The sequence below is a fragment of the Actinotignum sp. usb-actsch-213 genome (assembly GCF_059085665.1).
In genome coordinates this window covers 57,672-115,342 of sequence record NZ_JBHNSQ010000035.1, presented here as the reverse complement: position 1 = coordinate 115,342, position 57,671 = coordinate 57,672, and the positions used below count along the sequence as shown (strand labels likewise).

Genomic DNA, 57,671 nt, shown 5'->3' with positions numbered 1-57,671 from the left:
AAGGCGCCAGCTCGGTATCAACAATGACGGTATCAGCTTCTTGAGCCTCCACCATCGCGGCTAGTTCTCGGGCTTTTCCCGCCCCGAGGTAGGTGGCGCGGTCAGGAAGCGCGCGGCGTTGGATAACCCCGGCGAGTACCGTGGAGCCGGCAGTATCAGCTAGTGCTGCGAGTTCACGGAGGGATTCTTCGGCCCGGGGACGGTCATCAGCGAAAACTCCCACAAGGATGACTCGTTCCAGGCGAACCTGACGGTATTCAACATCGATACCTTGTTCGCGTTCGATACCGCGGGCTAGGCCTTCCACTTCCTGGAGGCCGATGTAGTCGCGGTGGATGTTATCCGTACTCGCTTGCCATACGGTATCGGCTTGGAGCACCGTGCCGCGGCGGGTAGAGATATCAACATCACCGACGTGGTGCTCATGTTCATGTACTTCGTTGCTAATGGCCACGTTCTCCTTCGTATGGACTCTTATTTTCTCACGTTGCGCCGAAGTTTCCTACCGGTAACTTGGCGCATATGCGTGTTCTACGGCGCTTCCTGCGAGTTTCTTCCTCTCCGTGGCTCGTTTAAGCTGGTGTTATGACTTCGCACTACTTTTCAGAGCATCCGGATACCGCGAGCAATACCCGCACCATGGAGGTAACGATCCGCGGGCGGGACTATTCCGTTACGGTCGACGACGGCGTCTTTTCCGGCAACGGCCTCGATAAAGGAACCGCGGTCCTCTTACGAAAAGTGCCCGAACCGGAGTTGGAGCCAGGTGAAATCGCAGTGGACCTCGGATGCGGCTGGGGGCCGATCACCTTGGCTTTGGCCGCTGAAACTCCTCACGTTATCGGGGTGGATGTGAATGAGCGGGCTCGTGAATTGACGCGTATCAACCTTGAAACCAATGGCTTGCGTGGCGAGGTGCTTACCCCCGGCGAGGCCCTGGAGCGTTTAGGAGAGAAATCAATTCGGTTGCTCTGGTCTAATCCTCCTATCCGGATCGGGAAAACTGCCTTGCATAACTTGCTTGCTACCTGGCTGGGCCGCCTGGCCTCAGATGGCGAAGCCTACCTGGTTGTACAGAAAAATTTGGGTGCGGATTCTCTTGCTACCTGGATAGCGGGCGAGGGCTACCTGTGCGAGAAGATTGGATCCTCCAAGGGATTCCGGGTCCTGCATGTACGCCGGTAGCTATGCGCATTGGCCACTAGGTTCGAAGAAAATACCCCGCTAGTGACACGGGCACTCCTCGCACTCCTCAGTCAAATCCTCGAGGATTCGGGAGGCAAGCTGGACCGGGGTATCCGCATCAGCTTCCAGCCACGTTATACGCGGATCGGCCCGGAACCACGAGCGTTGCCGACGCGCAAGTTTCCGGGTAGCGATACGGATTTCTTCCGTTCCTTCAGAGAGGCTGAGGCTGCCGTCCAGGATCGCCATGGCCTGAGGGTATCCGGTGGCCCGCGATGCGGTAGGGGCTTCTCGCAAGCCGCGGCGCAACAAGTCCGCGGTTTCTTCGAGGAGTCCTTCCCTCATCATCTCATCCACACGTGCGTTGATCGCGGCATGAAGGTCAGTTATTTCGCGGTGGATCGCGAAGATATGTACATCCTCATAGTGCGAGGTGTGGCGCGGGAAACGCGGGGTGTAGGGCTTACCCGTGAGCCGAATAACTTCCAGAGCTCGAATGACCCGGCGTTCATTACGAGTATCGATGGTGGCATACGCCTCCGGATCGCGTTCCTCCAACTCCCGCAAGAGCCGAGGGTAATCGCTGCGGGCTTCTTCCGTAATCACAGCACGCAGCCCGGGATCGGTCCCGGGGAACTGCAATTCATCAAGAAGCGCAGACACATAGAGCCCCGAGCCTCCCACCACCAAGGGGATTTTCCCCGCCGCGGTGATAGAAGCTAGATCCTGCCGAGCATGCTTTTGATAGGCAGCAACCGAAGCTTCTTCCGCGATATCCAGCTCATCAATTTGATGGTGGTGAATTCCATGCCGCTGCGCGAGCGGAAGTTTAGCGGTACCGATATCTAAACCGCGGTACAGCTGCATCGCATCGGCGGAGATGATCTCCACCCTGGATGGCCCACCCAAAAATTCTGCAAGTTCCAGCGATACAGATGTTTTTCCGCTTGCGGTGGGCCCCACGACTGCAATAATCACTCTGCCACCGTACCTTCGGACGCGTAACTGTACCCGCCATCACCCATTTCTTCCGCGGTGCGTTCATCTAGGAGAAGCGCCCGGGCTTGACGCAGCGCCTGTGCGCATTGCTCGGCTGTGAAGCCGCGCCGGGCGAGCATGGCGTACGTGCGCTGAGCTAGCGTTTCCGGTTTCCCGGAAGCGCTGCGCAGCTTCTTCACGGCTAGCTCCACCGCGGAATCAAGTTCAGCATCGGGACTAATTTCCGCGAGCGTTTCTTCGATGAGATCCGCGGCTACGCCTTTGCGGCGCAACTCAGCTGCGATAGCACGCCGGGAAGCATTTTTATCACGCCGACGAACCGCAGCGAGGACACGCGCAAACTTGGCATCGTCAATGTAGCCAGCAACTTCAAATTCGTGGAGTACCCGTTCAGCCACTACCTCCGGCACCTGACGGGTGTGGAGCGCCTGACTGAGCTGATAACGGGAACGGTCCATCATACCTAGCTGGCGATAGACAATATCCCGAGCCCGGCGTAGTTGTTCTTCTTCACTCAAGGATTCAAGGTCACGCACACCTCGGTTCCCTCGCCCATTCCGGGTGCCCCGCTGTGATCGGCTGCGGCCCGGTGATCGCCCAGAGTGCTTGTTGGTATCCGAGTAGTTTGTCACCGTGACCACCTACTTAGAAGTCAACAGTCTCGGTAGCATTCCCACTGCTTTTCGCGGATGAGCTCTGCTTGGTACCCGTGGAACTGGTAGCAGCACCACCGCTACCCGCCTTAGTTTCGGTTTCTCCGGTTTCGGTTCCTTCCGTATCTTCACGCAGTCCGGCCTTGCGGAGAATTTTATCCTCAATTTCATCACGCAAATCCGGATTATCCATAAGGAATTGGCGGGCCTTTTCTTTGCCTTGGCCCAATTGATCACTCTCATACGTGAACCAGGCGCCGGCTTTGCGAATAATATTCAACTCCACACCGACATCGAGAAGGCTTCCCTCCCGGGAAATTCCCTCACCGTAGATGAGGTCAAATTCTGCCTGCTTGAAAGGCGGAGCCATCTTGTTCTTGACGATCTTGACGCGGCAACGATTCCCCACCGGCTCACTACCGTTTTTAAGAGTTTCAATGCGCCGCACGTCCATGCGAACGGAAGCATAGAACTTGAGTGCCTTCCCTCCGGTGGTCGTTTCCGGGTTACCGAACATCACGCCAATTTTTTCACGCAGCTGGTTAATGAAGATAGCGGTGGTTCCCGAAGCCGAGAGTGCACCGGTCATTTTCCGCAGCGCTTGGCTCATGAGGCGTGCCTGTAAGCCAACGTGGGAATCACCCATATCGCCTTCGATTTCCGCCTTGGGAACAAGGGCCGCCACGGAATCGATGACGATAATATCGATCGCGCCAGAGCGGATGAGCATATCGGCAATTTCCAAGCCCTGTTCTCCGGTATCCGGCTGGGAGACAATCAGCGAATCAGTATCAACGCCCAAAGCCCGCGCATAGATCGGATCAAGTGCGTGTTCTGCGTCGATAAACGCAGCGATGCCACCATTGCGCTGCGCGCTGGCAACAGCATGGAGAGCAACCGTGGTTTTACCCGAAGATTCCGGGCCGTAAATTTCTACCACGCGCCCGCGCGGCAATCCGCCAATACCGAGGGCGATATCCAGGGCGATAGATCCGGTAGGAATGACTTCCACCCGGGGACGGACATGATCCCCCAGCCGCATAACGGAGCCCTTACCGAATTGCTTATCAATTTGCGCCAGGGCGGTATCAATTGCCTGTTTGCGATCATCCGCCATGGGGCGCCCGACCGTTTTGGTGCGGGCACTAGCTTTAGCTGCGGCCATATCCCATCCTTACTCACGTTTCCTACAGATCAGGCCTAGGCGAGACACTCCCTCTCCGAGAGGCTCGAGATCACTGTATATCCGGCCTACGACATACTTAGACGCTGCGAAACTCTTGTGGATAACGCTGACGCCTGAGGATCTGTGGATCTGTGGATCTGTGGATCATTCTAGTACGAACGGTTGTTCGGTACCGCATTGAACAGGTGTGTCACCCACTGCATTCACACCTAACTCGCGAATACTGCACGCAACTGCCTACCGCGAGAACGACGTGCGAGCACTACTTCACGAGTACTACTCCCGGTCACTATTCACGGGCCGCGAAATCTTCCGGGCTAAGCCTATGGAGGTAGTGATAGTAATCCGGGAATCCCATCGTGTCGCACACGGCATCCCAGATACGTTGCGGATCTTCCCCAGCTTCAAGGGCTTGGGCCGGGCTACGATCTCCCAGGGCGGAAAGAACGAGATCTTGGGCTGCACTTCTCCCGCGCCCATGCGGGAAAGCACGATCAATATTGAGCCAGAATTCTGATTCACGCACCGGTGGATTATATTCCTTCATGTGTTGTGGGGTCGTGGGTAAGACGCGCCTGGCGAGAAGCGCTCCGACACAGCATAACGGCGCGTATCAAGGAGAGCTGAAGCCACGGAGCTAGCTCTGAGCGCCCCCGCTTCGCGAGCGGTGCGCACCTTGACCGCGCCGTTTGCGACGTGGTGCACAGGGATTACTTTGTAGTGGAGAGTTCCCCACGCATGAGTTCCGCCGGGCTTTCCGGCACGCGCAGGTGGGCCGGGATGCGACCTTCAACCAGGTCAATCCGATCGGCAACCAAGCGCAGCACGTGACTCATGGGTACGTTAAGCGCCCGGCAAATCGAAGCGAGGAGTTCCGAAGAAGCTTCCTTCTGGCCACGTTCGACTTCGGAGAGATATCCGAGAGATACACGTGCATCGGAGGAAACTTCCCGCAGGGTACGCCCTTGCCGTTGCCGGTAAGCCCGTAAAACCTCACCAATCTCTTCGCGAAGGAGAGCGGGTTGGCGCTGTTCAGGACGCACTACGAAATCATTCTTCCGGGTTACGCCGGTACGGGTATCAATTGTCATCACTAACCTCAACGCCTACTTCCTGTTTTTATTCCCCACAGAGCGAAACATCTTCATCGCCTCCGGTGCCAGGCTCGTGGCACGAGGCCATCAAAAGGTTCCACAAATATTAAGCCAGGCGAATCTGAAGATTTACTGGGAGCGAACAGGAGTTAGTCAGGACACAGCCGACTCGGCACCCTGATCGGTTGCGCCGTCGTGCAAAAACGCGTCAAGAAGTTCGACGGCGCCGCGCACCGCCCCGCTCCGTACGTCGCTACGCCCCCCGGCAATATGAAGTTCGCGCGCCATATGCGCCCCGTTCCGCGTGCTCACCGCAATCCATACCGTTCCCGCCGGGTGTCCATCATGCGGGCCGGGCCCGGCTACCCCGGTGGTGGCCATGCCGATATCAGCTCCGGCGACGTCGCATACGCCCTGCGCCATCTGGAGCGCCACGTCCCGATCCACCGGCCCGTGGCTACGTAGACGTTCACGGGATACGCCCAGGATGCTGGCTTTGAGGTCGGTGGCATAGCTGACCACTCCCCCGCGCAGCACCGCGGAAACCCCGGGAATGGTGACGAATTGTGCGGTGAGCAGCCCTCCGGTGAGGGATTCCGCGCAGGCGAGGCTGAGGCCGCGTTCCCGCAAGCGTCTCACGCAAGTTTGCGTAAGCGCGGCGAGCTCCGCCGTGCCAATGGGCTGCGCCGTCGTCATGAGTGCGCCTCGTGGCCGCCACCGCGGGCAATACGCACCGCGTCACCTACATATCCGATCGCGGACCACACCGAAAGTACGAGGGCAACCCCGAGGGTTATCCACCCGAGCCACTGGAAAATATCTCCGCCCGGGTGACCAAGCCACGCGATCCACGGCAGCATGAGGATACCGGCGCCGATGGACTGGGCAAACATCTTGAGTTTGCCGATCCATCCAGCTGCTATGACCTGTTTCGTCACCACGAGCATCCGCACCAGAGTAATGAAAATTTCGCGGGAGATCATGAGGATGGTGACCCACCACCACAACCGGTCATGAAGAGACAGCATAATGAGCGCCGCTGCTATGAGGCCTTTATCAGCGATGGAATCGGCAAGTTTCCCGAAGTTGGTGATGAGGCCCCGCGAACGCGCCAGCTGCCCGTCAAGGCGGTCAGTGAACGCGGCGACGGCGAAAACTACCCACGCCCAGAAACTGCGAGTAGCAGTGGGCTCCCAGAACACCCAGATAAAAACGGGGATGAGGATAATCCGCGTGACCGTCAAAGCATTCGCAATATTGAGGAGGGGCGGCTCGCTCGCCTCCGGAGCGTTCGTGTGAGACATGGCCCTACTTTACCGCCCCGTGAGCTGCCAGGCGTCCTCCCCGGATTCGCCAGCGGGGTCATCGTCGTCATACCAGGTGGGTGCGGTGCTCTCCGGGTCGTGTGCCAGTGGATCTTCGGCGTAGCGGTTTGCGTACCCGGTGCCGGCTCCGGCGCCGTTCGCGCCGTTTGCTGCGCCTGCACCGCTTCCAGCGTAGGCACCGTTAGCGACGTTCCCGGCGTTCCCGCCTTCCGCACCGTGCCCCGTTGCCGCGCCATTCGCTCCAGTTCCCGGCGCACCGGCGCCAGCTCCGGACCCGCCATCACCTGTTTCGTCCTCGTAAATCGAGTCGCGTTCTCCGCGCAGCATAGCGAGGGCATCCTCCACCAGTTCCGGGGCCACCAGCACGTCGCGGGCCTTGGAGCCTTCGGAAGGCCCCACAATCTCGTATTGTTCAAGCAGGTCCATCATCCGCCCCGCCTTGGCGAAGCCAATGCGCAATTTGCGTTGCAACATAGAGGTAGATCCGAATTGGGTGGTGATAACAATTTCCGCGGCCTGGAGCAGAATATCGAGGTCTTCACCGATTTCTTCGCGCTGTTTCTTCTCGCGCCCGGCGGCCTCTACCGTTTCTTGGAAGTCTTCGCGGTACTGGGGGCGCAGCTGCGTTTTCACATGCTCGACAACACGCTCAATTTCCGCCTCGTCCACCCAGGCACCTTGAAGGCGAATCGGCTGGGCACCGCCCGGCATGAAGAGAGCATCACCTTGCCCGATAAGCTTCTCCGCCCCACCTTGATCGAGGATGGTACGCGAATCAGCTAGCGACGAGGTCATAAAGGCTAGGCGGGAAGGAATATTCGCTTTAATGAGACCGGTGACCACGTCCACGGAGGGACGCTGGGTGGCGAGCACCAGGTGAATGCCGGCGGCGCGCGCCAGCTGGGTGATGCGTTGGATGGAGGATTCCACGTCGCGCGGGGCCACCATCATCATGTCAGCCAATTCGTCCACCACGACTAGCAGGTAGGGGTAGGGCTGGAGGGTACGGTGCGGATCATGCGCCTTAACGGTGCCCGCCCGTATCGCCTCGTTGAAATCGGTGATGTTCTTGAAGCGGTAGGACTGCATATCGTCGTAGCGCGCGTCCATCTCCTTGACCACCCATTCCAGCGCCTCGGCGGCCTTCTTCGGGTTGGTGATAATCGGGGTGATGAGATGGGGAATGCCCGCGTAAATCGTCAGCTCCACACGTTTGGGATCCACGAGGATCATCCGCACTTCGTCCGGGGTGCAACGCATGAGCACCGAGGTAATCATCGAGTTGATGAACGATGACTTACCGGCACCGGTGGCGCCCGCCACCAGCAGGTGCGGCATTTTCGCCAGGTTGGTCACCACGAACTGCCCACGCACGTTCTTTCCCACCGCCACGGTGAGGGGATGGTGGTCACGGCGCGCCACGTCGGATGCCAAGACGTCGCCTAGCTGCACCACTTCACGGTCCGCATTGGGAATTTCGATGCCGATCGCGGATTTACCGGGAATGGGGGAAAGAATACGCACATCGGCGCTCGCCACCGCGTAAGCAATATTTTTCGAGAGCTGGGTGATGCGCTCTACCTTGACACCCGGCCCCAATTCAACTTCGTACTGGGTGACCGTCGGGCCGCGCGAAAAGCCTACTACCTGCGCATCCACCCCGAAATCAGTGAAGACCTGGGTAAGCGCAGCCACAACACGATCATTGGCTTCGGTACGTTCGGGATGCACCGCTCCGCGTTTGAGCAGCTCCGGTGAGGGAAGCTCATACAAAATACTCGGGTCGAGGGCCAGTTGCTGAGTGCGGGTGAACGGTGCACCGGTATCGGGTGCGGGCAGATCAGGCACCGTAGCCTCCGCATCCTGGGTCTCAGCCACGCCGCCGGTTTTCTTGGTGCGCACTGTTTTTTTCGGCGACGGCGCCGCCCGGCCCGCCGGCCCGCCGCCCGCCGTAGTCTGCGGCAGCACCGTGGTAGCGCCCTGGGATTGCGCACCGTTGGCGCCATTGGCACCGTCTGCCCAGGCAGCCCCCGCCGCCCCGTCCGCACCATTCCCGCCGTTACTGGAGGCTGGATCGGTAGCGGCGTCGTCGTGCTCAGAAGAAGCCCCGGACAGTGCCGCATCCAAGTAACTGCGCGCGGATTTTTTTCCACGCCGGGACGTGCGCCCGGCGCTGGGGAGCCGGGTGGTGTTCTCCGCCGCGTCAATATCATGCGGGGAATCGTAGGGCACCGAGGCGGAATGCCCGCGGTTGGCGATCTCCTCCCCCGCATCAAGCTGGCGCTGTTCGCGCCGGTCCCGAATAGTCGCGGCGATATCCGCCATCGAGACGTCGGCGATATAGAACCCGGCCCACAGGATAATAATGACGAGGATAGGAACAGCTCCCCACGGGGAGAAAAGCATCTCGAGGACACCCCCGCTGAGCCACCCGATCAGGCCGCCGGCGTTTTCTACGTCCGCGAAGTGGTCGGCTGGGCTACGCGGCTGTTTTACCACATGAATAATGCCGGCCAGGCACACCACAATAATCAACACACCCAGCAGTACCCGCCGGTGTTCATTCCCGCGCGCCGGGACCACCAGCCTGATAGCGAGGGCCAAGAAGACGGCAGGAAGAAGAACGGAGAGCAGCCCGAAGATACCGGCGGTGGCGTGGTGAATAACCCCGCCAAGCACTCCGGAAATATTGAACCATTCGCGCAGTGCCACAATAACCGCGAGACCGAGGAACGTCGCCACGAGGGCGTTGCGCACATTGCCCGTCAGCTGGCGCCCCTCCGCCCGCTCCGTGGCCGCCCCGTTTGCGGGCGTGGCGGAGCGTCGGGACGGGCGGCGCGCGGGCGCCGTCGTCTCTTTCTCGGTTTTTTTGACACGTCGCTGAAACTTCACATCAAAAGCCTAGCCTTTGTGCAAAAAGTTGCCCCTCCCGGCGCGCCGCGTGCGAGGGGGACTACACCTCTACGACGGTCGGAATAATCATGGGCGAACGGCGCAGTTTACGGGAAACCCAGCGTCCCACCACACGCCGCATGGCCTGCTGCATCCCGTAGCTATCCGAACCCTTCGCCACGGCTTCTTCCAGGGCCCGCGTGACTTCCGGAGTGATGCTGTCAAAGACAGTTTCATCTTCAGCCATAGCGCGCGCCTGGAGGTGCGGGCCGGTAACGATACGCCGCGCATTGGTATCCACCACCGCGAAAATAGCAATAAAGCCTTCGTTGGAGAGGATCTGACGGTCCTTGAGTTCAGATTCGGTAATATCCCCGACCGAGGAGCCGTCTACGTAAATATTCTGGAAAGGCACCGAGCCGACGAGGCGAACTTCGCCGTCGATCATATCGATAACCGAACCGTTTTCCGCCAGGATCACATTATCGGCAGGAACCCCGGTTTTCACCGCGACGCCAGCGTTCGCGACCTGGTGGCGCACCTCCCCGTGAATGGGCATGGCGTAGGCCGGTTGCAATATGTTGTAGCAGTAGAGCAATTCGCCCTGGGCAGCGTGCCCGGATACGTGCACCCGCGCATTGCCCTGGTGGATCACATTCGCGCCGAGCTTGATGAGCCCGTTGATCACCCGGAACACCGAATTTTCGTTTCCGGGAATGAGTGAGGAGGCCAGCAGCACCGTATCCCCGGGATTAATCGCCACCTTGGGATGGGAACGATTCGCGATGCGGGAAAGCACCGCCATGGGTTCACCCTGCGAGCCGGTCGACATGTAGATGCGGCGGTTTTCGGGCAGATCCTTCATGTTCTTGAGATCGACGACGGTGCCTTCTGGCACGTCCAAATACCCCAGTTCCTCCGCGATCTTCATATTGCGCACCATGGAGCGGCCCACGAAGGCGACCTTACGACCGTTCTGAGCCGCGGCGTTGAGGACCTGCTGGACCCGGTGCACGTGCGAGGCAAAAGAGGCAACGACGATCTGCCCGGTAGCCCCGCCGATCACCGAATCAATCACCGGCTGAATTTCCGATTCGGAATGCACAAAACCGGGAATTTCGGCATTGGTGGAATCGCACATGAAGAGGTCTACGCCTTCATCCCCGGCCGCCGCGAAAGCACGCAGGTCGGTGAGGCGCCCGTCCAGCGGAAGCTGATCCATCTTGAAATCACCGGTGATGAGAATATTGCCCTCCGGGGTGCGGATGAAGAGGGCCAGTGCATCCGGAATGGAATGGTTGACGGCGATGAACTCAAATTCCATGCCCGCGATGCTCATAGAATCCCCTTCGGCCACCACGGTAACATTCGGGGAGATGTGGTGCTCCTGGAGTTTCGCCTCCACAAAAGCAATGGTCAATTGGGAGCCGATTACCGGGATATCCGGGCGCATTTTCAGCAGATACGGCACCGCCCCGATATGGTCCTCATGCCCGTGAGTGAGCACGATGGCGGCAATATCCTCGAGGCGATCTTCCAGATAGTCAAGATTCGGGAGAATAAGATCAACACCGGGTTGGGCTTCTTCGGGGAACAGCACGCCACAATCGGCAACCACCAGTTTTCCCTGGTATTCAAGAACGTTGCAATTGCGGCCAACTTCACCAAGCCCACCTAGGGGAACAATACGAACGGCATTCCGCAGCGGTGGTACAGATTTCTTCACTTCATCACTCACCCCTGTATTCTCTCACGAAGCGGGGCGCTTCCATAGGTGCTTCGTGCCCGGGCTTAAAACTGGCGGCTAGGTACCCGTGAAGTCGCGGGCACCGCGTGCGTCACCAATGAGCACCGCGTGCATCACCGGGGCACACCGTGCCCGCACCAGCAGGGTTAGCTAGCTGGGAGAAGCCCCTCGGCGCGCAGCGCTTCCGCCAATTCGGCGATTTGCGCCGTAGATGCCCCTACCAAGGGCAGACGCAGAGTAGCCGAGGGGATAATCCCGAGAAGTTTGAGTGCTTCTTTCGCCATAACGGCCCCCTGCCCGCTTCCCATAATCGCGGAAATAATTTGGCGTTGCGCGGCGGCTTCCCGGCGAGCAGCCGGCAGATCTCCGGCATCAACTTGTTCTACCAGGGCCCGCAAGCGCGCCGCAATAACATGCCCGGCCACCGAAATCACCCCGGAGGCCCCGTGCGCGAGCCAGGCGAAATTGAGGGCATCGTCGCCCGAGTAATATTCCAAGCCGGTACGTGCCATTTTGACGAAACCTGCCGCCACGTCCCCGGTGGCATCTTTCACGGCGCGGATGCGAGGGTGCTCAGCCAGGCGCAACAGCGTATCCAGTTCGAGCCGTACCCCGGTACGCCCCGGGATATCGTAAACCATCACGGGCAGATCCGTGGCTTCTGTCACGTTCACAATATGTTGGTAGACGCCTTCTTGGGAGGGCCGGTTGTAATACGGGGCGACGACGAGCAGCCCCTGCGCCCCACTCTTCTCGGCGCCGCGGGCAATGCGCACCGCGTGAGCGGTGTCATTGGAACCGGCACCGGCGATCACCATGGCGCGGTTACCCACCGCCGCGCACACTTCCCGCACCAGGACATCTTTTTCCGGCTGGTGCGTGGTGGGAGATTCTCCGGTGGTGCCAGATAGGAGCAGGGAATCACAGCCCTGATCCACGAGGGTGGTGGCCAGCGCCACCGCGGCATCAACATCCAAGGACCCGTCGGCGTGGAAAGGTGTCACCATAGCGACGCTAACGGATCCGAAACTACGTGAAGGCAAAGTGTGCTCGTCCATGGGCTCAGCCTATCGTTCCCAGCTCATGTACCGCTCTAATCCCACCTGCACGCCCGGATGCTGGTCAATGCCGCGGATGGCCAGAAGCACCCCGGGCATAAAAGACTCACGGGTGAACGAGTCTTGGCGCAAAGTGAGCTGTTCCCCCGGATTTCCCAGCAGCACAGTTTCGTGGGCATTCAGGCCCCGGAGGCGGACCGCGTGCACCGGGATGCCGGCAATTTTCTCCCCGCGAGCGGGTGCAGGCCCGACGGTGGCATCGGGAGCCGGGGCGCATCCGGCTGCAGCCCGGGCCGCCGCGATTTTCTCCGCGGTGGCGCGCGCCGTTCCCGAGGGAGCATCAACTTTATCGGGATGGTGCATTTCCACCACTTCGACGGATTCGAAATACGGGGCGGCCATTTCCGCGAACATCATGGTGAGCACGGCACTCAAACCAAAATTCGGGGCAATAAGCACATGGCGCCCCGTCTCCTTGGCCACCGTCTCGATGCGCGCAATCTTTTCCGGGGTCCATCCCGTGGCCCCGACGACGGCGTGACAGCCATTGGTCAGCAAAGCCCGCACGGTATCTTCCGTGGCATCGGGAACGGTGAAATCAACTCCCACGGTGGCACCCGCCAGGGTCCGGGCGTTGATGGGATCGTCCTTGGTGATCCGGGCGGTCAGGTTCATATCGGGAGCATCGGTAACGGCGGTGCACACGGTGCTACCCATCCGTCCCGCCGCGCCGATTACAGCTACGTTGATAGTCATACCGTCCATGCTACGTGGCCTGGATAGACTAGGTGCTATGAGTTTTGGATATGAGCACAGCTCGGAACGTTACGATGCCCACGGTGGGCGCGACTACCGGGGCACCCGGGGCCCGCGCGAAGGCCGAGATCGCCAATTTGACCGCCGGAATAGGCGAGGCGGGGGGCCGCGGGAACGGCGTGAATTTGTGCGGGTCGAGGGAGACGACGTCGATCTTATCGACCGTCTCCACGAACTGGACGGACGTAACTACCCGGCCTACAAGTCCGTTATCGGTGATTATGACTACGGCATGTACACGGTCCATATTGATCGGGTGCAATCCGATCCCTACGCCCCGCCCTCCTCGTTGCGGGTGACCGCCGATCCGGCGAAGGTGGGGATTCCCGCTGACCTTCTCACCACCCCGGAACAGCGCCTGGCTGTTGCTGATTTCCTGGCCCGTACTTTTGCGGAGCGCGCCCGCCATTCTCGCGATATTTCCATCGCGAAAGTGGGGCAAGAGATTTTGGAGCGTTCGAGCGCGACTGTTTTCGCCAATCACGTGGAACTACGTTTCCAATGTCATTTCCCGGCTCAGGGGCGCACCATCCTCGGGCACGCCATGGCGCAAACCGCAGATGAGTACCTTCCCGAGATTATCGAAGCCACGCTCAATTTCTCCTCCGAAGGGGAAGAATTCGCTGCTCACCGGGCCGCATTACGCAGGCACGTGGAAGCCTATGAGGATTATCTCGCTCTCCAGGCAGTGGTTCGGGAGCGCGGTTGGATTGGTTTTATTAACGACGGCGCGGTGCTGGTGCGCCGCTCAGGAATTTCCGATCTTCCTTTGACAGACGCCATCGCCTTCTCCAGCCCCGAGAACTTGCGTGAAAGTGTGCATCTCCCCCATGCCGGTGAGGTGACCGGTATGCCGATTATCCCGGGTATCACGGTGATCGTCGGCGGGGGCTACCACGGTAAATCCACGCTGCTCTCCGCTCTCGAGCGCAGCGTCTATCCGCATATCCCCGGGGACGGCCGCGAACTGGTGGCCCTGGATCCCAGCGCGATGAAAGTGCGTGCTGCCGATGGGCGCTGGGTGACTGGCGTGGATGTCTCGGCTTTCATTAATTCCCTGCCCGATGGCACGGACACCACCGATTTTTCTACCGAAAACGCGTCGGGTTCCACGTCGCAGGCCGCCGCTATTTCCGAGTCCATCGAAGCAGGTTCGCGGGTCTTGCTTATTGATGAGGACACGTCGGCTACTAATCTCATGATTCGTGATGAGCGGATGCGCGAGCTGGTTCCTGCCACTCAGGAACCTATTACACCTTTTGTGGATCGGGTGGCCGGTATGGCGCGCGCCGGTATTTCCACCATTATGGTCATGGGTGGCTCGGGCGATTATTTAGATGCCGCGGATCGGGTGCTTCTCATGGACCACTATGTGTGCCACGATGTTACGGAACAGGCCCGTAAGGTAGCGGCAGCACACCCGCGGGAACGCAATGATATTGCTGAGTTTACACACCCGGCACCGCGCTATCCGCTCCCGCTCAAAGCCCACGGGGTGAAGGCGAAAACGAAATCGCGCGGGGTGGATCTTATTTCTCTGGACCGCGCGGATATTGATGTCAGTGATGTGCCCCAGATTGTGGATCCGGGTCAGACCGCCGCGATTGCCTGGGCGATTCGCTCCCTGACCGACCCCACCCGCGCTCTATGCCTGCGGGGCAAATACAGCGTCCCGGAGGGTATAGAGCGCCTCGAAGAAGCGATCGCTACGCACGGTCTGGATGCCCTGGGTGCCGGTGAGAAACCAGCTTTCCTGGTACGGCCGCGCGCGGTGGATATCGCCGCGGCGCTTAACCGTTACCGCACCCTCAAGGTGGTGCACGCACCGGTGGACGATCCGACCTCGGACGGGGCGGAGGATGCAGAAAACGCTCAAGATACCGTCGCCACGGAGGTCGCGCCGTCGGCCGAAAGCGCACCGTCCGCACCGTCGGCCGAAAGCGCCCGCTAGTTCTCCGGTCCGACCGTTACACACGAACGCTGGCCTGCCGCAATACGGCGGGCCAGCTCGTTTATATCGGCGGCGCGCACGGCGCGGGCCCGGCGCAGGTGTTCCTCATGCGAAATGAGGCTGCCGCGCACCAGCTCGGAGGTGCCGAGCCGGGTCATGGCGGTGCCCACTCGTTCGGCGTCGAATACAATATCGGCACGCAGGCGCCGGAAGGCGGATTCCGTTTCTTCTTCGCTTACGCCGTCGCGGGCGAGGCGATCCAATTCGGTCATCATGAGCTCGCGTACGGTGCCCACATTATGCGGGGCGCAGCCTGCCGCTAGGCAGAACATCCCACCTTCGCGATAGCTGACCGGGAAGGAATAAGTCGAGTAGGCCAGGGCGCGCCGCTCGCGAATTTCCTGGAAAAGCCGCGAGGAAGTTCCCCCGCCCAGAATCGCATTGAGGGCGAGCAAAGTGGGCAGGTCCTCACTGGTCAAGCTCACCCCCGGCATCCCCACGATAACCGCCGCCTGCTCCACTTCCTTCGGAACGTGCAGCTCGCGCGCTTCCTGGTAGACGATAGGCGGGGCGATACGGCGCGGGTGCGCATCGCGCTCCGTGCTCAAATCCCAGCCCCCGTCACTCAGCGCGCGCACCGCCAGCTCGCATAGTTTGTCATGGTCGACGGCGCCCGCGGCAACCACCACCACTTCATCAGGATGGTAGACCCCGTGGTAGTGCTCGAGAAGCGCCTCGTGTTGCAATGCCCGCACCGTCTGCGCCGTTCCCCCGACGGGGCGCGCCAGCGGGTGATCCCCAAAGACAAGCTGCGGGATTTTTTCCATGGCGGTATCGGTGGCGTCGTCAGTGTACATGGCGAGCTCTTCGAGGATAACGCCGCGTTCCACCGCAAAGTCTTCGGCACTGAGGGTCGCGCTGGTGAGCATATCGGCGAGGATATCAATAGCCTGGGGCAGGTCCTCGTCAAAAATATGACCGTGATAGTGGGTGTATTGCTTCGAGGTAGCCGCGTTGAATCCCCCGCCCAGGTAGTCCGTTTCTCGCGAAATATCGAGGGAGCTGCGCCGCTTCGTGCCTTTGAACAGCAGATGCTCGAGGAAATGGGTGGATCCTTGGGTCGCCGCCACTTCGTCGCGAGACCCGGCGCCCACCCACATGCTGACGTAGGTGGAGTGAATATGGGGCAGGCGGTAGCTGAGGACACGGAGCCCGCCGGGGAGGACGGTGCGGCGCAGAAGTGCGCCGTCGTCGTCAATACTGAGACTTGCGCCCGTATCAAGCGGAAGGGGCAGTTCGCTATACAACATGGGAATACTTTCCTGGATAGTTACGCAAACTCCCCGAACGTCCGGAAACATTCGGGGAGCTCACTGTACCTTAGCGCCCGTAGGCGCGGGTTTTAGTCTTCGTCCGTGTGAACGGTGCGACGACGCCGCCGCGAACCGCGACTTCCACGCGAACCGCGACTCGAGCTGGAATCAGCATCGGAATCGTCGGCCGAAGGTGCGCTGGGCGCCGAGGACTCGCTGCGCCGGCGCGAACGGGAACGTGCCCGGTTCTGCCGCGGGGCGCTCTCCTCCGCGTCATCGTGTTCGCCCTGCTCGGTAGTTTCGGTTTCGGCGTTTGCTTCGCCTTCCGGAACGACCGCTTCCAGGGAGATCTTGCCGCGATCATCGATTTCACCGATTTCAACCTCGACCTTATCGCCCACGTTGAGGACATCTTCCACGTTCTCCACGCGCTTGCCGCCCACGAGGCGGCGAATCTGGGAAATGTGGAGGAGGCCATCACGGCCCGGGGTAAGGGAGATAAACGCACCGAAGGTGGTGGTCTTGACCACGGTACCCACGTAGCGTTCACCCACTTCGGGAAGCTGCGGGTTGGCGATGGAATTGACGGTGTCACGAGCGGCTTCCGCGGAGACGCCGTCGGAAGCGCCGATGAAGACGGTGCCGTCATCTTCGATAGTGATTTCCGCGCCGGTGTCTTCCTGGATCTGGTTGATCATCTTGCCCTTGGGGCCGATGACCTCACCGATCTTGTCCACCGGAATCTTCACCGTGAGGATGCGAGGGGCGGTGGGCGCCATCTCATCGGGACCGTCAATGGCCTGGTTCATGAGATCGAGAATGGCCAGGCGGGCATCACGGGCCTGGGAAAGCGCCGCGGAAAGAACTTCCGCGGGGATGCCGTCCAGTTTGGTGTCCAGCTGGAGCGCGGTCACATACTCGCGGGTACCGGCCACCTTGAAGTCCATATCGCCCAGGGCGTCTTCCGCACCGAGGATATCGGTGAGGGTCACGTACTTGGTTTCCCCGTCGATCTGGGCGGAGATAAGGCCCATGGCGATGCCGGCAACCGGGGCCTTGAGCGGCACCCCGGCATTGAGCAAGGACATGGTCGAGGCGCATACGGAACCCATGGACGAGGAGCCGTTCGAGCCCATCGTCTCAGAGACCTGGCGGATGGCGTAGGGGAATTCTTCCCGGCTGGGCAGCTGGGATTCCAGGGCCATTTCGGCCAGGTGCCCGTGCCCGATTTCGCGGCGCTTGGGGCTGCCCACACGCCCGGTTTCCCCGGTGCAGTAAGGCGGGAAGTTGTAGTGGTGGATGTAGCGCTTGTGGGTAATCGGGGAAAGATTATCCAGCGGCTGCTCCATCTTGAGCATATTGAGAGTGGTCACCCCGAGGATCTGCGTTTCGCCACGCTGGAAGATCGCCGAGCCGTGCACGCGCGGCAGCACGCCGGCCTGCGCGGAAATCGAGCGAATATCGGTGGGGCGGCGCCCGTCCATACGCACGTTTTCGGTGAGGACGTGGCGGCGCATAACTTCCTTGAAGTGGTCATTGACCGCAGCAGCGAGGCACGGACCGTCTTCTTCCAGGTCGAACTGGGCATCGGCGGGCACCGTCAGTTCGGAAACGATCTGATCGGTGAGGTCGTTGAGAGCGGTATCGCGCTCCACCTTGTCCACAATTCCGAGGATGGTGTTGAAACGATCCCCGAGTGCATTCCCGACGGCCTCAAATTGGGCATCGGTGTAATTCGGGAAGAAGGGGTAGTCCGCGGTGGGCTTCCCGCATTCTTCGATGAGGGTGCGCTGCGCTTCGCAGAGGGTGCGGATAACACCCTTGGCGGCTTCCAGACCCTGGGTAATAACCTCTTCGGTGGGGGCGATGCCACCGGCGGCCACATTAGCTTCCGTTTGTTCGGGAGCTTGGGCCTCCACCATGGTGATGGCGACGTCATCCCCAACAATGCGCCCGGCAATATCCATGGAGAAGGTGGCGCGCGCCATTTCCGACCAGCGCGGGAAGGCGATCCACTGCCCGTCCACGAGGGACACGCGAGTGCCGCCGACCGGCCCGGCGAAGGGCAGATCCGTCAGCGAGGTGGACAGGGAAGCGGCGTTAATCGCGAGGACGTCGTAAGCATCATCCGGATGGATTGAGAGGACTGTTTCCACGATCTGCACTTCGTTACGCATGCCCTTGGTGAAGAGCGGGCGCAGGGGGCGGTCGATAAGGCGGGCAGCCAGAATGGCGTCCGTACCGGGCCGACCTTCGCGACGGAAGAAGGAGCCGGGAATTTTACCGGCCGCGTAGGATCGCTCTTCTACGTCCACCGTCAGCGGGAAGAAATCAAAATGTTCCTTCGGGCTTTTCGAGGCGGTGGTTGCGGAGAAAACGGTGGTTTCCCCGTCCAGGTAGGCCAGGGCAGCGCCGTTAGCCTGTTGGGCAAGCAGCCCGGTTTCAAAACGAATGGTACGTGTTCCAAAGGAACCGTTATCAACAACGGCTTCCACACTATGAATATTGGGACCCTCCACGGGACCTCCTTTTATTTCGGCCGCGAGGCGGCCATCAGTGGTAATTCACGAAAACGGGCCTTGCGTTCCCGCCTTCGTCAACCATCACCGAAGACCACGTTCGCGGTACTCCACATATTGGGGTGCGCAGGCGCGCCACACCCTGTCTATCGTAGTGCCCGAGCAAGCAGCTGAGCGCCGCGCGCGGTTCACTTGCGGCGATGCTGAGCAGCTTCTCACGCCTGCGGGCATACGGAAAGCGGCCCGGGATGAAACCCGAGCCGCTTTAAGTACTTATCGACGCAAGCCGAGACGTGCGATCAGCGACCGGTACCGCTCGATATCTTCCTCAGCGAGGTAGCTGAGAAGGCGGCGGCGCTGGCCGATAAGAAGCATAAGACCACGACGCGAATGGTGGTCGTGGATGTGCGAGCGGAAGTGCTCCGTCAGCTGTGAAATACGAGCCGAGAGCAGGGCCACCTGCACTTCGGGGGAACCGGTATCGCCCTCATGCGTGGCGTATTCGGCAATGATCTTCTGCTTTTCTTCAGGCTTGAGGGCCATGCGATTCTCCTTAGTTTCCGTTGCACGGAGCTCCGGGGCATGTTCTCCCAGGCATGACGCTACCGTGGCCGATGTAAACGGCCTGAAAATTCTAGCACACGGCGACGACGCCCCGCACTGGCGTATCCGCCAGTGCGGGTGTGGCCTTCCCCGCTTTCTCTTGGCCGGTCGATGGCAGGTAGCTAGGAGCGATCGACGAAACCGCTGAGCGCCATATTGACGAGGGAGACCACAATCCCACCGAAGAGGGCCGCCCAGAAGCTGCCCACAACCAGGTGCACCGCCAAGCTCTGGGAGGCCCAGGCGGTGAGCGAGATCATCGCCGCGTTGACCACGAGGGAGAAGAGCCCGAGGGTGAGGATATAGAGCGGGAAGGAAAGGAATTTCAGGATCGGGCGGATAACCGCGTTAAGGATGGCAAGAATGAGGCCGGCCACCACGAACCATCCAATGAGACGGAGGGTATCGGGGGCCTCCCCCACCATTGCCAGACCGGGGATCAAGAGCGTGGCCACCCACAGCGCAAGAGCATTAATGGCGACGCGAAGAGCGAATGTACTCATGCACCTACCCTAGCGAATGCTGCACGCCGTTTCCCGACCGTGCTGATGATGCGGCCGGTCATGAGGCCTGCACTGACCCGGGTGGGACACGTCCGGCGGGCGGAACACCCAGTCGGTCTGCGGTTTCCAAAACGTCCATGTCGATCCGAGTCAACAATTCATCAACCGAACCGAATGTGAGCATGGGGCGGATACGGGAAACGAAATCGATACTGATGGGTTCTCCGTAGAGGTTGAGATCGCTACGCCCGAGTACGTGGGCTTCCACGGTGCGTTCCTGGCCCTCGAATTGAGGATTGGTGCCCACCGAGATGGCCGCCGGGAGATATTCTTCGGCGGTACCACCTGGAATATGGCGCACCAGCCACCCGGCGTACACGCCATCCGCGGGAACTTCGCCCAAATCATCCCCGCTGAGATTGGCGGTGGGGAACCCCAATTCGCGCCCGCGCCGTGCCCCGTGTACCACGGTGCCGTGAATACGGTGCGGGCGCCCCAGGATCTGCGCGGCGCTAGCGACATCACCGGTAGCAAGCGCGGCGCGCACCCGAGTAGAGGACCACCGTTCCCCCTCGGCGTCACAGCGGTCTCCTACGATTTCCACACCGAAACCCAGCTCGGTACCGAAGCGGCGCAGCACCGCCTCATCCCCGGTATTCCCCGCCCCGAAGCGGGCATCGTGCCCAACCACCACGAAACCGGCCCGGAGTTGGCCCACAAGCTGATCCCGCACAAATTCCGCGGCGGTGGCGCGGGCGTAGGCCGCGTCGTAATGCTGGAGATAGAGCGCATCCACTCCCAGCGTTTCAATGCGGTTAATACGATCTTGCAGGCTCATAACGAGGCGAATATGCGCCTCGGGGCGGTGGACGGTGGCCGGATGGGGATCAAACGTGAGAACAATAACGGGCCAACCGAGTTCCCGGCCAATATCAACCGCGCGGGTGAGAACGGCGCGGTGCCCACGGTGGACGCCGTCGTATACCCCGAAGGTCACCACGCTCCGGTCAAAATCCGGCGAAATATCTAAGGGAGATGTCCAAATCTGCACGTTCTCCAGGGTAGCTTATCCCCACCGTTATCCCACGTGCGCAAAAACCAAAATTTTTTGCGCGCGCGGGCTTGACATTTTTCCGTCATGGCGCAGGGCCGTTCGTGCCCCGTATACCCCAAAATCCCGGTGATTTTCCAGATAAACTGGTACGCGAAGAAAGCGTGCGCAGCGTCGGGCAGCCAGGTTACGGTGCCCCGGGCCTGCGCGCAGAACAGCTGTGGCGATGGGAGGCACCAATGGCACGATTTGTGAGCGCCGGTGAAGCGCTTGTGGACATTATTATCCGTGAGGGAGAGACCGGACCGGGCACTGAGGTCGTGGGCGGTTCACTTCTCAATGTGGCATCCGGTGTCTCCCGACTCGGCCAGCACGTGGAGCTCGCTACCTGGTTCGGACGTGATGAGCGCGGGGAACGAATCGCTGCGCAGGCAGCCGCCATGGGTGTGGAGATTGTCCCCGGGTCCGACGGCGCCAGTCGCACCACCACCGCGAGCGCTTTCCTCGACGCGGAGGGCCGGGCGCGTTATGAGTTCGACGTCGAATCGGACCTCCCCGAGATTCCGGACCCGGATACGGTGGGGCACCTGCACTGTGGTTCGTACTCTGCGGTGGTGGGCACCTCGAGCAAGAAGATTTTGCGCGCCGTCAAGCGCCAGGCCCTCACCGGCACAGTTTCTTATGATCCGAATGCCCGCCCGGATCTGATGGGTTCTCCCGAAAAGGTGCGGGAGAGCATTGAGGAACTGGTGGCACTGTGCGATGTGGTCAAGGCCTCTGATGAGGACCTCGAATGGCTCTACCCCGGTGAGCCGGTGGAGCGGATTATGCGCCGGTGGGTTACCTCCGGGCCTGGCATGGTGGTGGTCACCCGCGGGCCGTGGGGTGCTTATGTCAAGCTAGCCGGGGAACGCGATATGCTCGTCGTCGATCCGCTTAATGTGGAGCTGGGAGACACGGTAGGTGCCGGTGATTCCTTCATGGCCGGGATGCTGGCCGGGCTCTTGGAGGCCGGGCTCCTCGGCTCGGTGGAAGCCAAGCAGCGCCTGCGCGCAGCCCATTTCTCTGACGTACGCCCCGCCCTGCACCAGGCGGTTATTACGGCGGGGCTGACCGTCAGCCACGACGGTGCGTACTCCCCCACTCCCGCGGAGGTGGACACCGTCCGCACCGGCGATCCGGCGCTACGTTAAGTATTATTTTGGAAGGAAAATAAATGACACTCCCCTTCGTTGTTGGGGCGTATGCTTCGCTCCCCGAACCTGCCTCGCAGCCCGACTACTATCATCTGCTGGCGGAGCAGGAATGGATCTCCGGAATCGAGATTCCTTTCCCCGGAGTCCTGGCCAGCGATGCCAAGACTATTGCGGATGTGATCGCCCCGCACTGGACACTTAACACAATTACCGCGATTCCCGGCACCATGCAGAACGTCGGCAAAAACCCGGCTTTCGGACTGGCCTCCCCCGACGAGGAGGGCCGCGCGGCCGCTCTCGCTTTCACCCGCGAGATTCGCGACGCCGTTGCCTCCCTCTCTCAGCTCAGCGGCCGCCCCGTCATCACGAAGGTGCAGCTCCATTCAGCCCCCACAAAGCAGGCCGACGGCGCAGCTTTCCGCGCCTCCCTTGCCGAGCTATCGGAGTGGGATTGGTCCGGGGCAGTTCCGGTGATTGAGCATTGTGACCGCTATATTGAAGGTCAAGCTCCGGAAAAGGGCTTCCTTGCTCTCGAGGAAGAAATCGCCATCTGCCAAGAGCTGGGCCTGGGTATCCACATTAACTGGGGCCGCTCCGCACTCGAGGAACGTAGCGCGGATACTGCTTTCGCCCATATCGAGGCGTGCGGACAGGCGGGGGTACTTGCAGGTCTCATGTTCTCCGGGGCGGGCCCGGCAGAAACCCAGTACGGCTACTCCTGGATTGATGGGCATCTCCCCTCGCAGACCGATGAACCAACATCGATTATGACGGCGGGAGAAATCACCCGCTGTGCCACCGCCGCTCGTGAGGGCGGGGCGCAGTACCTAGGTGCTAAGATCTGCGTGCCGGCCAATGCTTCCTTGCCCGAGCGCGTGGCCATGCTTGAGCATATTCACCGTGCCGCGGTAGCGAACTAGCCGCACATTACCGCTAGCGCATGCATCACCCCGCGCCGGTCACCTTCACGGTGCCGGCGCGGGAATTTTTATGCGTCTACACGCCGAGAGGGAATACTGTGGCCGGCCGGAAAGTATCCCCGTGCCGGTGCACAACCGCAACAAGGTCATCATCGCGCAGCAGGGCAACGGTGCCAGCTTCACTTCCCACACCGGGGGTATCTGCCTGCGCCATTCCTCGAGCGAGCCCGTCCTCCGGTGCCATTACTCCGGCAGAAGTCACTTCTCTCCCCCGCACTTTGAGGAACTGGCCGTGACGCACAGATTCGGCTTCAGATGGGTCAATCTGTGCTGTTGGCAGCGCACGAGCGGCCACCTGTGCCAGCGGGATGACCGGGAGCTGTGCCCCGTTCTCCACCAGTTGCGCCAATTCCGCTATGCTCACCGCTTCGTCTTGGCTGAAGCCACCTACGCGGGTGCGTCGCAACGAGCTCATAAGGGCCGCGCATCCCAGCGCTATCCCGGTATCGCGGGCTAGGGCGCGGACGTACGTACCCGAGGAGCAGCTCACTTCCACATCAACATCCGCAACCGATAGCGGTGCTTCTTCGGCTTCGACCTGATGCGCACCATCCCCCAGAGCCGCGCCATCCGGTACCACCACGTTATCGGTCTCCACGTGGCGCCAACGGAGCTCCCCGCTACGCTCCAGCCGCGCGATATGAACCGGCACCGCATCGAGCACCACCTCCTGGCCAGCTCGAGCCAGGTCATAGGCCCGCTTGCCGGCGATCTTCTTGGCCGAATACGCCGAGGGCACCTGGGAGATGTCACCTTGTAGGGAGGAGAGGGCAGCGTCAAGCTGCGCCGTCGTTCCAGAAAAACCTGGAGCGGACGTGACGGTACCGGTGCAGTCCTCGGTATCGGAGCCGATGCCGAGTGTAAACGTGGCCCGGTAGTCTTTATCGGCTCCGCTCAGGTAGGTGAGGAGCCGGGTACCTGCGCCGATGCCCACCACAAGCACCCCGGTGGCCATCGGGTCGAGAGTGCCGGCATGCCCCACTTTGCGGGTGGCGCATAAACGACGCAGCGCGGCAACGACATCGTGGGAGGTCACTCCGGCGGGTTTATCAATAATCAGAACGCCGCTCGGCGCCGGATACTGCGCGCGGGGTAGATCAGGCCAAGGATTCTGGCGCATCGGTTTCATGCGGTGCCTCCGGGGCAGACGGAGCATGCGGGAGCGACGGTGCCTCGGAGCCTGACGGGGTGGCACCACCGTCCTCCGTTACCTCACGGGGCTTACGGTAGGGATCGGCTTCCCCCGCGTATTCCTTTCCCTCCGCGTTGCGCGCCAGTTCGGCATCACGGTGCAGGGCCGCGGCCAACACATCCTCAAAAGTGCGGGCACCTTCGGGTAGTTCGTCGGCCACGAATTCCAGGGTAGGGGTGAGCCGCAAGCCGAGCTGGCGCCCCACTTCCGAGCGCAACGCGCCCTTGGCCGCTTCCAGTCCGCGGGCGGCATCTTTCACCTGGTGCTCGTGCCCGATCGCGGTGAAGAATACGGTGGCATGCTGGAGATCACCGGTCACCCGGGTATCGGTAATGGTCACCATATTCAGGCGTGGGTCTTTCATACGGGTGTTAATGGTTTGCGCCACGATCTGCTGGATGCGTTTCGCCACCCGTTCCGCACGGGGATTAGCCATCTTCGTCTCCTTTATTACTGGTGATATGCTGCGGCCCGCCAGCGCCAGTGGCGATCCGGCGGGCCGCAACATTCCTCAGAACTGGCCCCTAGCTGCGAGCCTTCTCCTGCATCTCGAAGGTTTCAATAATGTCGCCTTCGTGAATATCGCGGTAGCCGAGCGTAATGCCGCATTCGTAGCCTTCGCGTACTTCGGTAACATCGTCCTTTTCGCGGCGCAGCGAGACAATTTCGAGCTCGGGTTGTACCACGACGCCGTCGCGTACCAACCGTGCCTTCGCCCCGCGCTTGATCGCGCCAGTGCGGACAATGGAGCCGGCAATGGTGCCGGCCTTGCCCGAGCGGAAGAGCTGGCGCACTTCGGCGCTGCCCAGCTGAACTTCCTCGAGAACGGGCTTGAGCATGCCCTTGAGGGCCGCTTCCACTTCCTCGATGGCCTGGTAGATGACCGAGTAGAACTTCATCTCCACGCCTTCGCGTTCGGCCAGATCCGCTACGCGTTCCGCCGGGCGCACATTGAAACCGATAATGACGGCGTTATCAACGGTTGCGAGATTGACGTCGTTCTGGGTGATAGCACCCACACCACGGTGGATGATCTGCAGCGCCACTTCGTCGTCGACCTCAATATCGAGAAGCGAGGATTCCAGCGCTTCCACCGCACCGGAGGAATCGCCCTTGATAATAAGGTTGAGCGTTTCGACGCTGCCTTCCTTAAGGACATCCCCGAGGTTCTCCAGCGAGACGCGCTTGCGACGCCGTGCCAGAGAAGCCGCCCGTTGGGCCGACTCGCGCTGTTCGGCAATTTGGCGTGCGGTTCGTTCGTCGTCTGCCACGAGGAAGGCATCCCCGGCGGAGGGCACCGCGTCCAAGCCGAGCACCTGGACCGGCATGGAGGGGCCGGCTTCCTTGACCGGGTTGCCGCTGGCATCGAACATGGCACGCACGCGCCCGTGGGCAATACCCACCACGATGGGATCGGAGATCCGCAGCGTACCGGTTTGCACCAGTGCGGTAATCACCGAACCGCGGCCCTGATCGAGCTTCGCTTCGATGGCAACACCGCGCGCGGTGCGATCCGGATTGGCCTTGAGTTCCAGTTCGGCATCGGCCACGTAAAGGATGGCTTCGAGGAGATCGTCGATGCCGATACGCTGCTTGGCCGACACGTCGAGGAACATGGTGTCCCCGCCGTATTCTTCGGCGATGAGGCCGTATTCGGTTAGCTGGCTGCGCACCTTCTGCGGGTTGGCGCCTTCCACGTCGATCTTGTTGACCGCGACGATGATCTTCACACCCGCGGATTGCGCGTGGTTGATAGCTTCCACCGTCTGGGGCATCACACCGTCGTCCGCGGCGACCACGAGGATCGCGATGTCGGTAATATCCGCACCGCGGGCGCGCATCTGGGTGAAGGCTTCGTGACCGGGGGTATCAATGAACGTGATCGCCCGGGTTTCGCCTTCGTATTCGATATCGGTCTGGAAAGCACCGATGGCCTGGGTAATACCGCCCGATTCGGTACCTTCCACCCGCGAGTGGCGGAACGCATCGAGGAGCTTGGTTTTACCGTGGTCCACGTGGCCCATAACGGTAACAACCGGGGGACGCGGCTTGAGGTTCTCTTCGTCTTCCAGGAGCTCTTCTTCTTCGAGGTTAATATCGAAGCTCTCCAGGATTTCACGATCCTCATCCTCAGCGGAGAGAACTTCCACCTCGTAGCCGAGTTCGGCTCCCAGCAGCTTGAAGGTATCTTCGTCCAGCGACTGGTTCATCGTGGCCATTTCGCCCATGCGGAAGAGCACGGTGATGAGGGCCGCCGAGGACGCACCGATACGTTCGGCGAAGTCCGCCAGCGAAGCACCCTGGCGCAGGCGCACCACGGTGGAGCCATCCCCGCGGGGAACCTGGACGCCGGAAAGCATTGGCGAGGACTGTGCCTCGTATTCTTCGCGCCGGGTCCGCTTGGACTTGCGGCCTCCGCCACCTCCGCGGCGCCCGAAAGCACCGGCGGTGGAACCGCCGCGCGAGCGCCCGCCACTGCGGGTGAAACCGCCCGTGGGCCGACCCTGACCGCCGCGGTTCTGACCGCCACCAGCCGGGCCCCGCCCGCGGCCACCGCCGCGACCGCCCCGCCCGGAGGAGGGAGCACCGGCCATCTGGTTAGGCATCATCGCCGGCGAGGGGCGCGAACCTCCGTGCCCGCGCCCGCCACCGGAACGCTGCCCGCCGCCACCGTGGTTGTTCTGATGCGAGCCCTGATGCGCACCGGGGCGGGGAGTACCCGCATTCTTGCGCCCGCCACCGGGACGGGGCATACCTTGCGAAGTGGCATACGGATTATTGCCGGGCCGCGGGCCGCGCCCGCCACCGGGACGGGGCATACCCTGCGAGGTGGCATAAGGGTTGTTCCCGGGGCGCGGGGTGCGCTGATCGGCTTCGGCACGCGCCGCCTTGGCGGATTTCACCGCGCCGCGCGGGGTAGGAATATTGGAGCGGCCGGAGTGCCCATTTTCCTGGGGCTTTGCGCCGCCGTGCGCGGCATCAGCGCCGTGCCCAGTTCCCGCTCCCTCGGACTTGCCGGACGGTGCAGACGCACCGGGCTTGGGAGCCGGTTTCGGCGTGGCTTGCTGCGGGCCGGGCTTACCGGGCTTCGGGGCCGCACTGCCATGAGCGCCAGCTGCGGAGCCGGGCTTAGGCACACCGGCGCTAGCGCCGGTTCCGGTAACGGCTCCGGCAGCGCCTGCCACCGCGGCCGGGGTGGGCGCCGCGGCACTATCCGAACGCTGCTTGGCAGGAGTCGGCTTCGGGCCGGGCTTGGGTGCGCCGGTGCCGGCAACACCGGAGTTCGCGGCTGCCTTCGCCTGCGCCGTCACATCGACAATCGAGGCCGAACCGGCGGGCATATCCACCGCATCGGGTGCCACGGGATGCTTACGGGCAGGTTTGCGCGGTGCCGGCTTTGCGCTCCCCTTGGATTCAACCAATTCGGGGTGCGCTTCAAAGTATTCACGTGCTTTACGCACAACAGGTGCCTCAATGGTGGACGAGGCAGATTTGACGAATTCGCCATTCTCCTTGAGTGTGGCCAGCAGCTTCTTGCTGGTCACCCCCAGTTCTTTGGCGAGTTCATGGACGCGGACTTTTGCCACAGTTCTCCTTCGTTGGGCCCGGCAAAAGTGCGCGCGGACCCGCTAAATCCGGTTGTTCATCGTTGGGTACTCATCGGGTGCCCATCAGCTTCCAACCCGCTTTCTTGGTCTCGGGTTTTCGCTCCGCTCACGCGAGCGAACTGATTACTTCTGTTACGGCATGCGGAGGAAGAACGACGGCGCAGCGAAAGGCATGCGCAAGTTGTCCCGTCCGCATTCCCCTGGCTAGACAGTCAGGGTGGGCGTGCACCCACGCACCCCGGCCGGGCAGTCGCTGTTCTCTATCCACAACAACTCCCGCATCGGTTAGCGCTAAGCGCACCAGATCCTCCCGGGCAGCACGCTGACGGCACCCCACGCACATGCGCGGATTTTTCGCCATCATCCCACCGCCTCGAAATTCACACCCTATCTATTTTAGCGGCAAGATGCTACTAGCGCACGTCATCATGCACGTGTGCCGCGTGATCTTCCCCGTGTTCAGCATCGTTGGGGGCTTCGCCACCGGAAATTTCCGCGACGGGAGCTTCGTGCACATCGGATTCTTTACGAATATCGATGGACCACCCGGTGAGCTTGGCTGCTAGGCGCACATTCTGCGCTTCTTTACCGATAGCGAGGGATGCCTGCCCATCGGGAACAATGGCGCGGGCCTGGCGTTTCTCCACGGAGATGATATCCACCCGGGTTACCTTCGCGGGGGACAGTGACGCGGCGATAAATACCGCCGGATCATCGTTGTAATCAACGATGTCAATTTTCTCCCCACCCAGCTCCGTGGTGACCGCACGCACGCGCTGACCGTTATGGCCAATACATGCACCCTTGGCATTAACCTCCGGATCCTCGGCGTACACGGCAAGCTTGGAGCGGTGCCCCGCTTCGCGCGCGAGCGCCACGAGTTCCACCGTCCCACTGGCAATTTCAGGCACTTCCAGTTCAAAGAGACGGCGCACAAAATCCGGGTGGGTACGCGAGAGCCGAATAGAAGCACCACGGCTGGTGACCACTACGTCCAAGACAAGGGCGCGGATGCGATCCCCCCTGTTGAGATGCTCGGTAGGAACCTGTTCCTCCGCTCGCAAAATAGCTTCGTGGTCCCCCACTTCCACGAGGAGATCGCGGGAGAAGCTATCGCGTCCGGCCCGGCCTTGCACAACGCCGGAAATAATGTCACCCTGCTTATTTTTGAAGGAGCCGAGCACGCGATTCGCCTCGGCTTCCTTGAGGCGCTGGGCGATAACGGATTTCGCCGTCGCCGTCGCAATGCGCCCAAAATCGTGCGGGGTGTCATCGAATTCACCGACGACATTACCCTCTTCGTCAATTTCCGGGGCCCACACCACGATTTTTCCGGTGCGCCGATCCATATCGACCCGGGCCCCGCGAATCGCGCCGGGCACCCGCGCATAGGCGTGCAACAGGGCATCTTCAATTGCTTCGACGAGTACATCGGAGCTCAGGCCAAGTTCACTTTCCAGGGCCCGCAGCTCGTTCATGTGAATTTGAATATCCACGATTTCTCCTACTCTTCCTCGCCGTCGCGATGGAATTCAATATCAACGCGGGCCCGTTCCACCCGGCCAATGGGTAAGCGCCGTTCCGCTCCCCCGTTATCCGATGCGAGGACCAGGGTATCGCCCTCGACGGCGCGCAGCCGGCTCACGATCTCGTCTTCACCGGAGGGTGTCAGACGCAGCAGGCGCCCCACTGCGCGGGAAAAGTGGCGCGGTTCCACGAGCGGGCGGGTGGCACCGGGGGTGGACACTTCCAGGTTATAGGCACCCTGAACGAGGTCGACGTCGTCCAAACGCGCGGAAATAAGACGCGAAACGTCGGTCAGTTGATCCGAGCCAACACCGCCGGGGCCGCTGGGGAGATCGACCGTGACGTGAACGACGGCGCGCCCACCGGCACGGCCCACCGTTACGCCTTCCAGGTAGAGCCCGCATTGGGAAACAAGAGGTTCAATCGCGGCGATGATTTCGCCGATCCGCTGTGCCTGACTGGATTTACGGGGCCCGGTAGAGCGGCGGTCCCGCCGCGCGGGAGGACGCGAACTCTTGGAATGACTCATGGGCTAATCCTACAGTTTCCGCGCCGCGCCGTGGTACACGGGCGTGCCAAGCGGTGCCTACGTCGCAGGTATCACCGCCGTTGCCCACGGTGGCACGGTGCGCAGCGCACCATCATCAGCGCGCGCACCGTCTCCCAGGCCGATCGAGGTGGCACAATGTAAGCGGTTTTATTCTCGTCACGAAAGCGGAGAAGCATGGCAGCTGCACCCCGGAGCGGAGCGCTCGCTCATCGGCGCACCTCTCAGCCGGTTCGAACCACGGTGCAGCTGGTGGGCACCGCCGTGCTTACGATCCTCATCATTGGCGCCATTCTTATTGCGATGGGAGCACGGTGGGAACACGGCGACCCCTCCCCCACACCTATGACGATGACGCAGGAACTGCGCCAAAGTCTTGCCGTGGCATCCCAGCGGTGCTCGGCAGCCGCCACCGATCTGGCCGCTGAAACGGGCGGCTACACCGCGCAGGTATACCAGGATGTTGCCGAGCACGCGAGCATATGGGAGAACCAGCTTGGTGGGGTATGGCAGGCGTGGCCGAGCGGAGCCCCGGCCGGGCATACAAATTCTCCCGAGCCTTCTCCCCTGGCTCCCGATGCTGCTGAATTACTCGCGGAATTATCCAAGATTAGCTCCGCGGCGGTAACGGCAGCGGATGCGCTACTGCCCGAAGCGGAAACTCCGGCGAAAGGCGCGACCGCGAGTACGGCGGATGGCGCAACAGACGGCGCAGCGAAAGGCCTCGTCGCTCGCGAGGAGATATCTGAGGAAGTAGCCGGCGAGCGCGCACTTTATTTCGCTATTGCGCTGCGGGCAACGTGGGATGCCCAGGTAGTGGCCGAGGCTAGCGGGTTACCCGCCCCGGATCCCTTTGGTGCCGCGGCTGCGGGTGGCCCTAGGTACGACGTCGCCCAGCTGGTACCAGCGGGCGGCGACGCGAAGCTTCTCGCTGCCGCGAATACGGCCCGCCAGTGGTACGAAGTTGATGCGGCACGCCGGGATATGGAGGGACATGCCGAGCGCATGGAACGCATCGCGCGCATTGCTGATCTGGAGGAAGCCCTACTTCGCGCCGGCACCCCGGATACCCGCGCCGCCAGCATTCCCCTCCCGGCTGTTGCAGACGATGAGCTCGCATCCGCCGCGTATGCCACTTTGATCGGTGCACTATGGCAAAGCGGAGCGCCGGCCACGGAGGCTCTTAATTTTGCGCTTGTTTTGGATGGTGGTGGCGGCGGGACCGCTGCGGGCGGTGTTATCGGGCCCAGCGGTGCCACGAGCCAGAGCCTCGGTAGTGCAGCACTCCCCGGGCTTTCACCGCACACGGCAGGCTAATTACGTTATGTCCACGATAATCACTACCAATACGGTACGTTGTTTGCATGCGGACAAACAGCGATTCTCCCAGCGATGAGTCAAAGCAGCCCAGCTTCAATGACCCGTTGCCGCGTTCAGATGAAGACTCTGTCATTGAGCGGCGTATGCGGCGCATTTTAGACCTGCTTGCCGATTATGTTCTGTGGATTTTCTTGCTGCTCACTTTCCACATCAATAATTCACGGGCATTACTCGAGAAAAAAGTGGGCTACGGCGAGGCGCTCGCCTACCAATGGCCGCGTTTGTTAGGCGCCTGCGCCGTTTTCACGGTTTTATTCGTTATCGTCAAGAAATACCGCAAGCCCGGCAGTAAACCGCCACGTTTCGGGTTCAACCTTGAGACCGTCGCGGATATGGGAACTCTCCTGGCTTTCTGCTTCGCGGTGGGGGTCCTAGGTGCCTTTTAGCTGAACACAGCCCGGATACCGGCCAGTTCCGCCCCGCCCCCGAGCACACAAAATGCGCTTCCAGAACATACATATTTATGTAGCTGGAAGCGCATTTTGTGGTTACGAGCAAGATCCGAGCACACTGTCAGCCAGCGTGGGAAGGATTACTCGCTAGCCTGGGCAGCAGCCAGAATCTCCTGTACCCGAGCGGCGGCATCCGCCACCGCCACGTCTTCGGATTCCCCGGTGGCGCGGGTGCGTACTTCCACCGTTCCATTGGCCAGACCCCGGCCAACCACCACCGCGTAGGGCATGCCCAGGAGCTCGTAATCAGCGAATTTCACTCCGGCGCTCACCTTACGGCGGTCATCGAAGAGGACTTCGATACCCGCGGCGGTCAGCTGTTTCGCTAAGTCCTCGGCGGCAGAGAAGACGGCGTCGTCCTTACCGGTAGCAAGAATATGTACCTGCGCGGGCGCTACGCCCACCGGCCAGACCAGGCCCTTCTCATCGTGGTACTGCTCGGCAATAGCGGCGAGGACGCGGGACACACCCACCCCGTAGGAACCCATGGTGACCACGCGAGTTTTACCGTTTTCGTCGAGCACCGTGAGGCCTAGAGCCTCGGCGTATTTGCGCCCCAGCTGGAAAATATGGCCAATTTCGATACCGCGCGCGATATCGAGCGGGCCCGAACCGTCCGGGGCTTCGTCGCCGGCACGTACTTCCGCGGCTTCGATGGTGCCATCGGCCTCGAAATCGCGTCCGTAGACCAGGTTGAAAATATGCTTATCCACCGCGTTGCCGCCGGCGATCCAGCGCGAGCCGCGGGCCACGTGGGGGTCAAGGAGGAGGCGCGCCACCGGCACCGTTGCGCCGTCGCCAGCACCGTCAGCTCCGTCGCCGGAATTGTCAGCAACGGCGCCACCGCGGGCCTGCGGGCCAACCGCACCGGGGCCGGTATAACCCGGCACGATTCCCGGGTACTTCTCCATATCCTCAGGAGCAGCAAGCTCCACCTCGGCCGGCGCCAAGCTGGCTTCCACGCGCTTCATATCAACTTCGCGGTCCCCGGGAAGAGCGATGACCACCACTTCTTTCTCCCCATCGGGATGAGTGAGGGTAACGATTACCGACTTGAGCGTATCTGCGGCGCTCCAGGGGCGGTCCGAACGCGGATGCACCTGATTTGCCATCTCAACCAGGTCAGCGATAGTTTTCGCCCCGGGGGTATCCACCAGCTCGGGTGCCGGAACGTCAGAGAAGTCCTGCTTGGGAAGCGGCGGCGTCGTAACCGCTTCGGTATTCGCAGCGTAACCACCCGCGGACCGGACAAAAGTATCCTCCCCAATCGCGGTGGGGAACAGGAACTCTTCCGAACGCGAGCCGCCCATTGCCCCGGACATCGCGGAAACAATCGCGTAAGGCAGACCCAAGCGCTCGAAAATACGCTGGTAGGCGGCGCGCATCGTATTGTAGGAAGCGTCCAGCCCCGCCTCGTCCATATCAAAGGAATACGCATCCTTCATGACGAATTCGCGCCCGCGAATCACGCCGGCGCGCGGGCGGGCCTCATCGCGGTACTTCGTTTGGATTTGATAGAGCGTAAGAGGCAGATCCTTGTAGGAAGAATAAAGATCCTTGACGAGAAGCGTGAACATTTCCTCGTGCGTGGGGGCAAGCAACATGTCGTTACCCTTGCGATCCACCAGCTTGAAGAGGGTGGGGCCGTATTCACTCCAGCGGTTTGTCGCTTCGTAAGGTTCGCGCGGGAGCAGGGCCGGGAAAAGTACTTCCTGAGCCCCGGATGCATCCATTTCTTCGCGGACAACCCGCTCCACTTTCCGCAGCACGCGCAAGCCGAGCGGCAGCCAGGTGTAAATACCTGGGGCCACGCGCCGCACGTACCCGCCGCGGACTAGGAGCTTATGACTGGCGACCTCGGCGTCGGCCGGGTCTTCGCGCAAGGTGCGCACAAAAAGACTAGACATTCTCAGCACGCCCGCCATTCTACCCGCTCATGATGCAGGACGGCGCGGCACCGGTGGTGGATGGGGCAACGGCGCAAACGGGGCACGGCCCACTCGGCGCACCGGAGCGGATGGTGGGAACGGTACCCGAGCGGAGCAACAGCGCCAAACGGAGCGGCAACGTGATGCCAGAGGGTACATGCGGCGCCCTGAAGCTAGAGGAGGACCGTTGCCCATTCCCCCGCGCGGCTAAAACCTACGTGCTGGTAGAGCCTAACCGCGGCGGTATTGTAGTCATTGACGTAGAGGGAGACGGTGGATGCATAGCGGGCGCGCACCTGGTCGACGACGCTGGCCATCGCCCGGGTCGCTATCCCACGTCCCCGTAGGTCAGGAGCAGTCCATACACCTTGGATCTGCGCCACTCCCCCGGCCAATGCACCGATATCAGCCTTGAATTCCACCCGCGGGGCGCCGGTGGCGGGATCGATGCCCATGCGCACGAAAGTGTAACCGGAGCGGATCAGCTCACGGACCCGCCGCCCGTAGCTCGGCCCATAAACAGTCGGGTCGTATCCGACTTCCTCGGTGAACATGGCGACTGCCGCGGGGAAAACAGCGTCGAATTCCCAGGGCTCGGCCGGACGCACCTGCGGATCTGGTGCTACCGCGGAGGCGTGAGTCATGGAGAGGGAATACTGGCGCGCACGAATTTCGCGAGCGGGGCTCCAGGAGCGCTCCAGATGCTCCCACAGTCCAAGAACCTGATCGGCTGGCCCGAGGATGGAGCAGGCTACCCGATGGCGGGAAAGAATATCGTCGCCCAGTTCACGCAGACCCGCCGGGGAAAATCCCAGGGGAATAATATTGCCGCCGTCCCAGGCTAGTGCTTCAATATCGCGGCGGTGCATCGCCGCCAGCGCCGAGGATGTCCCCACGCCCATGCGTTCTACATTGACGCGGGCGAGCACGGAGTTGATCGGGTCGCGGGCTAAAAATTCCAGAGCGCGGGATTTATCCGCGCCCGTGAGACGGCGCAGCGAGGACGCAGCTCGATGCGGCCAAATGGAGCGTTTCATCGCAGTGTGTTTACTCCACCGCAAGCAAGACGCTGACAGCCCGCTCGAGGAACACATCAACGACGGCTTCGTCATAAGCGTTTTTCCCGCGTGATTCCGGGAAAATAGCGTCGCGTACCACTTCTGAGGTGATGGTTTCTTCACCGTCGAAATACCGGGCGAGGCGATCGAGCAGTTCGTCAACATCCGATTTGCGGTATCCCCAGCCTTCAGCGTCAGCAAAACGCTGCCCGGCCGGGCGCAGGAGGCGCGGATAAAGGCTTTTAGCATCCTGGTAGGCGAGGTTGAGCCAGGCTTGTTCCCCACGCGCCCCGATAGTATTAGCCCGCTTAAGATGAATAAAGGCAGCTTCGAGACGGTCGAGAGCAGCATCTACCCGGGCCGGATCATATCCGCCACGCTGGCGGGAAAAACCGGCACGCCGCACATCCGTTTCGTCCATATCACCAGTGCCCCGCGAATATGCGTCTTTTGCGCGGGCGAGGAAATCATCGACCTGCTCGGTATTGTATCCGCGCGTGAGCGGACCCACTCGTTTAAACGTGCTCACAACTCACCTCACTTATCTACGCCGGCACCACGGTGCCGACCTGCCGACCTTCCCTCTTAATGTGCCGCACTCATTTTGCCATATGCGCCCACCACACGCCGCTCTCGCTCACAGCGCAGTCGCACCGTACACCGGGCTCGCCTTACCGGGCTTGCCTCAGAACACCCCTTGCGCCACCGCGAAGAAAAGGTAGCAGAACGGCGCCCACAGCAGGATGGAATCAATACGATCAAGCATGCCACCGTGCCCGGGGAAAATTGCACCCATATCTTTAACACCGAGCCAGCGTTTGAGGCGTGATTCAAGCAGATCACCGGCAGTGCAGCACACCACCGCTGCCATCCCGATACCGAAGGCCCACCACACGCTGTGCCCGAGAGCCACTGTGGCAAGCAACAATGCCACCACCAGGCAGGCCAGGATTGATCCCGCCAACCCCTCCCAGGTTTTCTTCGGCGAAATTCGCGGGGCGAGCGGATGGCGCCCAAAAAGCACCCCGGCAGCCCAGCCCCCGGTGTCATTGGCAACGGGCAAAAGGATGAGTGCTGCCACCATCCACGCCGGGGAATCCAGCTGGCACAGTGCCACCGCGAAACTCCCCAGCACGCTAACCCATAGAGAGACGAACACCGCGCAGGCGGCGTCGCTCACTTGCGCGCGCGCCCGGTCGCGTAGCCCCAACCACAGGGCGCAGGCCACCACCGTTGCCCCGAAAGCCAGCATGGCTGCACCGAGTCCGCGCCACCAGGCCAGCGCCAGTATCACGATATTCCCGGCCAGTAGCGTCGTGAGCGGCAGTCGGATACGGCGCGCGAGAAACGCGCCCGCGGCCTCCCATACGGCAAAGCTGAGCGCCACCACCACGAGCACCACAAAGAGCTCGATACGCCAGAGAACGCTAAGCGCCACCAGCGCTAGCAGGATGAGCGCGGTGGGCACGGCGGCTTTGAGGTTACGTCCGGCCCGCGAGGAGGTGGGGCGCGGCGGTTGCGGGGGACGCGGAGCGAGCAGGCTCCGCAACGAGGGGCGCGACATTAGATTTCGAGCAGGTCCTTTTCCTTGCCTTCGAGGAGCTTATCGATCTGCTCCACGAAGCTCTTCGTCAGCTTTTCCAGTTCGTCTTCGGCGCGCTTGACTTCATCTTCCCCGGCCTCGCCATCTTTTTGGATAGCTTCGAGGGTGTCCTTCGCCTTGCGACGTACTGCGCGGATGGACACGCGCCCGTCTTCAGCGCGGTTGCGAGCCAGCTTGACGTAGTCCTTGCGGCGTTCCTCGGTCAGAGCCGGGAGGTTCACGCGCAGCACATTGCCGTCATCGGAGGGATTGACGCCCAGGTCGGATTCGCGCAGCGCCTTATCAATGCCCTGCTTGGCACCTGGGTCGAAAGGCGTGATCATCACGGTGCGCGGTTCGGGAATGGTAATGGTGGCTAGCTGCTGGAGCGGCGTGAGGGTGCCATAGTAGTCCACCAGAATCGGGTTAAACATCCCGGCACTGGCCCGCCCGGAGCGGATATGCGAAAATTCTTCGCTGGTTGCTTCAATAGTTTTGCCCATCTTTTCGCGGGCTTCGCGCAAAGCTTCTTCAATCATCTTTTTTCCTTCGCAGTTTCGTTCACGGCGCGTAGCTACGTGGTACGACGACGCAGCTACCATGCGCCCGATGTGACATATCTTACCGGCTTAGCGGGGCTATACGCCCTGGGCGGAGACCACCGTTCCAATATTCTCACCGCGCAGCGCTGCGGTGACGTTACCCGGCTCGGTCATACCGAAAACCCGCATCGGCAGAGAGTTATTCCGTGCCAGAGCAAAGGCGGCACCGTCGGCCACCTGGAGATTATGGGAAAGCACCGTATCGTAGCTGATAGCGGTGAGCTTTTCCGCTTCCGGATGGGTGCGCGGATCTGCGGTATAGACTCCGTCCACCCCGTTCTTGCCCATAAGAAGCTCATCGCAGCGCAGCTCCAGGGCACGCTGGGCGGAAACCGTGTCGGTGGAGAAGTAGGGCATGCCGGCTCCGGCACCGAAAATAACCACCCGTCCCTTCTGGAGGTGACGGATGGCGCGCAAGGGAATATAGGGTTCGGCAATCTGCGTCATCTGAATTGCGGTTTGCACGCGACACTGGGTTCCGGCCTGCTCGATAAAATCCTGGAGCGCGATCGCGTTCATAACGGTACCGAGCATCCCCATATAGTCCGCCCGGGCACGATCCATTCCAGATTGCTGCAATTCAGCTCCGCGGAAGAAGTTTCCTCCACCAACAACAATGGCTACTTCGATTCCAGAAGCCGCCGCTTCGGCAATTTCCCCGGCGACACGCTGGAGTACCGCGGCATCGACGCCAACACTACCCGCCCCGAAAGTTTCCCCAGATAATTTAAGAAGAACTCGGCGGACCCCATCCGAGCTCGCATCATGTTCCAGTAGCGTCACCATTGCCTCCCGTCGCTCAGTTCATCGGGCTTAACCATACCAGCGCGCACTGGGGCATAATATCCGGGTGTCTAATGAAAATACTTCTTCTGATGCCGCCACATGGGCGGCGTCACTGCGCGCCCTCACGCCGGGCGTACTGCTTGCCGCTCTCATCGCGGTAGCATCCTGGGGCCTGAGTAAACTGATGCCCCTGCTTTCCGCCATGCTCTTCGCTATCGTATTGGGCATGCTGGTGCGCAACCTGGGACTTATTCCTCGTTCAGCAAACCGCGGTCTCACTTTCACCTCCAAACGGGTACTGCGCACCGGGGTGGTACTCCTGGGGCTGCGCCTGTCCATCCCCGCAATTTTGGGCTTGGGCTGGGGTACCCTCATCACGATCGTCACCTGCGTGACCGCAACGATGCTCATTTCTGTGCCCCTGAGCAAACTCCTGCGGGTGCCCCACGCTTCGGCTATTCTCACCGCCGTGGGTACCTCCATCTGCGGGGCCTCCGCGGTGGCGGGAACTTCCGCCGTGGTGCGGGTGCGTAACGAAGATGAACGCGATACCGCCGCGGCAACCGCTATTGCCTGCGTGACGCTTTTCGGTACCCTCACCCTGGTGGCACTCCCCTGGCTCGCCCACCTGCTGGACTTGAGTGCCAACCAGGCGGCTGTATGGATGGGCGCCACCATTCACGAAGTTGGCCAGGTGGTGGCCGCCGCCAATATTTACGGTGGGGTTGCCGATACCGCTACTGCCGCCAAGCTTGGGCGCGTGGTGTGCCTGGCCGCGGTGATCGCCGTGGTGGGGCTACTGGAGCGCGCAGCTAAGCAACGCGAGGCCCGCGCCGCGGGGCTGGACGGTGCGGCACTCGATACTCACGGCCATACGCGGAGCTCCGCACCTCTCATCCCGTTATTCGTACTCGGCTTCCTGATCGCGGTGGGGATCGCCTCCGTGCTGGAAAACCAGGCTTGGGCGGCCAGCGCCTTGCAGATTCTTGGTAACGACGTCGCCAACTGGCTCCTCATCGCCGCCATGGGCGCCATGGGCGCCGGCGTTCATCTCAAAACGATTATGCATACGGGGGCACGCACCGTCCTCTTCGGTTTCCTTCTCACTCTGGTGATTGTGGGGATCGGACTGGCGTGCGTGGCCGTTTTTGTGGTGTAGCAACGGCGTAAGATGCACGAAGCGGGGGCTTTCCTACGTAGATGGAAGCCCCCGCTTCGTGTATGTCCATATGCGGGCACGTTACGGTATCGGCGTGGATTACTTCAACGGCGCGTCGTAAACGTCGGCTGCGTCGTCGTCACGCAGATACGCAACCCAGAAGTAGGTGGCGAGGATGAAACCGCCGCCCACAATATTGCCAAGAATCACCACGCCGATATTGAGGGCAACGGCGCCCGGCGTGAATGCGGCGTAGTCAGCGAGCCCGTGACCGGAAGCGAGGACCGCTTCGGAATTCCAGAAAGCATCCCCGCCCCAGTACTTGCACATAAGGCCGAGCGGAAGCAGGAACATATTGGCCACCGAGTGCTCGAATCCGGCGGCAACGAAAAGCGGGATGGGGCATAGACAGGCGAGAATCTTATCCGCCGTAGAACGCCCCGATTGCGCAATCCATACACCGGCACACACCGCGATATTCGCGAGCACGCCCAGGAGGAAGGCCTCCGGGATAGAATGCGCGGCCTTGCCCGCCGCGGTATGGAGGGCAACCTCCCCCCACGCCCCGCCGTTGGAGAGCGCCTGGCCCGCGCCAAAGACGAGCAACGCCAAAAACAGCGCACCAACCAAATTGCCGGCCAAAGAAGTGCCCCAGTGAGCGAAGAACCGCCGGGGACGCACCCTCTTGTGGTAGAGCGGCATAACCGTCATCGTGGTTGAGGTGAAGAGATCCGAGCCGGTCAGCACCACCAGGATGAGGCCAACCGAGAAGCACAGGCCTCCCAGGACTTTCGCCGGGCCGAGCGGACCGTCGGCCAGGCCCTGTTGCGACGTAATGTAGAAAATGTAGCCCATGCCAATGAAGGCGCCGCCCGAGAGTGCCATCACGAAGGATCGCGTCAGCGGTTTCTTAGTTTTCTTGTATGCCGCGCGGGCGTTCTCAACCGCGAGGGTGTGCGGATCGGGAATGGTTATGCTCACCTCTTACTCCTTTGTCAGTTCAGCGCCCCTCATCTTATGTGAAAGTGCCCGGTGGGAGCTATAGACATTTATGAGCAGATAGGGACAGGGCACGGTGCGTGAGGGTACGACGACGGAGCTGTGCGCCCCGTCCTTGCCGGACGGAGCGCACAGCTCAACTATCTCACGCTACCTGTTTAGCGACGCTCACCGCGCCGATAAACCATGGCGCCTGCGCCCAGGAGCATCGAGAGGAAGGCTACGCCAATGGCGCCGCCAGTCCCGCTACCCGTATGCACGAGGCGCTGCGAGCGCCCAGCTGGTGGCGTAGGTGTTTGATCCGGCGTGGGCGCCGGCTGGGCTGGCTGCCCTGACGTCGGCACCGGTGTCGGAATCAGACTCGGCTCCCGTGTAGGTTCGGGGCTCGGCCTTCCAGGTGCCGACGGCGTGACACTCGGGTGCGGGTCAGGCCGCGGAGCAGGCTGCTTGCTCGGTTCCGGTTGCGGATCTGGTTGAGGATCCGGCTCCGGGCCGGGCCCTGGATCAGGCTGCGGTGCGGGACCAGGTTCCGGTTGCGGTGCCGGTGCAGGCGGCTGCGGCCCAGGCTCCGGTGCCGGATCTGGCTCCACCGCGCATTCCTTGATTTCCGCAGCGGTCATTGGCCGAGACTGCGTCTCGGTGCTCGACGTTGCCGTTTCCTCCCAGCTCAAGGCAGCCGCATTCCAGGTATACGTGTACGCGGTCTTGGTGCGGGATTGCGCCACCTGGTGGCTTTCACAGAATTTCTCCCCATCAATCCACTCGGTGAACGTCGGGTCCTTGGTGGGTTCCGGAGTGCAGGCCTTCACTTCCTCCGGAGTCTTCTCCCGCTCCTGGTTTTCGGTCTCAGTCGTGGGCACCGTATCCCACTCCAAAGTAGTGGCATTCCAGGTGACCGTATACGTGGTCTTCATACGGGTCTGCGTCACCGTATTCTTCTCACAGGTCACCTCCTCGTCCTGCCATTCCCCGTAGGCTCCCATCACAGCTGGCTGCGGATACCGTGTCAGGCTCCAGTAGCCGAGGAAGTGAACGTCGGCATCGGTAATGGTGTCGCTCGCGCGGTCCCACCCCGTGAAAGACCAGACTTCCCCGGGAGCATCCGAGTATCTCGCCTTATCGAAGGTGTCTGTGGGGGTGACAAGCGTTCCCTTCGGGAAACCCTGACCGTTCTCACCGAGGTTATCGGCGGGAGTGCGCGCCGCTAGTGCCTCTGGCAGGGCTTTTTTAGCACCGTCCGCAGCTTGGAATTCATGGGTTACCTTGAAAAGCTGCTGGTGCCACACCCACGTACCGATAAATTCCTGATCGGCCCCCGTGACCTTTTTGGTGGTCGCATCCCAGCTCTGGAAAGTCCACTGGCCGTTGCCATCGGGCACCGCCGTGAAATCTGGTACGGCCGAAGCGACAGTATCGCCCTCCGTGTAGCCAGCACCGTTTTTGGTGTCAATGGCGGGGGTCTGTTTCTTTACGCCCTCGGGCAGTTCCTTGCCGGCAGTACCGCTCACGAATGTGGAGGTCACGCCGTAAGCAGGAGCGTAGCCCGCATAGGCAGTGAGCTCATTCGGGTCCACAATCTGCGTGATGGGGGCGGCCGGCTGTGACGGTGCGGGCTCAGCGCGCGCCGTCTCGGCGCCAATTACTCGACTAGCGGCCGTGCACGGGTTCTTGTTCCCCTTAGCATCGGCCACGGAGTTAGCTGAGACACCGTCGGTAAAGGCGTGCGCGAAATCGTATCCCTTATTATTCGCTTGCCCGCTCGCAATCTCGGCGGGAGTGACGGCAGAGCAATACCAACCCACGAATGTGTAGGTGCCGAGCTCAGCGGTGCGGCCCAGGCTGTCGGTAATGGTGCGCGTCTCCTCGCGAACCGGGTTCGCACCCTCGTACCGGGTCATTTGAGCGGGGCGAGCCGCCGGGTGCTCCTGAAGGAGCTTTGTAGAGGAGTAGATCGTATAGGGCTGTTCTGCCTCAACGTTCTGCGCTTGGGCATCGAAGTGCCCTTCATTGGGGTGATACCACATCGTGGCACGCTGCCCAAGGACCACGGTGCCCTCATCGGAAAGCACGTAATCCCAGGAACCCGCACCTGTGTGGTCACCGAATTCCGCGGCAGCCTGGCGGTTATCGCGAGTGACATAGTGGACCATATTCGCGTCATCTGCGCCGGGCACGTAGCCGTCCGCGCCCTTCGCAACCGTGTAGCCGATGTAGCGCTGCGTCGGCTCGTTTTGCCCGGCGTACGGCGCTTCACTGGCATTCTTAACATTCTCACTCAGGGAAATATTGAGCTGGTTAGTGAGCTTGCCCGTTAGGAGCACCGCGGATTGTCCGTCGATCACCCGCACGTCACCGGTATCAAGGCGCGCCTTGGGCGTGATAATCACATCCTTATTGGCATACACATTCAAACCCGGGTACTCCCCAATCCGGGCACCGTCCACCTCGATGCTCGACGGATGATCCTGATGTACTGACCAGTCGCCCTTCTTGTTGCCGCCCAAACTCATGTCGTCGAGTTTCAGGTAGCCGTCATTGAAAATACCCGCGCCAACTGCCGAATAGACAAAACCGCCCGAGAGTTTCGAGGGGCCCGTCCCACCGGTGATGGTGGTAGAGCCTTCGTTGTATATAAGACCACCGCGCCCCGAGCGCCCGGAGCTCAGCGTCGCACCTTCCAGAGCTACCGTGTTTCCCGGGCCCACGAAGAGCGCACCGCCTACTTGTGTGGCAGGCCCCCAAACCAGGGTTCCGGCATTAGAAATCGTGGAATCGACAACGCGAAGATTAACCGCAGATTCTTCACCGATCCGGGTAGAAAGGGAAATCGCACCGCCGTTGGAATCTGCGTGCACATCGCGAATGGTGGAATTCTGGATCACCGCGGTGGCGCTCGATCCTGTTTCAAAGGCAATAGCACCGCCGAAGGTGGCCAGCCCCTTTCCGTTGCCGCTGCCGCGTCCGGTTAGTTGCGAATTGGTCAGTTCAAAACTTCCGGTGCCGACAATATCGATGAAACCGCCGGCGAAAGTCACCTTGGAACTATCACTGGCCACGAAGCGCGAATTATTAATTTTGAGCGCCGAGTCCTGGCTCGCAAAAGCACCACCGGAAATTCCGTAGGCATCCCCGCGCCCAGTGAAGGTGAAATCACTGTTATCCACGGTAACTTTCGCGTTGAATGCACGGAGGAATCCACCGGTATTGAAGGGGGCGCCAACGTTGACGGTGCTGCCGGTGATGCGCGCCGTCGTCCTGTCACCCGCATAGATCGCACCGCCTTGGTACCCGCCGGTAGCAACCCTGGCGACGTGGTTATCAATGAAGGAAGCCCGTTCCGCCACCAATGTGGCCGCCCCGTCCATGTAGATGGCACCGCCGTTACCTTCGTTACCGCGCACCCTTGCACTGTCCTGCGAATGATCCTTCGCCTGGTTTGTACGGAGCGTGGAATCGCTAATGTTCACCGTAGAGCGCGCCCCGGTGGCGTAAATCGCCCCACCGTTAGGCATCTGGCTGATCTGAGCACCCTGAGTTTCGGCGGGAAGGTTCCCAAAGGCAGGATTCCTCTTCGTCTCATCTGCGACCCGCATATCGTAGGTGGCCTGTGACCAGATACTCGAATTGTTTTCGATTACCGAATCGTTGGTGACGTTCAGGGCGGCGTCAAGAACGTACACGGCCCCACCTTCGAAATTGCGGGTTCCGGCGGTTGTTCCGTTCTTGATCGCCACCTTGTCGAGGGTGGCGGTAGAGCCCGCACCGAGCCACAGTCCCCGGCGCTTACCTGCACCATCAAGGGTGACATCAGAGAAGGTCACCTGCCCACCAGCGGTGCGGAACATATTGTAATGGTCGTTCCCGCCCGGGGCAGCGCTCGGTGCTCCGGCCGTAATGGTGTGCCCTTGGCCCTCAACGCTCAGATCCGCGTTGCTCGGGATCTCAATTTCACCGGTTAGCGTGATATCTGCGCTCAGACTCACGCTCTGGCCGGCCGTGATGGCGCTACGGAGCTCCTGCTCCGTCCCCACCGTTGTCGCCGCAAAAGCCGGGGATATTAGAGCATTCGTTGAAAAACCAAGGAGGGCTGCGGCTACTACCGCAACAGTTTTCTTGCCCACGTTGTTATTCCTATCTTTAAACTTGCGTTTCTTGCGTCGTTCGGTTGTTTTTAGTGAGAACGACGGCGCAAGCCGAGAACCCCGACTCCGGCAAGCATAAGAACTCCGGCAGCGAGCGCAAACGGGCTCGCGGACTGCCCGGTCTTTGACAGTTCTTGTGCTACTGGCGCGGGCTTAGCCGTTGGTGCGACCGCTGGGGAGATCGTGGGAGTGGCCGTGGGCGCCACGGGCGCTGGCACCGTGGGCTGCGGTGCGGAGGTTGGTGCCGGCTCCGGTATTGGAGCGACCGTCGGGGTTTGTGACGGCTCCGTCGATGGACGGGGCGAGGGCTCCGTGCTGGGAGTATCCGTCGGATCAACCGTTGGCTCAACTGTTGGATCACACGTCGGGTCGGGTTCCGGCTCCGTTGTGGGCCCCGGTTCAGGCTCCGGATTGGGCGGTAGCGGTGTTTCCACAACCGTCTTCGTCCAGGTGCCCGTGAAGCTCAGATCCGCACCATCAACAACCGCGCTCGTAGGCTCCCACCCATCAAACTTCCACGTTGTCACCACATCTGCGCTCTCGGTGCGAGTGGTACTTATGAACTCTGTTTGTGCCGGAGTTGGAGCAGTGACAGTGGAGCCTTGGACAACCTGCTCCGAATTCGGGAGGGTGGCCATCACTTCTTCGGGAAGCGCAGATCCATCAGCTGCCACATAGTTGTACGTTGCGGTGAAGATCGCGTCGGGATTCACCGTGTACTTCCAGTAACCAACGAAGTTGAGATTGCTTCCAGCCACAGTTGCCTCAGCGGGTTCCCACGCATCAAAGGTCCAGGTGCCTTCGCCGTCGACAACGCTTGTCTGAGCTAGTGCGGGCGGGGTCACCCGTGCACCGTCACGCAACTTAGTCACGCGCTCCGGTACGAGTTTGGTGACGCTCTCGGGGAGCTGACGTTCAGGATCCCGGCTGGCGAAGGTGAAGCTGGCATCGTTGGTAGCAACCATCGTCAAGGTCACCGGCTCCGAAGTGTCGTTGAAACGCAGCGGCATCCCCACGTAGAAGTAATCCATTGCCATGGTGCCGCGCACGGTGGGCTCCACCATGGAGAAGGTCTTGCCGGCCTCAAACTTGGACTGCGGAACGTAGAAGGCGTGCGCCGGGGTGGTAAGAACAAGCTTGGCGGGCTGGTATTCCGGCTTGTCGAGGTCCGCGCCCGTCACCTTGCTGCCGTCCGCGTGGTGCAGTCCAAAATGAGCGGTGAACTTGCCGGTGGCGGCATCGTATGCGGCAGTTTCGCAGCGCATGATCTCGCCGAACTTGGAGGGAGCATTCTGCCTATCCATTTCGGACTGCACAGCCTCGCAGCTCACAAAGTCCGGATTTGAGGAGACCACCGAGGGATCAACAGTGAAGGAAATATCCCACTCCCCGCTGAAGGTTTTAGTGGCGTAGCGCGCCTTGTCAAAGCCATTCTTGAACATCCACGCCATTTTGAAGATGTTGTATCTGTTCCACACACCCTTCATATCGAGGGTGCCGCGGTAGGCAATTTGGTAGGCATCAGCAGCGGTATCGCCCTTGGATGAGTCGTAGAGGAACTCGCTCTCACTGGTGATCTGACCTTCATTATCGATTGCGTAGGCGTCGCTACCTACGGTAATCGGGACATCGGTCGCCGCAGAGGCAGGGACGGTGCTAAATCCGATGAACCCCACAGCAAGGAGAATAGTTAGAACAACACGGATACGCTTGGACAAAATAAGCTCCCCCCGAGATGTGTGCAACCATGGCAAATATTTCCTTAGGTTTATAACTGCTGAAATGCATTTTATTCTCAAAGAATATTCATGTCTATACTCTAAATTTTAGACATTAAGCACCCCGGCCCTGAGCTGGTACGTCGTATATCTCAACCATCCTGCAAGATTATTTAGGTTCCGAAGCCACTGAAATCCACGCATCCTAAAATTCGGTACGGAGCGTACGTCGGGTAGCCCTGTCCCGCCCCGCGGCACGCGGGGCGCCGTCGTCGTACTACTGGCGCACTTTCACTGCACACGCACCGCACCCACACCGGTGCCCATCAATCGCGCCGCATCTGCATGCACACGTAGCCCGCACCTGCACTCAAAGCGCCGGCGCTACATACAACAGAGGGCGGGAGGTACTCTCGTACATCCCGCCCTCCGGCGTTTAGTGTTCTCACAACCGAAAGCTAAGCTCCCGGCAACCGGAAACTACGTCCCGGCACGCGCATGAACTTACTCAGCGTGCGAACCGACACGCAGGCGCTTGAAACCGGTCACCTTGCCGCCGGTCTGGGACACGATGGTCTTGACCGGGGTCTTCGGCTCGCGGGCGTAGCCCTGCTCCTCGAGAACGACCTGCTTGTAGAAGCCGTGCATGCGGCCTTCCACGATCTTCGGCACGGCCTTTTCCGGCTTGCCTTCGGCGATGGTGGTTTCGGTGGCGATGCGCTTCTCAGTTTCCACCACGTCGGCCGGAACATCCTCAATGGAGAGGTACTTCGGGTCGAGCGCGGCGATGTGCACGGCGATGTCGTGCGCGACTTCGGCGGCCTTGGCATCGGTGGCAACCAACACGCCCACCTGCGGGGGCAGGTCGGGGTTGGTGCGGTGCATATAAGCTTCCACGTGCTCGCCCTCGAGGACTTCCACGTGGGAAACTTCCATCTTTTCGCCGATAACGGCGGTCATGGCGGTGATGCGATCTGCAACGGTGCCGTCGCCCAGCTTGGCGGCGAGCAGCGCTTCCACGCTATCGGCGCCGGAATCCACGGCGGCGGTCAGGATTTCATCGGCCATACCGATGAACTTCTCATTCTTGGCCACGAAATCGGTTTCGGCGTTGATCTCCACGAGAATGCCACGCTGGCCGGCAGCGGTATCGGACACATGCGAGGCAACCAGGCCGTTCGCAGCGGTGCGGTCCGAACGCTTGGCGGCGGACTTCATGCCCTTGACGCGCAGGATCTCTTCGGCCTTGGCGGAATCCCCCTGGGCTTCGTCGAGAGCCTTCTTGGCGTCCATCATGCCGGCGCCGGTCTTGTCACGCAGCGCCTTCACATCGGCGGCTGTGTAATTAGCCATGCTTCACTCCTCACTTGTAGCGCTCAGGCTTAGGCCTGGGCGTCAGCTTCTTCGGACTTGTTTTCTTCAGATTCGGTGGCTTCGGCCGGAGCAGCTTCAGCTTCCGCGGCGGGAGCAGCTTCTTCAGTGGATTCCCCGGCCGCGAGAACTTCACGTTCCCATTCGGGCATCGCATCTTCGGTGGCGTTCTTGCCGGCGCCGCGGGCCAGGAGGCCTTCGGCTACCGCATCACCGATGACGCGGGTAAGCAGCCCAACGGCGCCAATGGCGTCGTCGTTACCCGGAATCGGGTAGGCAACTTCATCCGGATCGCAGTTGGTGTCCAGGATGGCAACCACCGGAATGTTGAGCTTATTGGCTTCGGAAACCGCGAGGTGTTCCTTGTTGGTATCCACAACCCACACGGCAGAGGGAAGACGGTGCATATCACGCAGGCCGCCGAGGGTCTTCTCCAGCTTGTCCTTTTCGCGGGACAGCATGAGGAGTTCCTTCTTGGTCAGGCCCGAGCCAGCGACGTCCTCGAAGTCCATCTGCTCGAGTTCCTTGAGGCGCTCGATGCGCTTGGCAACGGTCTGGAAGTTGGTGAGCATACCGCCCAGCCAACGTTCATTCACGTAGGGCATCCCGGTGCGTTCGGCCTGTTCCTTCACGGCTTCCTGCGCCTGCTTCTTGGTGCCCACAAAGAGGATATTTCCGCCGTGCGCCACGGTTTCCTTAACGAAATCGTAGGTGCGGTCGATATCGGCGACCGTCTTGCGCAGGTCAATAATGTAAATCGAGTTACGATCCGTAAGGATGTAACGCTTCATCTTCGGGTTCCAACGGCGGGTCTGATGCCCGAAGTGCACACCAGCTTCCAGCAGCTGGCTCATGGTGACGACAGCCATGCGGCGTCCTTTCTCAGGCGCCATTATTACAATGGCGCGGTATCGGTTCTTGCACGACGGCGGAATTGCCGCCGCGCCCTGGTGCCCACGAACCGCGGTTCCCAATATGCGCCACCCACTGGGCAGCCCGTACCGGGACCGATCCGCGACCCTCGTATGCGGGCACGCGTATTTCGACCGGGGATAACCGGCCGCCTGTACATATTACCCCACCCGGAAAAACTACGAACGGCGGGCGGATGTGATTTTCGCGGGAATCTTGCGGCTAGAACGAAGGTGCACACGGGGCCAACACGTACACGGGGCGGGCGGGGCGAGCGCCGCTACAAGCGAGCCCACGCGACGTCTCAGAATGCGAGTGGGATTGCACAGCACTACGACATGACTATAGGATGATCTGCATAGTTACTGACACTGCAATCTAGGAGCAACCTGCCCTATGCGAGTCCTTGAATCCAAGACCTATCGCATCAAGGAAATCTTCTTTATATAAAAATTGCGAGAACGTCGTATTCTCGCACGCACTTAGCAATGATGCGCGCCCGGCACCTATACATAAATTCCTGAAGCCCCGGGTGGGTACACCTATGTACTTTTTCCTAAATGGTGCGTGCGATAGGGGTTCATGCTGCCCTGAATACGGTAATTGGATTGATAAGGATAAGGATTTTGATAGATCCTCATATTCCCGTCCTCGATGTCGCCCATGTGCGGCGCGCCTTCGGGAAAGAAAAATTTGTTGCAGTTGAAGACGTGTCCCTCCAGGTAATGGCGGGTCAGGTGCATGCCTTGCTCGGCCCGAACGGGGCCGGGAAAACCACAACGGTGCGGATATGCGCCACCTTACTAGCCCCCACGTCGGGACAGGTGCGGATCGCGGGGATTGACGCGGTGCGCCATCCGGAGAAGGCACGCTCGCGCCTGGGCCTGGTGCTGGGCGGCGACCTGGGGTTTTATCCCCGGGCTACGGCGCGCGATAATCTCCTGTATTTTGCCGACCTGCAAGGGGTGGCAAGCGGGCGGCGGCGCGGCGTCGTCACTGATGTTCTTGAACGTGTCAAGCTCACCGATTCTGCCGGGGTGAAAGTCGGGCAGTTTTCGCGTGGGATGCGCCAGCGTCTCCACCTGGCGCGCGCCTTATTGGGTGCCCCGCCACTGCTCCTTCTTGACGAACCGACCACGGGGCTGGACCCCGACGTCGCGCTCACGGTGCGCGATATTATCCGCGACGTTGCCGCCAATGGAACCGCGGTGCTCCTCACCTCGCATTCCATGCCGGAGGTCGAAGAGCTGGCGGATATCATCACCGTCATCGGCGCGGGAAAAATCGCGGTGCGCGGCAGCGTTCGCGATATTGCGGACTATGCCGGGGTGGGTGCAACCACGACCTTCACGCTAGGGGCGCGCAAGGCGGATATTTTCGCGGGCCTCGAAGCTGAATTCCCCGGCGCGGTGATTATTCGCCGTCCGCGCGCGGGCAATTGGGCGGTCACGATCTACTGGGATGCGCGCTCCGGTGCGCAAGCCGAACGCCTGGTGGCGTTCCTCGGGCACGAGCCAGAGGACCTGATTACCCGCCCGGCCTCGCTGGAGGAAACGTATCTCGCACTGGCAGATGGGTTGGCGCGGTGATCCGGCAGTTCCGTATGAGCACTTTTCACGTGCGCCAATTTGTGTCTGTCCCCTATTTCATCCAGCTCATGGTGACGACGACGCTCGCCACCGCACTGGTGCAATTCCTGAGTTTCCGAGCTTTCGGGGCGATGAGCGCGACCCAGGGGTGGGTGCGTGCCGGGATTATCGGCATGTGGACCACGGCCACCTGCGCCGCCGGAATTATTGGTTTCGAGCGTTATAAAGGCACCCTCGTCTATCTGGTGAGCGCGCCGATTGGGGCGCTACGGAGCGTGGCGGCAGTGGTGGCTTCGGCCGGTTCCTTCGGGCTGGCGGCATTCCCGGTGGCCTGGGTGACGTGGGCTCTATGCTCCGCCTCGGTCACCTTTACTGCACCGTCCTGGGGATTTGCGTGCGGCGTTGTTCTGTTGTGGATGGGGTGCTTGAGCGTATCCTTCGTCATCGCCGCGCTTTTCGTGCTCACCCCGAACGCGATTAGTTACGAAGGTCTGCTTTTAGTTCCGATGTTTTTAGCGTCCGGCATTCTTTTTACGACGACGGCGCCACCCGCGTGGCTGGCCTATCTTTCCCTCTTCGTACCCCTCTCAATGCCCACCTCCCTGCTCTTCGGAGAGGTTATTACCGGGAGTGACGTGGCGATCTGGGCGGTCGCGCTGGGTGCGTGGCTGACGGTGGCGGGAGTGGCAGGGCGCGCGGCACTGCGCCGTGCTACCCGCTCCGGGACTTTGGAGGTGATGTGATGCTGACGCGCTATCGCTCGATCATTCGGGTCTCCTGGGCATCCTCGGTGACCTTTGCGACGGTGGGGACGGCGGTGACCACTCTCCTGGTTCTTCCTCTCCTCGACGTGCTTTTTGATGTGGTGCTCGGCAATGACGTGGGGACCCCGGACCTGGTGCGCACCGGCTATGCCGCGGCGCTGGTTGCTTTGGCCACGTCGGTGGCCTCCGGGGTGGTCAGCGCAGTGGCAACCGACCGGGCGCTAGGGATCTTCCAGGAGGTTCACCTGCGCCGGCGTTTCGACGTGGTGTACTGGGTGGCGGTGTCCACCATCCCATGTGCCTTGGCAGTCTCCACCGGTAGTGCAGCCATCGGCGCCGTCTTCCTCCTCTCCCCGGACAAAGATGCGGCACTACTGGGACGAGTAGCGCTCTTAGCGGTGGCTGCCTTGGTATGTGGGGTGCTGCTCGGAGTGGCAGCAGCCGGGATCGGAGTGGATCTGCCCGATCCATATCTGGGGGCGACACTGCTCGCGACGTTCCTGCCGGTGTTTACCGGGGTGATTGTGCCCCTCGATTACTATCCGCCCGCGCTGGCAGCACTGGCGAATGCGGTCCCCCTCTCGGGAACCATTGCCGGTATCGCGGCGCCAGCCGGGTGGTTGGTAGTCCGCGATATTGCGGTTGCGGCGATCTGGGCAGGTATCGGTGTGATAGCGACCCGCCATGCGGTGGCTCGGCTGCGTTCGGGGATGCGAAGGGATGTTGTATGAGTTTTCTGGGCTTTGATGAACGCTGGGCGGCCTACCTGAAAGTCGCGGAAATGAACCTTGGCGACTCCGCGCGCGTGCACGGCGGGCGGATCGCCGCGGTACATCGCGGCGCCGTCGAAGTGCTCCTCGTTGATAAAACCGATGTGCTGGACTCCCCCAGGTATGGCCCCTCGGACGGGGCATTGGTGCGCATTGACCTCGATATTCCGGGCCACTGCCGAGATAGTGAATCCTGGCCGCCGGTGGTGGGTGACTGGGTGGGCGTGGATGATGCCGGGCATATTCTCGACATTTTGCCGCGCCGTACCTACCTCACCCGCCCGTCGGTGGGCCGTGCCGCTCTCGAGCAACCTATCTGCGCGAATATTGATGTGGTTCTCATTGTGGAACCCGTGGTGCCAGCAGCCAGTCGCGGACGTATCGAACGTTTCGTGGCCCTGGCCCACGCCAGCGGGGCATGCCCCTGGCTGGTGCTCACGAAGGCAGACCTGGCAAACCCGGCAGATCTCCAGGAGCTGGGTGAGGGATGCGAGGAGGTGCTTGCGCTTGATGCACGCTCAGCTGTGGACGTGGCGCGGCTCGTTGAGCGCCTCTCCGGCACGGTCGTGGTGGTGGGGCGCTCCGGCGCGGGGAAATCCACTCTCACCAATACTTTGCTCGGAGCCACCCAGGAGGTGGGAGCGGTGCGCGAAAGTGACCATAAGGGTCGGCACACGACCACCGGGCGTCAGTTGGTTTGCGGAGAACACTTCGCGGTCATTGACACTCCCGGGGTGCGCGCTTTGGGAGCCACGATGGACACGGAGGCGATTGCCGATACCTACGCGGATATTCGCGAATTGGCTGCTTCGTGCTATTTCGCGAATTGTAGCCACGGGCGTGAGCCGGGGTGCGCGGTGCGTGAGGCCAGCGCGAGCGGGGCGTTGGATGCGGACCGTCTGAACCGCTATCTGCGGATGATGGCGGAAGCGGAGCGGTTACGTTCCCGCAGCGATGCGCGAACGGCGCGGAGCCAGGACCGACACTCCTCGAAAGAAAACACCCGCGGGCGGCGAGAAACGATGCGTCTGAAGGGTAAAAACCGCGGATAACAGTGCAAAAACCCCGACTAGTTCCAGAATAAAGCTAGAACCATCCACAGGCTGCGAATACGTATGGACTATCCACAGCCTGTAGGTGCCCGCTGGCGGGTGAGCTCTAGTCAGGGAATGCTCAGCCCTATGAAGACTCTCAGGATTTTTGCGACTCGATTCCCCGGTACGCGCTGTGGCCCGGGTACAGCGGCTGGTTCCCGGGCCACAGTGCGCTCCCGTTCCCGTGCGAGGCGCATGATCGTGGCACGCTGCTTGGCCGCGGCAGGCGCGGCTCTCACCCTGGTAGCGAGCCTCATTTCGCAATCGGCATCTGGCACAGTAGCGCCGTCGTCGGAAAACACTCCCACGCAGGCGGCAACTTCGGCAACGGAAAGTAAGCCAAAGGCACCGGTGGCATCCGCGCTCATGGCGAACGTCAGGAATACAACCCATACGACGGCCGCGCCTCCCCGCGCTACTGGCTTCCGCTCCCCTACCGGTAGCGAACCTGTGATCACTCGCCCCTTTGATCCACCGAAGCACAATTGGCTACCTGGACATCGCGGAGTGGATGTGGAGCTCCCAGCGGGTAGCCCCGTCCTTGCCGCTGGCACGGGCACCGTGGTGTATGCCGGGATGCTCGCGGACCGCCCCGTTATTTCTATTGAACACGCCAATGGCCTGCGCACCACTTACGAACCGGTCGAACCACAGGTACGGCGCGGGGATACCGTGAGTACCGGAATGGTGATTGGGACATTACTGGCCGGCCATGAGGATGGCGGGCGCTTCCCCGGCGATGTTTTGCACTGGGGTGCACGGCGCGGGAAAACCTATATTGACCCGCTCTCGCTTCTCTACCGGCGTGAGATTCGTCTTTATCCTTGACCCGTAACGCTTCAGTAATGCTCCTGCGATACTTCTTTAGGCCCGCGGGTGGGCTTGGGCGAAAGCAGCCCGGAGCCTGTCGGCGCTGACGTGAGTGTAGCGCTGCGTGGTTTGCAGAGATGAGTGACCGAGGATCTCTTGCACACTGCGCAAGTCTGAGCCGCCGTTAAGAAGATGCGTGGCAGCGGAATGGCGTAAATCGTGCGGGGTAATATCGGGTACTCCCGCACGGCTGGCAGCCCGGTGCACGACGTCACGCAGCGAACGCGGGTTGAGACGCCTGCCTTGTGCCCCCAAAAAGAGAGCCCGGGTCGGTTCTTTCATAAGAGCGGCACGCGCGGGCAGGTATTCCTGCACGGCCCGCATAGCCGGCACCCCGTACGGGACCACGCGTTCCTTATTTCCTTTTCCGACGACGCGCACCGTCAAATCAGGGCGAACCTGGTCAATATCCAGAGAACAGACTTCGCTCACGCGCAAACCAGCCGCGTACATGAGCTCGAGGGCCGCCCAGTCCCGGTAGGCGAGAGCTTTTCCGCTCTCGACCGCATGGCTTTTCGCGTTGTTAAGCAACTGTTGGGCCTGATGCTCATTGAGAACATGCGGGAGCTCGTTGGTTACCCGAGGTGATTTCAACCGTGCTGCCGGATCCGAAGCGGTATAGCCGCATCGGTATGCCCAGGAACTAAAAGTACGTATCGCAGCAGATTGCCGGGCCATTGAGGCTAGGGCACTCCCGTGTTCGCGCGAATGGGCTAGCCAGGCCCGCAAATCAGCCAGATCCAGGTGTTCGAGATCAATATCAAGATCGGATGAGTCCTGATCCGCCGTCTTGTTTCCGGTAGATAGCTCGTGAAGGAAAGCGAGGAGGGACACCACCTCGTGTAGATAGGCGCGGATCGTATGTTCGGAGTATCCGCGGCGCAGCCGTAATTCTCGCTCATAACGGTCCAAAATATCTGCTACTCGCATACTCCCCAGTTTATGCGAGCCTTATGTGGCCCGCTGCCGGCTCGCTTCTCGAGCCTGGGGCGTCAGGCGCCACTTCCCTCCCCGGCTCTCCGCAATTCCTGCTATCTCAAGTTTCCCGAGGGCCGCCATCACTTCGGTAAATCCCATTCCCGCGGTCTGCGCTATTTTATCCAGCGGCTGGTAATTGCGAGCCGGTAGCGCGTCGCGCACCCGCACCGCCCGGGGATCCCCGGCAAGCGGATCGGTCACAGCTAGCCCGAGCCCTAATTGCACCCCGCCGGCAAGCGCGTAAGTAACCGTTCGGCTGGCCGATGCGCCGCGGTGATCAGCCGTGGTGTTCCCCTCCGCCACCCGAGCGCGATCTTGGACAAATTGCTGGCCGGCGCTAAAGCCGAGCAATTCCACAATATCTTCCACCCCGGTAATACACACCGCGCCTTCTCGCAGCAGCCGATGGCAGCCCGTTGAACACATCGCGTAAATGGATCCGGGCACTGCCCCGACCGGGATGCCGTAAGTATGTGCGTGCCCCGCGGTATTAATGGCGCCCGACCTATAGGGAGCTTCAATAACAACAACGGCACGTGATAGGCCGGCAATGATCCGGTTCCGGGCCAGAAAACGGTGCCGGTGAGGGGCATTGCCCGGAGCAGTTTCGGAAAGGGCAAGCCCGCCAGTATCAAGAATCCGCGCGAAGAGTTCCTGGTGGGCTTTAGGATAGGGCCGGTTGATCCCGCTGGCAAAGACCACCGCGGTCGGAGCGTTCGCGAGTATAGCGCCACGGTGAGCAGCCGCATCAATACCAATGGCTCCCCCGGAAACAATAAGAGCGCCGCGTTCAGCAAGTTCGTAACTAAAATCGGTGGCGATCTTTTCGCCATAGTCGGTAGCGGCGCGGGAGCCCACCATCGCGAGCGCGGGGCGATCCAGCGCCGCAATATTTCCTTTCCACCATAGTCCCAACGGACGTTGTTCCCCGAGCTGTGCTAAGGATCGCGGCCAGGTGGGGCTACCCGGGTAGGTGAAGCCGTAACCTCGGTTAAGTAGTTCACGGTCGCGCGCAAAGCCCTGTGCATCGTAGCGGGCACTCCAGCGGGCAGTGGCTGCGCGCAGCGATTCAGGAATCGGGGCACCCGCGCGTATTTCTTCCAACCAATCCAGAGCTCCGGCGTAACCGAGATGTTCGGTGAGCGCAACGGCATGGTAGTCCTCCCCTTCGGCCAAGCGTGTCCATGCCATTGCTGCGGTTTCTTCTTGCGTGCTGGTGTTTTTCGTGCCGGTGGTTCCGGGGTGAGCCGCTACCGTGTCGGACGTTTCCGCGGCGGTTTCTCTTGCGCCGGCAGCTCCGGTTATTTCGCTGCCGGTCCAGGGTGTTTTATCCTCCGTCATAGCCAAAATATCCTTTCCCGCGCAGGGCAAATGCCCCGGCAACGTCGTCGGTGGTGGGCTGTGTATGGCCTGATAGATCTGCAAGGGTCCAGGCAACTCGCAGGATTTTATCCGCCGCCCGCATGCTGATGAGGCCGCGGGTGAGGGCCTCGCCCAGGCTCGCGCTTGAACTGGGTGCTAACTGGGTATGCGCACGGAGCCAGGTACCTGGTATCGCCGCGTTGATATCCCAGGTTTCAACCCGGAAGCGGTGGTGTTGGCGTTCACGTGCTTCGCGCACCCGCGCCGCGACCGTTTCGCTGTTATCCCCACTACTGCCCGCGGCTAGTTCGGCCCGGCTAGGCCTGGGCAGATTCACTATGAGGTCGATGCGATCCCGGAGCGGGCCTCCGATGCGGTGCTGGTAGTGGGCGCGGTCTGCCCCCGAACAGGTGCAGGAGGTTGGGGAATCAAGTAGCCTGCCGCACCTGCACGGGTTTCCTGCTCCTACCAGTTGGAAACGGGCCGGGAAGCATACCGAGCCTTGTGCGCGGTGAATATGTACTTCTCCCGATTCCATGGGTTCGCGGAGGGACTGGATGGCTCTGGTGGTGAATTCGGGAAGTTCATCGAGGAAAAGTACACCGTGGTGCGCTAGGGAGATAGCGCCGGGACGGGGCCGGCTGCCTCCTCCCACCAGAGCGGTGGCACTTGAGGTGTGGTGGGGTGCCACGTAGGGAGGCCTGGTGGTAATCTCCTCAAATTGCCCGACGATGGAGCGAATGCTGGCGCTTTCTACCGCTTGGGAGCGGGTGAGGGGAGGCATGATTCCGGGTAGCCGGGTTGCCAACATGGATTTGCCCACGCCGGGCGCCCCGATCATGAGAAGGTGGTGGCCACCCGCGGCAGCTATTTCCAAGGCGTGGCGGGCCAGGTATTGGCCCCGTACCTCCGCGAGGTCACCAATATCGCTACTGGCACGGGGCTGTGATACCGGCACGGGTGGCGGTGGTGGCACCGAATCACTAGCAACTCCCAGGCGCTGCGCTATCTGGGTGATATGCCAGATTTCTCCCACTTGGATCTGGGCCAGCGCAGCTTCGGCTCCGCAACCGTGCGGAACGATGGCGTGCTGGAAGCCGTGGTGAGCGGCGCCCAGCACGCACGGTAATACTCCCCGCACCGGGCGCACCGATCCGTCCAACCCTAATTCGCCTAGGAAGACGCTTCCGGGCGGCACGTGGGTACGGGCCTGCGCAGCGAGGATGGCGGCAGCGATCGCCACATCGAAAGCGGTACCAACTTTCGGGGTATCTGCCGGAGACAGATTCACAGTGACGCGCCCGGCCGGGAAGGGGATCCGAGCCGCGGCGAAAGCGGCTCGGATGCGTTCGCGTGATTCGCTCACCGCCGCATCTGGCAGGCCAACGATAGTGAAATTGGGCAGTCCCGAAAGGATCGCTACTTCCACCCGGATAGGCATGCCCCTGACACCGAGGATAGAGACGGTATGGGAGGTGCCAATCATGAGGCGTTCCGCAGATGGTCGATAGTGACGGGACCGGAGGTGGGCACGTTCACGGCCACGATATCCACCGCGAGTGCGGGGTAGTTTCCACCTTCTACGTGGAGCCACTGCGCCAGAAGATGGCGAAGCCTGCGATATTTTTCGGTACTAACGGCCAGAGGAGCGGGAACCGTATTCCGCCCGCGGCGGGTTTTCACCTCAACCGCAACCAGTGCGCCGCTGGGTTCTTCGCGGCATACCAGGTCAATTTCCCCGCACCGGCATCTCCAATTCTGGGCCAGCACGTGGTAGCCGCACTCCCGCACATATGCGGCGGCCACGTTTTCTCCCCATTCTCCGACCTCCCGAGTGGTGGCGGAAGGAGGAAGTGGGGCGAGCTCGTTGCGAGCAATGGTGGCATGCAAAGTTTCACACTGGTACATGCCCCTAGTGTGACGCGGATATTACCAATGGTGGCTCGGGCGGTGCGCGACTGAGGATAGCGTCGTCGTTTCAGATACCTGTGGATAAACGTAAGCTTCGCCTAAGCTCACGACGCAACGTTCTCCCGATTAAAGCGAGGAACCCGGAAGATCAAGTTCCCGAGTAATATCGGTTTGGTTGAGCTCTTCGATATTGACGTCTTTAAAAGTCACCACCCGTACCGAACGAATGAAACGGGATGTGCGGTAGATATCCCACACCCACGCATCGCTCAGGTTCACCTCGAAAAACACGTCACCTG

General features: G+C 61.2%; 51 protein-coding genes (2 of these 51 cut by a window edge). 12 read left to right on the top strand and 39 right to left on the bottom strand.

Features of this window, described 5'->3' with window-relative positions; all coding sequences use genetic code 11:
* Positions 1-454: the 5' end (the start) of a GTPase HflX gene (gene hflX, locus AC5RK6_RS04060; protein ID WP_320758121.1), read on the bottom strand. The gene continues 1,052 nt to the left of window position 1, outside the view; the window shows 454 of its 1,506 coding nt (coding positions 1-454); its start codon is at positions 452-454; its stop codon lies off the left edge, out of view.
* A 131-nt stretch (positions 455-585) separates the two neighbouring features.
* Between hflX and AC5RK6_RS04055 the strand changes: the two genes are divergently transcribed.
* A complete protein-coding gene (locus tag AC5RK6_RS04055) occupies positions 586-1,185 on the top strand; it encodes a class I SAM-dependent methyltransferase (protein WP_320758122.1) in 600 nt (199 codons plus the stop codon).
* Positions 1,186-1,224: 39 nt separating this feature from the next.
* On the opposite strand, the gene miaA is transcribed toward AC5RK6_RS04055, so the two are convergent.
* The 11 genes from miaA to dapB all read right to left on the bottom strand — a co-directional run bounded on the left by miaA (position 1,225) and on the right by dapB (position 12,895).
* Positions 1,225-2,163 (bottom strand): tRNA (adenosine(37)-N6)-dimethylallyltransferase MiaA, encoded by a 939-nt coding sequence (gene miaA / locus AC5RK6_RS04050; RefSeq protein ID WP_320758123.1) that lies wholly within the window; start codon positions 2,161-2,163, stop codon positions 1,225-1,227.
* Entirely contained in the window at positions 2,160-2,720 is a 561-nt protein-coding gene (locus AC5RK6_RS04045) for a regulatory protein RecX (protein WP_320758124.1), read from the bottom strand. The genes miaA and AC5RK6_RS04045 overlap by 4 nt, the downstream gene beginning before the upstream one ends.
* A gap of 109 nt (positions 2,721-2,829) precedes the next feature.
* Complete coding sequence (gene recA, locus AC5RK6_RS04040) at positions 2,830-4,002, bottom strand: recombinase RecA (protein WP_320758125.1); 1,173 nt, start codon at positions 4,000-4,002, stop codon at positions 2,830-2,832.
* 310 nt (positions 4,003-4,312) lie between these two features.
* Positions 4,313-4,549, bottom strand: a complete 237-nt coding sequence (locus tag AC5RK6_RS04035; RefSeq protein ID WP_320758126.1) for a DUF3046 domain-containing protein — start codon at positions 4,547-4,549, stop codon at positions 4,313-4,315.
* Between the two features lie 184 nt (positions 4,550-4,733).
* Positions 4,734-5,114, bottom strand: a complete 381-nt coding sequence (locus AC5RK6_RS04030) for a helix-turn-helix domain-containing protein (RefSeq protein ID WP_026428564.1) — start codon at positions 5,112-5,114, stop codon at positions 4,734-4,736.
* A 156-nt stretch (positions 5,115-5,270) separates the two neighbouring features.
* Entirely contained in the window at positions 5,271-5,813 is a 543-nt protein-coding gene (locus AC5RK6_RS04025; RefSeq protein ID WP_320758127.1) for a CinA family protein, read from the bottom strand.
* Positions 5,810-6,421, bottom strand: a complete 612-nt coding sequence (gene pgsA, locus AC5RK6_RS04020) for a CDP-diacylglycerol--glycerol-3-phosphate 3-phosphatidyltransferase (protein WP_435730740.1) — start codon at positions 6,419-6,421, stop codon at positions 5,810-5,812. The genes AC5RK6_RS04025 and pgsA overlap by 4 nt, the downstream gene beginning before the upstream one ends.
* Before the next feature lie 9 nt (positions 6,422-6,430).
* Positions 6,431-9,334 (bottom strand): FtsK/SpoIIIE family DNA translocase, encoded by a 2,904-nt coding sequence (locus AC5RK6_RS04015; protein ID WP_435730741.1) that lies wholly within the window; start codon positions 9,332-9,334, stop codon positions 6,431-6,433.
* A gap of 61 nt (positions 9,335-9,395) precedes the next feature.
* A complete protein-coding gene (locus tag AC5RK6_RS04010; RefSeq protein WP_320758188.1) occupies positions 9,396-11,072 on the bottom strand; it encodes a ribonuclease J in 1,677 nt (558 codons plus the stop codon).
* A 155-nt stretch (positions 11,073-11,227) separates the two neighbouring features.
* Positions 11,228-12,139: a 4-hydroxy-tetrahydrodipicolinate synthase gene (gene dapA, locus AC5RK6_RS04005; protein ID WP_320758187.1), complete on the bottom strand. Its 912-nt coding sequence runs from the start codon at positions 12,137-12,139 to the stop codon at positions 11,228-11,230.
* Between the two features lie 9 nt (positions 12,140-12,148).
* Positions 12,149-12,895 (bottom strand): 4-hydroxy-tetrahydrodipicolinate reductase, encoded by a 747-nt coding sequence (gene dapB, locus AC5RK6_RS04000; RefSeq protein ID WP_320758186.1) that lies wholly within the window; start codon positions 12,893-12,895, stop codon positions 12,149-12,151.
* A 37-nt stretch (positions 12,896-12,932) separates the two neighbouring features.
* Here dapB and AC5RK6_RS03995 point away from each other — a divergent pair, with 37 nt between their 5' ends.
* Positions 12,933-14,906: an ABC-ATPase domain-containing protein gene (locus tag AC5RK6_RS03995; RefSeq protein WP_435730742.1), complete on the top strand. Its 1,974-nt coding sequence runs from the start codon at positions 12,933-12,935 to the stop codon at positions 14,904-14,906.
* Here AC5RK6_RS03995 and AC5RK6_RS03990 read toward each other — a convergent pair.
* From AC5RK6_RS03990 to AC5RK6_RS03970, 5 genes are all read right to left on the bottom strand, one after another.
* Positions 14,903-16,216: a M16 family metallopeptidase gene (locus tag AC5RK6_RS03990; RefSeq protein WP_320758184.1), complete on the bottom strand. Its 1,314-nt coding sequence runs from the start codon at positions 16,214-16,216 to the stop codon at positions 14,903-14,905. The two genes, AC5RK6_RS03995 and AC5RK6_RS03990, sit on opposite strands and share 4 nt — an antisense overlap.
* A gap of 92 nt (positions 16,217-16,308) precedes the next feature.
* Entirely contained in the window at positions 16,309-18,738 is a 2,430-nt protein-coding gene (locus tag AC5RK6_RS03985) for a polyribonucleotide nucleotidyltransferase (RefSeq protein WP_320758183.1), read from the bottom strand.
* 273 nt (positions 18,739-19,011) lie between these two features.
* Complete coding sequence (rpsO, locus tag AC5RK6_RS03980) at positions 19,012-19,281, bottom strand: 30S ribosomal protein S15 (protein WP_016442511.1); 270 nt, start codon at positions 19,279-19,281, stop codon at positions 19,012-19,014.
* A gap of 182 nt (positions 19,282-19,463) precedes the next feature.
* Complete coding sequence (locus tag AC5RK6_RS03975) at positions 19,464-19,844, bottom strand: phage holin family protein (RefSeq protein WP_320758182.1); 381 nt, start codon at positions 19,842-19,844, stop codon at positions 19,464-19,466.
* A 58-nt stretch (positions 19,845-19,902) separates the two neighbouring features.
* Positions 19,903-20,895 (bottom strand): bifunctional riboflavin kinase/FAD synthetase, encoded by a 993-nt coding sequence (locus AC5RK6_RS03970; protein WP_320758181.1) that lies wholly within the window; start codon positions 20,893-20,895, stop codon positions 19,903-19,905.
* Positions 20,896-21,134: 239 nt separating this feature from the next.
* Between AC5RK6_RS03970 and AC5RK6_RS03965 the strand changes: the two genes are divergently transcribed.
* Both AC5RK6_RS03965 and AC5RK6_RS03960 read left to right on the top strand, forming a co-directional pair.
* Entirely contained in the window at positions 21,135-22,088 is a 954-nt protein-coding gene (locus AC5RK6_RS03965; RefSeq protein ID WP_320758180.1) for a PfkB family carbohydrate kinase, read from the top strand.
* Between the two features lie 23 nt (positions 22,089-22,111).
* The gene (locus AC5RK6_RS03960; RefSeq protein ID WP_320758179.1) at positions 22,112-23,011 is read left to right on the top strand and encodes a DUF4862 family protein; all 900 of its coding nucleotides are present in this window, start codon (positions 22,112-22,114) and stop codon (positions 23,009-23,011) included.
* A gap of 76 nt (positions 23,012-23,087) precedes the next feature.
* On the opposite strand, the gene truB is transcribed toward AC5RK6_RS03960, so the two are convergent.
* From truB to rimP, 6 genes are all read right to left on the bottom strand, one after another.
* Complete coding sequence (gene truB, locus AC5RK6_RS03955; protein WP_435730792.1) at positions 23,088-24,191, bottom strand: tRNA pseudouridine(55) synthase TruB; 1,104 nt, start codon at positions 24,189-24,191, stop codon at positions 23,088-23,090.
* Positions 24,169-24,699 carry a 30S ribosome-binding factor RbfA gene (gene rbfA, locus AC5RK6_RS03950; protein ID WP_320758177.1) on the bottom strand — a complete coding sequence of 177 codons (531 nt, stop codon included), beginning with the start codon at positions 24,697-24,699 and terminating at the stop codon, positions 24,169-24,171. Before rbfA ends, truB begins: the two co-directional genes overlap by 23 nt.
* A gap of 88 nt (positions 24,700-24,787) precedes the next feature.
* A complete protein-coding gene (infB, locus tag AC5RK6_RS03945) occupies positions 24,788-27,850 on the bottom strand; it encodes a translation initiation factor IF-2 (RefSeq protein ID WP_435730793.1) in 3,063 nt (1,020 codons plus the stop codon).
* A gap of 127 nt (positions 27,851-27,977) precedes the next feature.
* Positions 27,978-28,214 (bottom strand): YlxR family protein, encoded by a 237-nt coding sequence (locus tag AC5RK6_RS03940; protein WP_435733759.1) that lies wholly within the window; start codon positions 28,212-28,214, stop codon positions 27,978-27,980.
* A gap of 70 nt (positions 28,215-28,284) precedes the next feature.
* Complete coding sequence (gene nusA, locus AC5RK6_RS03935) at positions 28,285-29,361, bottom strand: transcription termination factor NusA (protein WP_320757329.1); 1,077 nt, start codon at positions 29,359-29,361, stop codon at positions 28,285-28,287.
* Between the two features lie 14 nt (positions 29,362-29,375).
* Entirely contained in the window at positions 29,376-29,927 is a 552-nt protein-coding gene (rimP, locus tag AC5RK6_RS03930; RefSeq protein WP_320757289.1) for a ribosome maturation factor RimP, read from the bottom strand.
* A gap of 195 nt (positions 29,928-30,122) precedes the next feature.
* Here rimP and AC5RK6_RS03925 point away from each other — a divergent pair, with 195 nt between their 5' ends.
* Both AC5RK6_RS03925 and AC5RK6_RS03920 read left to right on the top strand, forming a co-directional pair.
* Positions 30,123-31,262: a serine/threonine-protein kinase gene (locus AC5RK6_RS03925; RefSeq protein WP_320757290.1), complete on the top strand. Its 1,140-nt coding sequence runs from the start codon at positions 30,123-30,125 to the stop codon at positions 31,260-31,262.
* A gap of 47 nt (positions 31,263-31,309) precedes the next feature.
* Complete coding sequence (locus AC5RK6_RS03920; RefSeq protein WP_320757291.1) at positions 31,310-31,711, top strand: hypothetical protein; 402 nt, start codon at positions 31,310-31,312, stop codon at positions 31,709-31,711.
* Positions 31,712-31,857: 146 nt separating this feature from the next.
* On the opposite strand, the gene AC5RK6_RS03915 is transcribed toward AC5RK6_RS03920, so the two are convergent.
* The 6 genes from AC5RK6_RS03915 to pyrH all read right to left on the bottom strand — a co-directional run bounded on the left by AC5RK6_RS03915 (position 31,858) and on the right by pyrH (position 37,733).
* Positions 31,858-33,684 (bottom strand): proline--tRNA ligase, encoded by a 1,827-nt coding sequence (locus tag AC5RK6_RS03915; RefSeq protein WP_435730811.1) that lies wholly within the window; start codon positions 33,682-33,684, stop codon positions 31,858-31,860.
* 194 nt (positions 33,685-33,878) lie between these two features.
* Entirely contained in the window at positions 33,879-34,742 is an 864-nt protein-coding gene (locus AC5RK6_RS03910; protein WP_320757292.1) for a GNAT family N-acetyltransferase, read from the bottom strand.
* Between the two features lie 10 nt (positions 34,743-34,752).
* A complete protein-coding gene (locus AC5RK6_RS03905) occupies positions 34,753-35,292 on the bottom strand; it encodes a DivIVA domain-containing protein (protein ID WP_016442493.1) in 540 nt (179 codons plus the stop codon).
* A gap of 156 nt (positions 35,293-35,448) precedes the next feature.
* The gene (locus AC5RK6_RS03900; protein ID WP_320757293.1) at positions 35,449-36,327 is read right to left on the bottom strand and encodes a phosphatidate cytidylyltransferase; all 879 of its coding nucleotides are present in this window, start codon (positions 36,325-36,327) and stop codon (positions 35,449-35,451) included.
* Complete coding sequence (frr, locus tag AC5RK6_RS03895; RefSeq protein WP_016442491.1) at positions 36,327-36,884, bottom strand: ribosome recycling factor; 558 nt, start codon at positions 36,882-36,884, stop codon at positions 36,327-36,329. Before frr ends, AC5RK6_RS03900 begins: the two co-directional genes overlap by 1 nt.
* 99 nt (positions 36,885-36,983) lie before the next feature.
* The gene (gene pyrH / locus AC5RK6_RS03890) at positions 36,984-37,733 is read right to left on the bottom strand and encodes a UMP kinase (protein ID WP_284898402.1); all 750 of its coding nucleotides are present in this window, start codon (positions 37,731-37,733) and stop codon (positions 36,984-36,986) included.
* 64 nt (positions 37,734-37,797) lie between these two features.
* Between pyrH and AC5RK6_RS03885 the strand changes: the two genes are divergently transcribed.
* A complete protein-coding gene (locus AC5RK6_RS03885) occupies positions 37,798-38,892 on the top strand; it encodes a YeiH family protein (RefSeq protein ID WP_016442489.1) in 1,095 nt (364 codons plus the stop codon).
* 99 nt (positions 38,893-38,991) lie between these two features.
* On the opposite strand, the gene AC5RK6_RS03880 is transcribed toward AC5RK6_RS03885, so the two are convergent.
* The 5 genes from AC5RK6_RS03880 to rpsB all read right to left on the bottom strand — a co-directional run bounded on the left by AC5RK6_RS03880 (position 38,992) and on the right by rpsB (position 47,991).
* Positions 38,992-39,873, bottom strand: coding sequence for a formate/nitrite transporter family protein (locus AC5RK6_RS03880; RefSeq protein ID WP_016442488.1), 882 nt, complete (start codon positions 39,871-39,873; stop codon positions 38,992-38,994).
* 176 nt (positions 39,874-40,049) lie between these two features.
* Positions 40,050-44,012, bottom strand: a complete 3,963-nt coding sequence (locus AC5RK6_RS03875) for an SHIRT domain-containing protein (RefSeq protein WP_435730794.1) — start codon at positions 44,010-44,012, stop codon at positions 40,050-40,052.
* Between the two features lie 50 nt (positions 44,013-44,062).
* Positions 44,063-45,709, bottom strand: coding sequence for an SHIRT domain-containing protein (locus AC5RK6_RS03870; protein WP_320757295.1), 1,647 nt, complete (start codon positions 45,707-45,709; stop codon positions 44,063-44,065).
* Positions 45,710-46,255: 546 nt separating this feature from the next.
* The gene (tsf, locus tag AC5RK6_RS03865) at positions 46,256-47,104 is read right to left on the bottom strand and encodes a translation elongation factor Ts (RefSeq protein WP_016442485.1); all 849 of its coding nucleotides are present in this window, start codon (positions 47,102-47,104) and stop codon (positions 46,256-46,258) included.
* A gap of 29 nt (positions 47,105-47,133) precedes the next feature.
* Entirely contained in the window at positions 47,134-47,991 is an 858-nt protein-coding gene (gene rpsB, locus AC5RK6_RS03860; RefSeq protein WP_435730795.1) for a 30S ribosomal protein S2, read from the bottom strand.
* Positions 47,992-48,660: 669 nt separating this feature from the next.
* Here rpsB and AC5RK6_RS03855 point away from each other — a divergent pair.
* From AC5RK6_RS03855 to AC5RK6_RS03835, 5 genes are all read left to right on the top strand, one after another.
* Entirely contained in the window at positions 48,661-49,623 is a 963-nt protein-coding gene (locus AC5RK6_RS03855) for an ABC transporter ATP-binding protein (RefSeq protein WP_320757297.1), read from the top strand.
* A 14-nt stretch (positions 49,624-49,637) separates the two neighbouring features.
* On the top strand, positions 49,638-50,366 hold the full coding sequence (locus tag AC5RK6_RS03850) for an ABC transporter permease (RefSeq protein WP_320757298.1): 729 nt from the start codon (positions 49,638-49,640) through the stop codon (positions 50,364-50,366).
* The gene (locus AC5RK6_RS03845; protein WP_320757299.1) at positions 50,366-51,118 is read left to right on the top strand and encodes an ABC transporter permease; all 753 of its coding nucleotides are present in this window, start codon (positions 50,366-50,368) and stop codon (positions 51,116-51,118) included. Before AC5RK6_RS03850 ends, AC5RK6_RS03845 begins: the two co-directional genes overlap by 1 nt.
* A complete protein-coding gene (gene rsgA, locus AC5RK6_RS03840) occupies positions 51,115-52,209 on the top strand; it encodes a ribosome small subunit-dependent GTPase A (RefSeq protein ID WP_320757300.1) in 1,095 nt (364 codons plus the stop codon). Before AC5RK6_RS03845 ends, rsgA begins: the two co-directional genes overlap by 4 nt.
* Before the next feature lie 237 nt (positions 52,210-52,446).
* Positions 52,447-53,079 carry a M23 family metallopeptidase gene (locus AC5RK6_RS03835; protein ID WP_320757301.1) on the top strand — a complete coding sequence of 211 codons (633 nt, stop codon included), beginning with the start codon at positions 52,447-52,449 and terminating at the stop codon, positions 53,077-53,079.
* A 36-nt stretch (positions 53,080-53,115) separates the two neighbouring features.
* Here AC5RK6_RS03835 and AC5RK6_RS03830 read toward each other — a convergent pair whose 3' ends face one another.
* The 5 genes from AC5RK6_RS03830 to AC5RK6_RS03810 all read right to left on the bottom strand — a co-directional run.
* On the bottom strand, positions 53,116-54,051 hold the full coding sequence (locus AC5RK6_RS03830) for a tyrosine recombinase XerC (RefSeq protein WP_320757302.1): 936 nt from the start codon (positions 54,049-54,051) through the stop codon (positions 53,116-53,118).
* A gap of 21 nt (positions 54,052-54,072) precedes the next feature.
* Entirely contained in the window at positions 54,073-55,440 is a 1,368-nt protein-coding gene (dprA, locus tag AC5RK6_RS03825) for a DNA-processing protein DprA (RefSeq protein ID WP_320757303.1), read from the bottom strand.
* Positions 55,427-56,947 (bottom strand): YifB family Mg chelatase-like AAA ATPase, encoded by a 1,521-nt coding sequence (locus AC5RK6_RS03820; RefSeq protein ID WP_320757304.1) that lies wholly within the window; start codon positions 56,945-56,947, stop codon positions 55,427-55,429. The genes dprA and AC5RK6_RS03820 overlap by 14 nt, the downstream gene beginning before the upstream one ends.
* Positions 56,944-57,369 (bottom strand): YraN family protein, encoded by a 426-nt coding sequence (locus AC5RK6_RS03815; protein ID WP_320757305.1) that lies wholly within the window; start codon positions 57,367-57,369, stop codon positions 56,944-56,946. The genes AC5RK6_RS03820 and AC5RK6_RS03815 overlap by 4 nt, the downstream gene beginning before the upstream one ends.
* A gap of 129 nt (positions 57,370-57,498) precedes the next feature.
* Positions 57,499-57,671, bottom strand: the 3' portion of a protein-coding gene (locus tag AC5RK6_RS03810; protein WP_016442473.1) for a DUF2469 domain-containing protein. Its footprint extends 151 nt past the window's final position; only the last 173 of its 324 coding nucleotides appear in the window; its start codon lies beyond the right edge, outside the window — the gene reads right to left on this strand; its stop codon occupies positions 57,499-57,501.

Excerpts from the sequence above, each read along its gene's own strand:
- AC5RK6_RS04055 (WP_320758122.1), top strand. The coding sequence starts at position 586 with ATGACTTCGCACTACTTTTCAGAGCATCCGGATACCGCGAGCAATACC.
- recA (WP_320758125.1), bottom strand. The coding sequence starts at position 4,002 with ATGGCCGCAGCTAAAGCTAGTGCCCGCACCAAAACGGTCGGGCGCCCC.
- AC5RK6_RS04030 (WP_026428564.1), bottom strand. The coding sequence starts at position 5,114 with ATGACAATTGATACCCGTACCGGCGTAACCCGGAAGAATGATTTCGTA.
- AC5RK6_RS04025 (WP_320758127.1), bottom strand. The coding sequence starts at position 5,813 with ATGACGACGGCGCAGCCCATTGGCACGGCGGAGCTCGCCGCGCTTACG.
- pgsA (WP_435730740.1), bottom strand. The coding sequence starts at position 6,421 with ATGTCTCACACGAACGCTCCGGAGGCGAGCGAGCCGCCCCTCCTCAAT.
- dapA (WP_320758187.1), bottom strand. The coding sequence starts at position 12,139 with ATGGACGAGCACACTTTGCCTTCACGTAGTTTCGGATCCGTTAGCGTC.
- dapB (WP_320758186.1), bottom strand. The coding sequence starts at position 12,895 with ATGACTATCAACGTAGCTGTAATCGGCGCGGCGGGACGGATGGGTAGC.
- AC5RK6_RS03995 (WP_435730742.1), top strand. The coding sequence starts at position 12,933 with ATGAGTTTTGGATATGAGCACAGCTCGGAACGTTACGATGCCCACGGT.
- AC5RK6_RS03990 (WP_320758184.1), bottom strand. The coding sequence starts at position 16,216 with ATGTTGTATAGCGAACTGCCCCTTCCGCTTGATACGGGCGCAAGTCTC.
- rpsO (WP_016442511.1), bottom strand. The coding sequence starts at position 19,281 with ATGGCCCTCAAGCCTGAAGAAAAGCAGAAGATCATTGCCGAATACGCC.
- AC5RK6_RS03975 (WP_320758182.1), bottom strand. The coding sequence starts at position 19,844 with ATGAGTACATTCGCTCTTCGCGTCGCCATTAATGCTCTTGCGCTGTGG.
- AC5RK6_RS03965 (WP_320758180.1), top strand. The coding sequence starts at position 21,135 with ATGGCACGATTTGTGAGCGCCGGTGAAGCGCTTGTGGACATTATTATC.
- AC5RK6_RS03960 (WP_320758179.1), top strand. The coding sequence starts at position 22,112 with ATGACACTCCCCTTCGTTGTTGGGGCGTATGCTTCGCTCCCCGAACCT.
- truB (WP_435730792.1), bottom strand. The coding sequence starts at position 24,191 with ATGCGCCAGAATCCTTGGCCTGATCTACCCCGCGCGCAGTATCCGGCG.
- rbfA (WP_320758177.1), bottom strand. The coding sequence starts at position 24,699 with ATGGCTAATCCCCGTGCGGAACGGGTGGCGAAACGCATCCAGCAGATC.
- AC5RK6_RS03940 (WP_435733759.1), bottom strand. The coding sequence starts at position 28,214 with ATGTGCGTGGGGTGCCGTCAGCGTGCTGCCCGGGAGGATCTGGTGCGC.
- rimP (WP_320757289.1), bottom strand. The coding sequence starts at position 29,927 with ATGAGTCATTCCAAGAGTTCGCGTCCTCCCGCGCGGCGGGACCGCCGC.
- AC5RK6_RS03925 (WP_320757290.1), top strand. The coding sequence starts at position 30,123 with ATGGCAGCTGCACCCCGGAGCGGAGCGCTCGCTCATCGGCGCACCTCT.
- AC5RK6_RS03920 (WP_320757291.1), top strand. The coding sequence starts at position 31,310 with ATGCGGACAAACAGCGATTCTCCCAGCGATGAGTCAAAGCAGCCCAGC.
- AC5RK6_RS03915 (WP_435730811.1), bottom strand. The coding sequence starts at position 33,684 with ATGTCTAGTCTTTTTGTGCGCACCTTGCGCGAAGACCCGGCCGACGCC.
- AC5RK6_RS03910 (WP_320757292.1), bottom strand. The coding sequence starts at position 34,742 with ATGAAACGCTCCATTTGGCCGCATCGAGCTGCGTCCTCGCTGCGCCGT.
- AC5RK6_RS03900 (WP_320757293.1), bottom strand. The coding sequence starts at position 36,327 with ATGTCGCGCCCCTCGTTGCGGAGCCTGCTCGCTCCGCGTCCCCCGCAA.
- frr (WP_016442491.1), bottom strand. The coding sequence starts at position 36,884 with ATGATTGAAGAAGCTTTGCGCGAAGCCCGCGAAAAGATGGGCAAAACT.
- pyrH (WP_284898402.1), bottom strand. The coding sequence starts at position 37,733 with ATGGTGACGCTACTGGAACATGATGCGAGCTCGGATGGGGTCCGCCGA.
- tsf (WP_016442485.1), bottom strand. The coding sequence starts at position 47,104 with ATGGCTAATTACACAGCCGCCGATGTGAAGGCGCTGCGTGACAAGACC.
- rpsB (WP_435730795.1), bottom strand. The coding sequence starts at position 47,991 with ATGGCTGTCGTCACCATGAGCCAGCTGCTGGAAGCTGGTGTGCACTTC.
- AC5RK6_RS03850 (WP_320757298.1), top strand. The coding sequence starts at position 49,638 with ATGAGCACTTTTCACGTGCGCCAATTTGTGTCTGTCCCCTATTTCATC.
- AC5RK6_RS03845 (WP_320757299.1), top strand. The coding sequence starts at position 50,366 with ATGCTGACGCGCTATCGCTCGATCATTCGGGTCTCCTGGGCATCCTCG.
- rsgA (WP_320757300.1), top strand. The coding sequence starts at position 51,115 with ATGAGTTTTCTGGGCTTTGATGAACGCTGGGCGGCCTACCTGAAAGTC.
- AC5RK6_RS03835 (WP_320757301.1), top strand. The coding sequence starts at position 52,447 with ATGATCGTGGCACGCTGCTTGGCCGCGGCAGGCGCGGCTCTCACCCTG.
- AC5RK6_RS03830 (WP_320757302.1), bottom strand. The coding sequence starts at position 54,051 with ATGCGAGTAGCAGATATTTTGGACCGTTATGAGCGAGAATTACGGCTG.
- dprA (WP_320757303.1), bottom strand. The coding sequence starts at position 55,440 with ATGACGGAGGATAAAACACCCTGGACCGGCAGCGAAATAACCGGAGCT.
- AC5RK6_RS03820 (WP_320757304.1), bottom strand. The coding sequence starts at position 56,947 with ATGATTGGCACCTCCCATACCGTCTCTATCCTCGGTGTCAGGGGCATG.
- AC5RK6_RS03815 (WP_320757305.1), bottom strand. The coding sequence starts at position 57,369 with ATGTACCAGTGTGAAACTTTGCATGCCACCATTGCTCGCAACGAGCTC.